Origin of the sequence: Exiguobacterium sp. KRL4 (assembly GCF_001870785.1) — a bacterium.
Taxonomy (GTDB): domain Bacteria; phylum Bacillota; class Bacilli; order Exiguobacteriales; family Exiguobacteriaceae; genus Exiguobacterium_A.
On the sequence record NZ_MOLV01000009.1, the window covers coordinates 56,828 to 114,498 of the forward strand.

Consider the following 57,671-nt stretch of genomic DNA (forward strand, 5'->3'; position numbering starts at 1 on the left):
CACTGCGTGGCATCTATGACTCGAATACGGATGTCGCGACACTGTCAAAAGGCGGCGGTGGAATCGGGGTCTACATGGGGAAAATCCGTTCCCGTGGATCAGACATCAAAGGATTCAAAGGTGTATCAAGTGGTGTCATCCCTTGGATGAAGCAGCTGAACAACACAGCCGTCAGCGTCGATCAGCTTGGTATGCGTCAAGGCTCGATTGCCGTCTATCTCGATATCTGGCACAAGGATATCCTTGAATTTCTCGACGCGAAGTTAAACAACGGGGACGAACGGTTGCGGACACATGACTTGTTCACCGGCGTCAGCCTACCGGACCATTTCATGCGGACCGTCGAGGCGCGAGGCGACTGGTACCTGTTCGATCCACACGAAATCCGGACAGTGATGGGCTTCAGTCTGGAAGATTCGTTTGATGAGACGGAGCAAGGCGGCAGCTTCACGGAGAAGTATGAAGCCTGTGTCAATGAACCACGTCTGAGCCGGACGAAAGTACCAGCGATTGATCTCGTCAAACGATACATGCGGTCACAGCTCGAAACAGGAACACCGTATATGTTTTTCCGCGACGCGGTGAACCGCGCCAATCCGAACAAACACGCGGGTATGATTTATTCGTCGAACCTCTGCTCAGAAATCATGCAAAACATGAGCCCGACGACGGTCACGGAAGAATATACACAAGACGGGAAAATCATCATCACGAAAACACCGGGTGATTTCGTCGTCTGTAATTTGTCCTCGATCGCACTCGCACGTGCCGTTCGTTCGGATGTCTTGGAACGCTTGATTCCGATTCAGATGCGGATGCTCGATAACGTCATTGATCTGAACACGATTGATGTTCCGCAAGCACAGATCACAAACCAAAAATACCGCGCCGTTGGTCTCGGAACATTCGGCTGGCATCACCTGCTTGCACTTGAAGGTATCCGTTGGGAATCGGTCGAGGCCGTGCAGTACGCCGATCGCCTCTACGAAAAAATCGCGTATTTGACGATTGATGCCTCGATGCAACTCGCAAAAGAAAAAGGGGCATATCGTCTCTTTGAAGGATCCGAGTGGCAGACAGGGGAATACATCGCCCGTCGTCACTATAAAACGACCGCTGAGCTCGATTGGGATCGTCTGCAAGCGGACATCACAGCGCACGGCATGCGAAATGCCTACCTGATGGCAGTCGCACCGAACTCGTCGACGGCGATCATTGCCGGCAGTACGGCTTCGATCGATCCGATCTACAAGAAAGTGTACGCGGAAGAAAAGAAAAACTATAAGATTCCAGTGACGGTTCCTGATTTAACTCCGGAGACGAACTGGTTCTATAAGTCAGCGTTTGAGATTGATCAACTCTGGAGCATCCGTCAAAATGCGTCACGTCAGCGCCACATTGATCAGGCAATCAGTTTTAATCTCTACGTCAAAAACAGTATCAAAGCAAAAGAATTACTCGAGATGCATATGGAAGCATGGCAGCTCGGGATGAAGACGATTTACTATACACGTTCAACGACTGTTGAAATCGATGAATGTGAGTCGTGTTCATCATAAAAGAAGGAGGACGGTATCATGAAGGCAGCGATCGTATATGCGTCAATGAGCGGAAATACAGAGGAGGTTGCGGAACTCATCGCGAAAGCGTGTTCCGAGATGCAGGTTGAACCGACGATGATCTTTGCGGATGACGTGACGACGTATCAGCTGGTCCCTTATGATATCGTCTATTTTGGTTCGTATACGTGGGGAGACGGCCAGTTGCCGGATGAGATGCGGGACTGTCTGAAGATGGTCTTAAAAGAAAGTCCGCACAAGATTCCGCAGGCTGCTGTCTTTGGGACCGGTGATAAGATATTCGTCAAATATTGCCGCGCCGTCGATGAGATGGCCTATCATCTTTCGAAGTTTGGTGTCCCACTCGCAGGTGAACTGCTCAAAATCGAACAATCACCACGAAACCGGCCGCATCTGGTCAAGGAATGGACACGTCGCACGTTATTGCAATTACAGAAAGAGGGAGCCGAACAACATGGAACAACTACAAAAAATCAAACTGCTTGATGCCCGTCATCCAAATCGGGCGACCGCGATCATTGGTGGCGAAACGAGCTCGATCGTCAACTGGAACGATCTTGCCTATCCCCAGTTTTATTCGATCTATAAACAGTTATTATCGAACTTCTGGATTCCGGACGAGATCTCGATGTCGAAGGACATGCAACAATGGAATCAATTGAGTGAACGGGAACAGGATGCGTTCAAACGGATCATTGGTCTGTTATCGATTCTCGATTCGGTCCAAACTCGTTATATCCTAGAGTCGGCGATGTTTACGTCAGACGCTTCGATTCATGCGATTCTCGCCATCATTGCCCAGCAGGAAGTCGTGCATAACCAATCCTACAGTTACGTACTCTCAAGTCTCGTCCCGTTGTCTGAACAGAACCGGATCTTTGATATTGCTAAAGACGATGAGATGGTCATGAAACGGAATGCCTTCATTCTTGATTTATACGAAGATTTCCAAAATGATCGGACGCCGGAAAACTTTGCGAAGTCACTCGTCGCCTCGATCGTTCTTGAAGGAATCAATTTCTATTCCGGGTTTGCGTTCTTCTATAACTTAGCCCGTCACCAAAAGATGGTGGGGACATCGACGATGATCAGCTACATCCAGCGTGATGAATTACAACATTCGTACTTCATCAGCCAACTCTTACGTGCCGTCTTGACGGAACATCCAGAGATTGACGCGGACGGTTCATTCACGAAATTCGTCTATGCGACATTCGAGCGGGCGGTTGATCTTGAGATTGAGTGGAGTGAATACGTCCTGCGTGATCTGGACGGACTTGACGTCAGTGAGATGCGTGACTACGTGAAATATCTGGCCAACAAACGTCTCCGTGTCATCGGACTCGACGATTTGTATGAGGGACATGATGAAGACGTCATGCCATGGATCCGCGCGTATTCCGATGATTCGATGAATGTGACGAAATCCGATTTCTTTGAGCAAAAATCACGGTCATATGCGAAAGTGACGGATGCAAACGGGTTTGACGATTTGTAAGCCGAATAAAATGTAAGTGGAAAGAACTAACTGATGAAAATTTATCTACAAAATCAGTTAGTTCTTTTTCTAACGCCGAAAAAAACCGAAAATTTTGATTTTTAAGGGGGTGGTTCGAAAAGAACGTAAAAAAAAGCAGTTGCGAAAACGCAACTGCTTAGTACGGCAGGGAGGATTAATTCTCGGCTGCACGTTGCGTTCAAATAGACATTGCAGTGTCTATTTGAACAAGAATAGTGTTGTTAAGAACTTACTCAAACAATACTACATATGTGTCTCAAGTAAAACAATTTTATTTGATTGAAGCTGAAAGTGATCCTTCCCTGCTTAGAGGGAAGGAGGACTTCTAATGTGCCTTATTGCGCCTCACTATCGTAATGCACACTGGGTATGCGGTCATTATCGCGGATCACGCTGGATTGATGAACACTTTCGTTCAGGTTCATTCGTAAATGGCCACTGCCAGTTACGTTTCGATTTTTAATTGACTAATCTAACTGATCAAATTTTGGTTGCTTCATGATACAATTTCCTTTACGCTAGGACAGGTGAGGTCATGCTCGACTCCTGCGGAAAAACAAGTTAATCATGACCCTGGAAGATGCATCGCATCTGAAGCGGCATGATGACTTGTCCACGGAAAGCGAGCAGACCGGACCTGTCCTGTCCTTTTTATGTATCCTTTACTCTTTTTTATTTAGGTCAATCGAAAAGTGGACAAAAAAAGGGCCGGACTCGAAAAGTCCGGCAGAATCAGGGGGAATACTTGAAGTCTTGCTACTAATTTGTTCCCTTGTAAAATAAAAAATAAACAATTTGAAAAATATTTTTTACCATCCGTAAAAAGTATGTTATTATAAGTTGATGAATTTAGTTAGGGAGTGTATAAACTATGGCAAACTTTGAAAAAGACCAAGTTGTTACTGGTAAAGTAACTGGTATTCAAAACTTTGGTGCTTTCGTAGCACTTGACGAGCAAACACAAGGCCTCGTCCACATCTCAGAAATCTCACACGATTACGTAAAAGACATCAACGATTACGTAAAAGTTGGCGATGAAGTAACTGTTAAAGTTCTCGACATCGACGAAGCTAACAAAAAAATGAAGCTTTCGATCAAAGCTACACAGGAAGCTCCAAAACGCGAAGCACGCGCTAAAGGCCCACGCAAAAACACTGGCCGTCGCGATGCAGGTCCTGCTTTCAAACAAGAAGAAGCTCCTGGCTTCAACGTGTTAAAAGGCAAATTGGAAGAATGGATTGAAAAATCAAACTTCCAAAAATAAGAATGTGAAAGAGAATCGACATCGGTCGGTTCTCTTTTTTTGTGTTATAAGCATTAAAATAGATGCAAAAGGGGAATGTGTGGATAATGTAAGGTGTTCATTACTTATCAAGGGGGCAACACACAATGGAAAACTTTGAATATCGCAATCCAACGAAACTTATTTTTGGTGACGGTCAAGTCAGCAAGATTAAAGATGAGCTCAAAACATTAAACGCTAAAAAAGTCATGCTCGTATTTGGCGGAGGCAGTATTAAACGTAATGGTGTCTATGATGACGTAACGCGTGAATTAAACGAAGCCGGCATCGAATACGTCGAGTGTGACGGCGTTGAACCAAACCCACGGATCGAAACAGCAGAGCGTGGCATTAAAATCGCGCGTGAAGCAGGCGTAGATGCATTGCTCGCTCTTGGTGGCGGTTCCGTCATCGACTGTACGAAATTGATTGCTGCCGGTATCCCGTACGAAGGTGAAGCATGGGATCTCGTCATCGGGAAAGCCACTCCCAAAACCGTCATCCCGTTCGGAACAGTCTTGACGCTTGCAGCAACGGGTTCAGAGATGAACTCAGGTTCTGTCATCACGAACTGGAAAACACAAGAAAAATACGGTTGGGGCAGCCCGTTGACGTTCCCGACATTCTCAGTCCTTGATCCAAAGTACACAGTCAGCGTTCCGAAAGATCAAACGATCTACGGTATCGTCGACATGATGAGCCATTGCCTCGAGCAGTATTTCCATACGGCGCATGCACCTGTTCAAGAACGAATGACAGAAGGCGTCATGAAAGCTGTCATCGAAGCTGCACCGAAACTCGTCAACGATCTCGAAAACGTTGAACTGCGTGGTACGATTCTGTTCGCCGGTACGATGGCACTCAACGGTGTGCTTCAAATGGGCGCACGCGGTGACTGGGCGTCACATAACATTGAGCACGCTGTTTCAGCGGTTCATGATATCCCGCACGCAGGTGGACTGGCAATCCTCTTCCCGAACTGGATGCGCCACGTTCTCGATGAGTCAAACGCACACCGTTTCGTCACGCTCGGTGAAAACGTCTTTGACGTCGATACGACAGATAAATCAGAAATGGAAGCAGCACACGCGACCATCGATGCAATCAGTGCGTTCTGGACGTCACTGGGTGCACCGAACCGTCTTGCGGATTATGACATCAAAGAAGAGACTGTCGATTCAATCGTGAAGTCAGCCATGACACGTGGTGACTTCGGAAACTTCAAATCACTTGGTAATGACGATGTCCGTCAAATCGTAACAGCTGCTTTATAAGCACTACAACATTTGCTAATCTTTTCACAAAAGACTTGAACGACCTTCCTTCTTGCGTTTTAATGAAAAGGAAGGTCGCATTTGTTTGCGAATGAATAAGGAGGACGAGTGAATGACAACGGTACGTTTTGATTATTCGAAGGCCCTACAATTCGTAGGACAACATGAAGTAGACTATATGGCAGATACGGTGAAGACATTACACGGAGCCATCCATAACGGGACAGGTGCCGGTAGTGATTTCCTCGGTTGGGTGGACTTACCGACGAACTATGATAAAACGGAGTTTGCTAACATTCAAGCAGCAGCAGAAAAAATCAAGTCGGATTCGGATGTCTTGTTAGTCGTCGGAATCGGCGGATCGTATCTTGGTGCACGTGCGGCAATCGAGATGCTCGGTCATTCGTTCCACAACCTGTTATCAAAAGAAGAACGGAAAGCACCACAAATCATTTATGCCGGACATAATATCTCTTCAACGTACTTACATGATTTGTTCCAAGTACTGGAAGGGAAAGATGTGTCGGTCAACATCATCTCGAAATCGGGGACGACGACAGAACCAGCGATTTCGTTCCGCCTTTTGAAAACATTCATGGAAGATAAGTATGGTAAAGCCGGTGCCAAAGACCGGATTTATGCGACGACAGATAAAGCACGTGGTGCCTTGAAGACGCTTGCGGATTCAGAAGGCTATCAGACATTTGTCATTCCAGATGATGTTGGTGGACGTTTCTCGGTCTTGACACCGGTTGGTCTGTTACCGATTGCAGCGGCTGGAATCTCGATCGAAGAATTAATGGCTGGAGCACGTGACGCACAAGTTCAATTCTCAAATGAGAACTTGGCTGAAAACGAAGCCTATCAATATGCAGTCGTTCGGAACGCCTTGTATGCAAAAGGAAAAACAATTGAACTCCTCGTCAACTACGAACCGGCCCTGCACTATGTTTCGGAGTGGTGGAAACAGTTGTACGGCGAGTCAGAAGGAAAAGACTTCAAAGGCATTTTCCCGGCAGCGGTTGATTTTTCAACGGATCTTCACTCGATGGGCCAATACGTCCAAGAAGGACGCCGTGACTTGTTTGAGACGGTCATCAAAGTCGGACAAGCGCGTCATGCCTTGACGATCGAAAAAGATGCGCAGGACTTGGACGGTTTGAACTTCCTCGAAGGAAAATCGATTCAATTCGTTAATGATAAGGCAGCTGAAGGAACGTTACTTGCCCATACGGATGGACAAGTACCAAACTTGACGGTTGAATTACCGGAGATGACACCGTATCATCTTGGGTTCTTGTTCTACTTCTTCGAAAAAGCATGTGCGATGAGCGGCTATTTGCTCGGCGTGAACCCGTTTGATCAGCCGGGTGTTGAAGCGTACAAGAAAAACATGTTCGCGCTACTCGGTAAACCAGGATTTGAAGCAGAAAAAGCAGAACTTGAAGCCCGCTTGAACTAAGCAAACCGGCATCTCCGCATTGGGAGATGCCTTTTTTTGTCATTCTGACGAATTCCTACGCACTTTCACTTTTAGAATGCTTTCGAAACAGGTAAAGTGAAGAGAGAAGAAGAAATGAGGTGCACGCACGTGATTACGTTTTTAGATTATTACCAAAATCGGGTTGAACTGAGTTTTGAAGACCATCCATTCTCGATTCAACCCCTTCATGTCTGGGTCATTGCCGTGTACGAGGGAAAATGGTTACTGACACATCACAAACAACGAGGGTACGAGTTTCCGGGTGGAAAAGTCGAACCAGGAGAGACGGCCGAGCAAGCGGCGTATCGAGAAGTGATGGAAGAAACCGGTGGACGGATTGAACGTCTGCAATACATTGGACAATACCGGGTCGAAGGGCGAGGGGACACGATCATCAAAAACATTTATTTTGCTGAAATCGAGTCGCTTGTCCCACATCTGGCTATCGATGAGACAGACGGAGCCTACCTGTTGGACGAGATCCCACCTCGCCTGGATACGAACCGTCAATACAGCTTCATGATGAAGGACCGTGTCCTTCCGGAGACTCTTCGTGTACTCGCCGAACGCCGATTGGTTTGAACTGCCGCGACAAGGGCCGTTCCGGACGTTTCGGATGTTTTATGAAACGTCTGACGGCGAACGGGTCGGTGCTTACGTCGTCCTTCCCGTTCATGCGAACGGTCAAGGGTTGTTGTACTTACGTGGTGGGACACGAAATATCGGGATGGTCCGACCGACACGTCTGATGCAGTTCGCCCAAGCGGGATACCTGGTCATGGCTCCTTTTTACCGGGGGAATTTAGGCGGGACGGGGAAAGAAGATTTTGGTCATCACGACATCCTGGATGCGGTTGCCGCATTTGATTGGCTGAATGAACGGGTAGAGCGGACGTCCGTCTTCGGTTTTTCAAGGGGAGGGCAAATGGCACTGTTACTGGCCCACTATCGACCTGTCGCTCGGACTGTCTCCTGGGCGGGTGTGACGAATCTGGTCTGGACGTATGAGGAACAGCGGACGATGCAAAAGATGCTAAGGCGGTTTACAGGTGGGGTGCCGGATCAACAGAAGCAAGCCTACCAAGTCCGTTCGCCGCTTTATTTTCCACCGCAAGGAGACGTCTTGTTGATTCACGGACTGTACGATGAAAATGTTCGTCTGCGGCATGCAACGAATTATGCAGCCCGTTATCCAGAACAAACCCACTTAAAAGTCTATCAATATGCCCATCAATTCCCGATTCATCAAAAAATTGCTGTGACCGGTCAAGTCATCGATTGGATGCTGTCAGAATGAACGGAATGTAGAAATCACCTCAACGACTTGTCTTGAGGTGATTTTTACTAAAAATGTAAGGAACATTGATATCTTTTGAAAAACTGATTTTTTAAGAGAAATCAATATTTGATATACTAGAACATATAAAATAAGCTTGATTAACGGATTTAGAAGGGGAACATGAGATGGAAATCTTACTCGCGCGACAACCGATCGTTGACCGGTATGGTTCGATTGATGCTTTTGAATTACTTTATCGTTCCGTTGAAGCACCTGCTGTGTTTGATGGGGATCTTGCGACGATGGATGTGTTGACCAATACACTGATTCATCTCGGAGTAGATCATGTGGCGGAAGGGAAACGACTATTCATCAACTTCACGGGGGACTTATTGCAGTCCGAGTTGATTGATCATCTGGATCCAACACGATTTGTGATTGAAGTATTGGAGACCGTTCAGATTGATGATGCCATGTTGCTGACGCTCAAGAAGTGGAAAGAAGCAGGTTTCATGCTGGCACTCGATGATTTCGTGACGGACTTGTTGCGTCATCATGGTGCTGAACTGTTTGATTTAATTGATCTCATCAAAATTGACATCGAAGCGATTAATCCACGGGAACAAAGTGCGATTTTACATATCTTAAAACGTAATTATCCACATATGCGCTTTTTGGCGGAGCGCGTCGAAACGCATGAAGATCATACACGGAGCCTTGAAATGGGTTATGACTGGTTTCAAGGATATTTTTATGCGAAACCGATGCTGATGAAAGGGAGAGCGGTTCCGCCTCAAGTCCCTGTTTTGCTGAAGATGCTGAAATGGTTGGATACAGATGACCATTACGACGAGGTCGTCGATGAAATCGAAAGAAATCCGTACATTAGTGTTCAAGTCTTGCAACTCATCAATTCACCGGGAATCGGGTTACGGAATACGGTTAGTTCTGTCCGACAAGCCATTTCATTACTTGGTTTTTCGCAGTTGAAAAGTTGGATTTCACTGATCGTCTTACGTGAGATGAAACTCGCGAGTCCTTATAAATGGTCGGATGAATTATTACGTTCTTCGTTACATTGTGCGAAGTTATGCGAATTGTTTGCGAGCGAAACGAAGACATTGAAAGCAGAAAGTGCTTATATGATCGGACTACTTTCGCACATCGATGCCTTGCTGTCAGTCGATATCGATGAAATCATCGATCAATTACCGATTGAACTGACCTTAAAAACGGTCTTGCAAGGAGACGATCATCCGTTTCGGGACTGTCTCTTACTGGCAATCAGCGCGGATCGTGGTGAATTCGAACATTTTGAGCTGCTCAGCAACCGGTTTGGGATCTCGAAGCAACGTGCCTATGAGCTACTGAAGGAAAGCCAAGTTTGGTTGGCTCAAAAGGAACAACATTTGCAAGATAAAACAGATTTGATTGTCTAAACGGCAAAAAAAGGTTGAGCACTCCAAACAGAGGCTCAACCTTTCTGGTATAGACGAAACATTAAATACGAGGTCCAGCCGATTTGATGGCATCGGTCGCACTTTCGAATCGGTTGAAGTTTTCGACGAACTTATGAGCAAGTGCCGTCGCTTGTTGCTCGTAAGCGGCTGCATCTGCCCACACTTTGACGGGATTCAGCAGATCAGTCGGCACATCAGGTACTTCGACGGGCATGTGCAGTCCGAAGATTGGATGTTCTTCTGTCGGGATATCGACGAGTAGACCGTTGACCGCGGCGTTGACCATCGTCCGTGTATACGCAAGCTTCATCCGACTACCGGTACCATAAGCACCACCGGTCCAACCTGTGTTGACAAGATAAACCGTGACACCATGACGATCAATCAGTTCACCCAGCATCGTCGCATATTTTTCCGGAATCAATGGTAAGAACGGAGAACCGAAGCACGTCGAGAATGTCGCTTCTGGTTCAGTGACACCACGTTCTGTCCCGGCGAGTTTAGACGTGTAACCCGATAAGAAATGATACATCGCCTGTTCCTTCGTCAACTTGCTGATTGGTGGTAAGACACCATACGCATCAGCCGTCAAGAACACAATCGTTTTCGGATGGCCAGCGCGTGACGGGATGGCGATATTATCGATTGATGTAATCGGATAGGCAGCACGTGTGTTTTCCGTCAATGACGTATCATCATAGTCTGGCGTCCGTTGTGCATCAAGAACGACGTTTTCAAGCACCGTACCAAATCGGATTGCATCAAAGATTTGTGGTTCCTTTTCGCGTGAGAGATTAACGGTTTTGGCGTAACAGCCGCCTTCGATATTGAACACACCATCATGCGACCAACCGTGTTCATCGTCACCGATCAATTGACGATTGTCGTCTGCCGACAGGGTGGTCTTACCAGTCCCCGATAGTCCGAAGAACAGAGCGACGTCACCTTCGTGTCCGACGTTTGCTGAACAGTGCATCGATAAGACATCTTGTTGCGGTAACAGATAATTCATGACTGAGAAAATCGATTTTTTGATTTCTCCTGCGTACTCGGTACCACCGATCAAGACGATCCGGTGTTCAAACGACATCGCGATGAACGTCTCTGAGTTCGTACCATCGACTGCTGGATCAGCTTTGAAGTGTGGTGCATAGACGACCGTAAAGGGTTCAAAGGCCGCAACCGTAGGATATTCCCGTAAGAACAGTTGTTTTGCGAACAGATTATGCCAAGCATATTCTGTCACGACGCGTACTGGAAGGGTGAAATGCGTATCGGCACCAGCAGCAGCCTCTGTGTAGTAGAGCTGATCTGTTTCGTTCATATGACGAAGAACTTTTTGTAACAGTTGCTCGAATTTGTCCGACTCCATCGGTTGGTTGACATGACCCCAATCGATGTGTGTCTCGCATGACTGATCGCGGACGATGAACTTGTCTTTTGGCGAACGACCTGTAAATTTCCCCGTTTCTACAGATAAAGCACCATTCTCTGCAAGAACTCCTTCTTTGTTTCGAATCGCATGTTCGACTAGTTCGGCAACGGATAGTTGTTTGAACACATGCTCCTTCATGAGTAGTTCTTCGATATTCAGGACCGTCATCGGCATCCTGACCCCACCTTTCCCCTACGTTGGTTTTGGCTCCATCATTAGTATGACACATTTATTATATATGACATACTAATGATAGGGCAATCATTTTCCTGCGCTGATTTCTATTTATCTGGAAACGCTTTCAGCATTAACAGTTTAACACCTCTTCCGAAAATTTTCGACAAAAAATTAAAACGTTGCTTGACAGAGTGGACACAAGTTTATATCATGTAATTCGTAACGGATACTCTTATTCTGAGCAGGTGGAGGGAACAAGGCCCGAAGAAACCCGGCAACCGTCTTATGTTAATTTCATCATTAATGTAGGAAAAGGTGCTCTCCTGAAGCGAAGTAAACACTTCGAACGATAAGAGGGTAAAGGAAGAACGCACAACCTTTCCCTGACCATTTTTGGACATGGAAAGGTTTTTTTCATTTTACCGTCCCACTCAACTAGGGGAAATGAGTACACCGTCAAATTCTTTTTTGGGAGGGTCAAACATGACAAACCTTAATCGCCGACTATTTACGTCGGAGTCAGTAACTGAAGGTCACCCGGATAAAATCTGTGACCAGATTTCGGATTCAATCTTAGATGCGATTCTTGCGGCAGATCCTAATGCACGTGTTGCTGCAGAAACGTCTGTCACGACAGGACTTGTCCTTGTGGCAGGAGAAATTACGACAACGACTTACGTGGATATCCCGAAAGTCGTACGCGAAACGATTCGTGAAATCGGCTATACACGCGCGAAGTACGGATTCGATGCAGACACATGTGCTGTATTGACTTCGATTGATGAGCAATCGGCAGACATCGCTCTTGGTGTAGACCAAGCGCTTGAAGCACGCGAAGGAAACATGTCAGATGAAGAAATTGATGCTATCGGAGCAGGAGACCAAGGTCTGATGTTCGGTTACGCAACGAAAGAAACACCTGAACTAATGCCACTTCCGATCTCACTTGCACACCGTCTCGCTCGTCGTCTTGCAGAAGTTCGCAAGACGGGACAACTCGATTACCTCCGCCCGGATGGTAAAACGCAAGTCACGGTTGAATACAACGAGAACAATGAACCTGTTCGCGTCGATACAATCGTCATCTCAACACAACATGCGGAAGAAGTGACGCTTGAGCAAATCCAAGCAGATCTGAAAGAACATGTCATCGCTCCAGTTATTCCGACGGAGTACATCGATGCAGACACGAAATTCTTCATCAACCCAACTGGTCGTTTCGTCATCGGCGGACCACAAGGAGATGCAGGTTTGACAGGTCGTAAAATCATCGTTGATACGTATGGCGGTTACGCACGCCACGGTGGTGGTGCTTTCTCTGGTAAAGATCCAACGAAAGTCGACCGTTCAGCTGCTTATGCAGCACGTTATGTTGCGAAAAACTTGGTTGCATCTGGTCTTGCAGACAAAGCAGAAGTTCAGCTTGCTTACGCAATCGGTGTGGCGCATCCGGTGTCAATCGCGGTTGACACATTCGGAACAGGAAAACTTCCTGAAGCGCAACTCGTCGAATTAATCGCAGAAAACTTTGATCTTCGTCCTGCAGGGATCATCAAGATGCTTGATCTCCGCCGTCCGATTTACCGTCAGACAGCAGCTTATGGTCACTTCGGTCGTACAGACATCGAATTGCCATGGGAGCAGACAGATAAAGCTGCTACTCTTGAAGAGCAGGCAAAACGTTTCGTCTAATCCTTTGTTCAGAAATAACCTTTCACAGGTTGTTTCTGAACTTTTTTTGTTTCTCCGGAACTTTGCAGGGAAACGACTGAAATTTCTAGAAAAGGGTAAAAGAACATGAGTCTGTAAAAGGAAAAGGGGGATTTCGGTATGGAGATACGCGAAGCAGTTCCTGCTGATGCAGCACGCATTCATGATATTGCGCTCACGTCTTGGATGGATACGTACGAGGAAATCTATTCTGAGCGCTCGAAAGCCCATTTCGTTCAGGAAGCCTACCCGCAAGAAGAAGTAGTTCGGGCAATCCGGACAGCAGAAGAAGCGCGCGGAGAATATTTTAATGTAGGTCTGATCGATGGGGAGATTGTGGGATTCATTCATGCGATTGATGTCGACGGGACGTGGGAAATCGTCCGCCTGTATGTCCTGCCGAAATATCAACAGAATGGAATCGGGCGGAGACTGATTCGAGAGCTTGAGCTCCAAGGTGCTTCTCCAATTGAAGTGTACATCGAATCACGCAATTATAAAGCCCGTCACTTTTTGACTGCATACGGATTTAAGGAAATCAGCGAGACGACAGAGGAAGTCTTTGGACAAGTGGAACCTGTGACGCGACTGCAACGTATATATGAATAAAAACGAAATCCGACTTAAGGCGGTTTGGCTGGAGTCGGATTTGTTGCATACTAAACAGATATCAAATGAAGAGGTGAGTTTGTGGTAGAACAACCAACCGGAGTGATCGTTCTTGTGTATCCACTCCAATTACGTGCCCGACCAAGTGAAGCGTTGATTCGTGTCTTGGAACAAGAATATGAAGTACTCTTAGTCGACGCACCACGTCGTGTATCGTTTGAAGAACACCAACAGTTATTAAAAGAAGCGTTACGAGAAGCGGGTAAACGGAAGCTTCCGATTCATATCATTGCCTGCAGCATGGGGGCACTCGTCGTCAACCGACTGTTGCAGGAATACGAATTACCGATTGCCAGTCTGTCCTTTATCTCACCCTTGTTTGATTGGCACAATTCAAAGCAACTCGGTGGCGTCAAGCAAGTGTTTGCGAGTGCATTTGATCGTTTTCGCCCGGATGCCCCACTCGGGACGTTACCGTTCGGACAAAACAATGAAGACGCTGTCCGTTTGGGTGAGTTGACCTATGCCCAATATCGTGAAATCGAAGAAGAAATCGTATTACATGATGAGGAACGAAAAAAATTACCTCGTGTCCATTTGGCTTGTTTTTATGCGCCGGACGATCAGTTTGCGGATGTCAAGTTGACGCTCGAAGTGTGCCGAAAAATGGGGGGCGACCAGATTTATCTGCAACGCCTGCATGGTTTCCCGCACTTTAGTTTTGAACGATTAAACACACGTTTTGCTGAAAAACTTTTATTGTTCCTCAAACTGGTTGAGGATTAAGGAAAAGTCATCTAAAAAGGAGGATGCCGTCATTTGCGACAGCATCCTCTTTTTTCAGTCGATCGTTTGTTTTTTAAGTTTTTTTTCGATGGCGACGATAAAGGGTGGATTATTTTGTTGGTTCAAGAACCGATACTGCAAGACCGCATAATCTTGCTGCGGCAGCAGGGCAACATGTTCCAAAACGGCGTCGCGTTCTTTACGTCCTTCAAGGTGTCCATGATAAATCACGAGGACAATCAACCCACCGGGCACGAGGACCGGAAGTAACGCCCGAAGCGCTTCTAACGTTTCTTCTCCCGTCGTCGTGACCGACTTATCGCTCCCTGGTAAATAACCGAGATTAAAGACCCCAGCACGAATCGGACGCTGTTCGTCAAATAAACGAGCACCGACATGAATATGACTTTCGTGATACAAGTCGACCCATTCGGAGACATGTGCCGCCTGCAGACGGCGTTTCGTTTCTTCAATGGCTTGTTCCTGAACATCAAAAGCGATGACACGTCCGCTTGGTCCGACTCGTTCAGCAAGGAAATGGGTATCGTGACCGTTCCCGGCAGTCATATCCACGACGCAGTCTCCTTCGTGGATGACGGATTCCAGTAATTCTTTTGCGTAAGGTAACACACGTGCAAGTGACATGGCATAAACTCCTCTTCCTGATGGATATCCTTTTTTCTAAGTACCCGTAAAATCGATGCTGTAGTCAATTGTATCATTTTTCCGATTGTTCGTTTAAAACGAAGTTTCTTGACAGAGTGCGATACAATTTCGTAAAGTGGCAAGGTTGGAAACTATATTGGAGGATACTTACCATGCCGAAATTACCTCGTGCGGTCTGGATTCTGGTATTGGCGATGGCGATCAATACGACAGGATCTTCTTTTTTATGGCCGTTCAATACATTATACATTCATGAATATCTGGGAGAATCGATGACGAAAGCCGGAATGGCTTTATTCGTCAACTCTGCTCTTGCCATCGTCGGGAACTATATCGGTGGAAAAGCCTTTGACCGGTTAGGCGGCAAACGGACACTTGTCATCAGTGTCGTCGGTCTGGTCCTCGCGTCCATCGGCTTATGGATGTTCCACCAGACCTTTACCGGGTACGTGGTGATGCTTGGATTGATCGGATTCGTCGGAGGAATGGTTTTCCCGACCATCTATGCCTTGACGGGTGTCATCTGGCCGGAAGGTGGCAGACGGGCCTTTAATGCGATTTATGTGGCGCAAAATGTCGGTGTCGCGTTAGGAACAGCGATTAGCGGTCAGATTGCGGCGATTGATATTCAATTCATCTTTATCGCGAATCTTGTGCTGTATCTGTTGTTTGCCGTCGTCTTGTTAGTTGGTTTGAACTGGATCCATGTGAATCCAGTGAAACGCCATACGAGATCAGCGGGGGAAGAGACACGTGAACCCCTGTCGCGGACATCGGTCCGGACGATGCTCTACGTATCAATCGGATATGCCCTGTTGTGGTTCGTTTACGTCCAGTGGCAAGGGACATTTGCTGTCCATACGAAGTCACTCGGTGTGACGATTTCCGAGTACTCTATCTTATGGACGATCAACGGGGCTTTGATCGTGTTTGCACAACCGTTGTTGACACCTGTCTTGCGCTGGTTTGGAGATGATTTGAAGCGTCAGTTGTTAACCGGGACCGGTATCTTCCTTCTGTCCTATTTGATTGTTCCGTTTGCTGGCGGCTTCAAGATGTTTTTAGTCGCCATGATCATCTTGACGATTGGTGAAATGTTCATCTGGCCTGCTGTTCCGGCAATGGCAGCACGCTTAGCACCGATTGGAAAAGAAGGGGAGTTCCAAGGGTACGTTAATATCGCAGCCTCTGCAGGACGGATGATCAGTCCGACGGTTGGAGGATTGATTTATGATGTATCCGGAATGGATGCCGTTTTCCTCACATTGATTGGTTTGATCATTCTGGCAGGATTCACCTTCGTTCGAGCGGTACCAAAACCTAAAAAAATAGAGCAGTGAAAAAAGACGTGAGAAGCGGGGGTGAATCCGTTCTTGCGTCTTTTTAAAGAGGGAGCATAAAAAAAGGGAGATTGGGTATTTTATTAACAGGGGAATATTGTTTAATTAACCAAATTAAAGAAAATTTGGTTTGTCAGACGTGTCGCATGCCGGAGGTGGACAAGATGAGGCAATGTGTTTTTATTGAAGACCAGTCGATTTGGACGACGCTTATGCAAGACAAACCACTCGATATTTTTTACAGTTACGAATATGTTCATTTGAATGCACGTCCTGAAGAATCTCCCGGTCTGATTTATTTTCAGGGGCAGTCGGGTGAACTGTTTTATCCGTTTTTGAAACGGCGGATTTTTGAGACCCGTTATTTTGACATCATCACGCCCTACGGTTACGGCGGACCAGAAATCGTCGGTGAATTGACGAGACAGGAATTGGCGGATGCGAAACGGTCTTTTCGCCAATGGGCGATGCGTAATCAAGTCGTTTCAGAATTGATTCGTTTTAATCCGTTGACGGAAAATGAAAAACATGTACCGGATTGGACGGAAAGGGAGTTCATTCGACATACGACTAGCATTGATCTTCGACCATCTGTAGAAGAAATCATGCAGACATTTCACAAGAAAAATCGAAGCATGATTCGGAAGTCATTAGCGTCTGATCTGAGTGTCCGTATAGGTACAAACGATGATTTACAGACGTTCATTCGCCTTTATTATCAGACGATGGACCGAAAAGATGCTTCGTTGCACTATTACTTTACATCCGACTACTTCGAACGATTATTTAAACCGACATCGCTTTGTCGACCGTTGTTGTTAATTGCTGAATGGCAGGGAGAGGCGGTTGGCGCTTACTTTGTCTTGCTTGGTCAACGGTACGCGCACGGCCATCTCATCGGATGTGAACGGGATGAACATAAACTCTATCCGAATCAACGTCTCGAATATGAAGCGATTTTATATTCGAAAGCTGCCGGGATGGTGGAACAGCATCTAGGTGGTGGCTACAAAGAACGGGATAGTCTGTTTGAAAGTAAGTGTCGATACACAGGATACAGGATGTTTGAGTACCACCAAGGAAAAACAATTCTTTTACCGCATATCTACGAACAATTGTGTGAGCATTATGGCAACAATAAAGAAGCCGGTTATTTCCCGGAGTATCGGTATCAAGAAACTGTTTTATCAATCTGACACTCCCACCACTGAAGTAGGGGCTTCCTGGACTTAAATTCTGTGAATCCGCCTGACCGTCTACGAACGGTCAGGTTTTTTTGGTACGCTACGTACAGGAGGGAAAACAATGAAAAAAACCGGTCTGATTTTTGATATGGATGGTGTCATCTTAGATAGTGAGATCCAATATTTTAAAGTACATCAGCAGATGTTTGAGACGTTATCGATTCCGCTTGATCGTGTCCAGTACGCGACGTTCATGGGGAAGACAGGTGATGAGATGTGGACAGAACTGATTACGCAACATAAGCTCCCCCACGACACCGAATCGTTGCTTGCGCTCGAACATGAATTATTTCAACAACATGCGAAGCCGGAAGACTGTGGTTTAAAAGACGGTGTCAAAGAGTTGATGGAGCTTGCCCGGACGGAAGGATACAAAATCGCGATTGCTTCGTCGAGTTCGCTTGAAAAAATCAAACGGGTCATCACGCATTATGAGTTAAAAGTCGATGCGTACACGAGTGGATTTGAAGTCCCACGGTCGAAGCCGGATCCGGCGATTTTCCGATTGGCGGCAAAGCGGATCGGTCAAGCACCGGACGCCTGTATCGTGATTGAAGACGCGGCGAACGGAATGATTGGTGCAAAGCAAGCCGGTATGGAAGTCATTGCTTTACTTGATGAACGGATGCCGACACAAGTCTTGCATCACGCGGACCACGTCGTCTCATCGCACGCGGCAATCGGAGAAATTTTACGGAACCGTTGACGATAAGGGAAGGTTCAGCTTACACTAACACATAGATAGTCCATTGCGACGAACTGAAGTAGTAAGGGAGTCATTCCGTTTTAGAGAGCTGGTGGTCGGTGCAAACCAGTCGGAATCGTCCGTGAACTCGTCAGGGAGCATGATGCGTGAAAACAAGTAGTGCATCCGGTCCTTCACACCGTTATCTGTGAATCAAGTGGTCTGCTGTAGTAGACAACGTGGGTGGTACCGCGGAAGACAAACCGGTCTTTCGTCCCTATTCCTAGGGGCGGAGACCGGTTTTTTTTGTATATTCAGAGGGGGAATGAAAAAAATGCCGTACAATCATCGTGACATCGAACCAAAATGGCAAGCGCGCTGGGAACAGGATAATGCGTTCGTGACAACAGAAGATCCAGAAAAAGAAGGATTTTATGCGTTAGACATGTTTCCGTATCCATCGGGAGCTGGACTGCATGTCGGACACCCAGAAGGTTACACAGCAACGGACATCCTTGCTCGGATGAAACGAATGCAAGGATACAACGTCCTTCATCCGATGGGATGGGATGCGTTTGGACTTCCGGCGGAACAATATGCACTCGATACAGGGAATGATCCACGTGAATTCACAGCCCAAAATATCGAGACGTTTAAACGTCAGTTAAAAGATCTTGGTTTCTCATACGATTGGGACCGTGAAATCAATACGACGGATCCGAAATACTACAAGTGGACGCAGTGGATTTTCACACAACTGTATGAAAAAGGATTGGCGTTTGTGGATGAAGTGGCCGTCAACTGGTGTCCGGCGCTTGGGACCGTTCTTGCGAATGAAGAAGTCATCGACGGTTTATCCGAACGCGGGAATCATCCGGTCGTGCGTGTCCCGATGCGTCAATGGGTCTTAAAAATCACAGATTACGCCGATCGGTTGTTAGAAGATTTAGATGAACTCGACTGGCCGGAGTCCGTCAAGGAAATGCAACGGAACTGGATCGGGAAATCGGAGGGCGCTGAAATCGACTTTACGATTGATGGTCACAAAAAACAAGTGACGGTCTTTACGACACGTCCGGATACCGTGTTCGGTGCGACATACCTCGTTCTTGCACCGGAGCATCCGTTTGTCTCGGACATCACGACGGCAGACCACGCGGAAGCCGTTCAAACCTATATTGCTTCCGTCCAAACAAAGTCGGATTTAGAACGGACGGATCTTGCGAAAGAAAAAACGGGCGTTTTCACAGGTGCTTTTGCCGTCAATCCGATTTCCGGAGAACGCCTTCCGATCTGGATTGCGGATTATGTTTTGTCGACGTATGGCACAGGTGCCATCATGGCCGTACCGGCCCATGATGAACGTGACCATGAGTTTGCGAAACAATTTGACCTTCCGATCATTGAAGTCGTAAAAGGTGGTAACGTCGAAGAAGCTGCCTATACAGGTGAAGGAGAACACGTCAACTCACAAATGTTAGACGGTTTGTCGAAAGACGAAGCAATCGAGACGATCATCGCAGAACTTGAAACGAATCAAGTCGGGCGGAAGAAAATCACATTCCGTCTACGGGACTGGTTATTTAGCCGTCAACGTTACTGGGGGGAACCGATTCCGGTCGTCCATATGGAAGACGGAACGATGAAGACACTGGATAAATCCGAATTACCGCTTGAGTTACCGATCATTCCTGAGATCAAACCGTCTGGAACAGGCGAATCACCGCTCGCGCTTGCAGAAGGCTGGCTGGACTACACGGATCCCGTCACTGGACAGAAAGGGCGTCGCGAGACGAACACGATGCCACAATGGGGAGGAAGCTGCTGGTATTACCTCCGCTTCATCGATCCACATAATGAAGAAATGTTTGCGGATCCCGAAAAATTAAAATACTGGCTCCCGGTTGATATTTATATCGGCGGTGCCGAACACGCTGTCCTTCACTTGTTGTATGCCCGCTTCTGGCATAAAGTCTTGTATGATATCGGCGTCGTGCCAACAAAGGAACCGTTCCAAAAACTATACAACCAAGGGATGATTCTTGGGGAAAACAACGAAAAGATGTCGAAGTCACGTGGTAATGTCATCAATCCGGATGAAATCGTCAAATCACACGGTGCGGATACACTTCGTTTGTATGAGATGTTCATGGGACCACTCGATGCGTCCGTCTCCTGGTCGGAAAATGGACTTGATGGAGCACGTCGTTTCCTTGACCGTGTCTGGCGTCTGTTTGAACGGACGGCTGATATTCAGGACGTCACATCCGTCGATGCGGATTTCGAACGGGTTTACCATCAGACCGTTAAAAAAGTCACAGAGGACTTTACGAATATTCAATTTAATACAGGGATTTCACAATTGATGGTCTTCGTCAACGAAGCCAATAAACAGCCTGTCCTTCCCCGGCATTTCCTTCGTGGATTCATCCAATTGTTGACACCTGTCGCACCGCACCTTGGTGAAGAACTTTGGGAACAACTTGGTTTTGAAGAGACGTTGACGTATGCATCGTGGCCGACATTTGATGAAACAAAACTTGTCAGTGACACGATGGAATTTGTCATTCAGGTGAACGGAAAAGTCCGTTCGAAACTTGTCATCAGTACAGAAGCTACAAAAGAAGAAATTGAAGCTCTTGCATTTGCAGATGAAAAAACACAAGAGTGGATTGGCGATAAAACAGTTCGGAAAGTCATTGTCGTTCCGAAAAAATTGATTAACATCGTCGCGAATTAATGAAAACCTCCTCGTCTGGTGTCATCAGAACGAGGAGGTTTTTGTGTTCTCCGTCGCAAGTCCGCTTTTTTTTTAGGTCACCTTCTGCTAAACTGAATCAGAAACCGAGACAGAAAGGCGATTTGTGTAAATGAAACGAACTTATATAGTCTATACAACGATTTTTGCCGTTGTCTCCGGGCTGATTCTTTGTGTATCACTCGTCTTTTCTAAACCAGAGACGTTGGCGCAAATTCAAGAGACCTTTGCAAAAATTGAGACTCAATCCAAACATCAGGCAGCAGTGAAACAAGCCCCATCTAAAACGCCATCCTCGATTCCGAATCCGGAAGAGCCGTTGATCAAGAATGTCCAGCAGATGTTATACGATGATTCGATCGGCTCGTATCTCGTTGTGACAGAAGATTACCGTTTCTTTGAGATCAGCGGAACTGGGGAACGGATCAACGCTTCGTTCCAGATTGAGGATGAAGGGAAATTGATGTTATCAGGTCTTGACGGCATGACACTCGTCGATGGTGAAACCGTTGCCCTGTTGACATCAAACCAGATACTCGTCACGATCAAACGGGAAGACGGCGTCTGGAAGGAAGACAAACGTGAAAAAATAACAGGTACGACGATTCGAGACAGTTTTCATGGTCTTGGTTATGATATGAAAGAAAAACAATTCTATACCATCAATCACATTCGTTCTCTAGAACGAAGTGAGCTGACGTATTTTATGACGAAACAGGACGAACTCAAAATCGATCCAGATGCGACGGCGAAAGAAAAACGTGCATTGAAGAAAAAACAAAAACCACCTTACTTGACGATCGTCGCACGGAAGCGAATCGATACGGTCAATGGGATGCGAAGTGATGTGAAAAAAGCTTTTACGGATAACTTCCGACCGATTGGTCTGGCAGAACGACAAGGTCGGATCTATACGCTGGATTCGGAAGCCCTGTATCTCTATTCCATTGATACGAAGGATGTGACGATTACGGGAGAATCGGCCAGTCCGAAAGTATATGGTGCGGAAGGGATATTCGTCCAAGATAACGAACTGTTTGCGCTTGTCGAAACCGATAAATTTTCGAGCCGTTCCTTCACACCAATCGACTAAAAAGGCTAGCTCCGATGATGGAACTAGCCTTTTTGTCATTGCGCTGTCATGGCCGCGTTTGTTCCGGCACAATGTCCGGTCACGAATGCGGCAGTGATGTTGTAACCACCTGTATAGCCGTGAATATCTAGGATTTCGCCTGCAAAAAACAGACCATCTGCCTTTTTCGACATCATCGTTTTGGGATGAATCTCCTTGATTGAGACACCACCTCCGGTAACAAACGCTTTATCAAAGTCGAGTGTACCCGTCGCTTGTAAGGGGAACCGCTTGAGTGTCGTCAGAAATTCGGTGAAGTCCTGTTTTTTGATTTGCGTGCAGACTTCGTCACCAAAGCCGATTCGGGCAAACAACAGTTCAAGGAGTCGTTCCGGAACAAAACCTTTAAAGGCGTTTCGGACCGTCTTCTTCGGATTAGCGGAAAGGGCTGCCTGAAAACGTTCCGTCAGGGCGCCGGTTGATTCTTCCGGGAACAAGTCGATTGAGAGATGGACGATGCGTTCACCAGACCGTTTTCTTTCCTTGATCGTATATTGGCTACACCGTAAGGCGATTGGACCACTCAGTCCGAAATGCGTAAACAAGAGATCACCCGTATGTGTTTTGATAGGTTTATCTTTTTTACCATGAACCGTCAACGCGACATCACGTAACGACAGTCCTTGAAGCGTTTTTTCTTGGATGAACAAATCGTTTAATAAGATGGGAACTTCTGTCGGAAACAGATCCGTGATCGTATGTCCGGCTTTACGTGCCCACGGATAACCGTCACCGGTCGATCCCGTATGGGGAACCGATTGTCCACCGACAGCGACGACGCAGCTGTGTGCTTCTAGACGTGTCCCGTCCGCCAAGAGAACGGCAGCAAATGAACCGTCCGGATGGAAATCCAGTGTCGCGACTTCGGCATTGATTTGAATCTCTGCCCCGTGTTGACGGATCTGATCGATTAAGACACGGACGACATCGGCTGCTTTATCCGAAACCGGGAACATCCGTCCATTGTCTTCTTCTTTTAATGCCACACCAAACCCTTCGAATAGTTCGATGATCGATTCATTATTGAACTGCGAAAAGGCACTATAAAGAAAACGGCCGTTTCCCGGAATCGATTGCACGAGTTCTTCGAGTGGTTTTCGATTCGTGACGTTACAACGACCGCCACCCGAGATGGCGAGTTTACGTCCGAGCTTACTTCCTTTATCAAGCAAAAGCGTCTTTGCGCCTGCTTGTAACGAGGCGAGCGTTGCCATTAAGCCGCTTGGTCCGCCTCCGATTACGATTACATCATACATGTGGTCACCTCATTCAGTTAGATTCTGCTTGTTCCACTTTAGCAGAAGTTGGTAATGTAAACAAACCGTCTCTTTCTTTTATGCAAACTGAGGGGTATAATGATTTGCAATTGTGCAAGAGAGAACTTGTATATTGAGACGTCGGTTGATTCAAGAAAAAATAGAAAGCGCGAGGAAGGTTATCATGTCCACTGTCAACAAAAAGCAAGAGACTTCATCCACCAATACCGGATTCGTTCGTGGAACGATGTTATTGTCCGGCGCATCACTCATTTCCCGTGCCCTTGGTTTGATTTATCTGTTTCCGTTCCAGTTCATGGTCGGAGCGACGGGTATCATGTTTTATACGTATGCCTACAATTATTATGCCATCATGATTGGTCTCGCGACGGCTGGAATTCCGGTCGCGGTTTCGAAGTTTGTCGCGAAATATAATGCGATGGGCGAATATGATACGAGTGAACGGTTGTATCGTTCGGGACTGAAAATCATGTCGATTACCGGTGTGATTTCGTTCTTAGCCTTATTTTTACTGGCGCCTTATTTGGCACATCGTGCGATTCCCGGAGGAGATGTCAATTCCGCATCGTACATCGATGCCGTCACGATGACGATTCGTGGTGTCAGCTTTGCCTTGATCCTGATTCCGGCAATGAGTATGACACGTGGTTATTTTCAAGGCTACCAATCGATGGGTCCAACGGCGATTTCGCAAATCTTGGAACAAATCGTCCGGATCATCTTTTTACTAGCGGGAGTCAGCATCGCGATTTATCTATTTGATTCAGATGCGGCTTGGGCAGCAACGATTGCGACATTCAGTGCCTTTATCGGCGCAATCGGGAGTGTCGTCGTGCTCGTCTATTACTTCCGGAAACGGGCGCCTGGTCTGAAAGCATTACGGGAGGGACAGACGGTCGTGTCACCCGACCGACCGCTATCCGGTCTCTATAAAGAGTTATTGACCTATGCGATTCCGATTGTTATGGTCGGTTTATCGACGCCCCTCTATCAAGTCATCGATCAAAATACGATGAATGCGGCTTTGCAGAGTATCGGCTATACGTTAGAAGCAGCGGGGAATGCGACAGCCTATCTGATTGCAGATAGCCATAAAATCGTCTTGATTCCCGTGTCGGTCGCGACGGGTCTATCATTGTCGGCGACGCCTTTGTTGACGGCATCCTTTACGCAAGGCGATATGCAAAAAGTCCGGAAACAGATTTCCCAAATTTATCAACTGGCCTTTTTCGTGACGATTCCGGCTGTCGTCGGAATGATTTTACTCAGCGAAGAAACGTTCCGTGTGTTATTCCCGAAAGATCAAGCGGCTTGGGTCTACTTGTTGAGTTACGCACCAAGCGCCTTATTCCTCGCGCTTTATTCGGTTACGGCGGCTGTCCTTCAAGGAATCAATCGGCAATATTTCACGATCGTTGCGACGATTGCCGGTTTATTGACGAAGTATCTGCTCAATGCACCCTTGATTCATTGGGTCGGAGACGGAACAGGGGCAGGTTATGCGACGATTCTCGGATATCTTGTTGCAACCGGATTGATGTTCTTCCGGATTACGCAAACGGTTCAGTTCCCGTTTAATACGGTTTTACGGCGGACCTCTTTAATCATGATCATCAGTGCGATCATGGGAGCAAGTGTTGCCCTGGTCAAATGGGGATTGGATACGTGGCTTCCGGACACGACAGTCGGATCGCTCGTCATCTTACTTGTCGGAGCAGCCGTCGGGATTGTTGTGTTTGCCGGTCTTTCGATCTGGAGTGGACTAGCTGAAGCAGTGCTTGGACGAAAATTTTCAATGAAACGAGGACGAGGAAATGCGTCTAGATAAATTACTCTCAAACATGGGAGCAGGATCACGCAAAGAAGTGAAACAATTACTCAAATCTGGTGCGATTCAAGTCGATGGAGAAATCGTATTCGATCCGAAACAACATGTTGATACGGAAAAACAACAGGTACTTTTGTATGGCGAACCGGTTACCTATCAAAAATTCGTCTACTTGATGATGAACAAACCACCCGGTGTGATCAGTGCGACGGAAGACAAACGGGATCAAACCGTCATCGATTTGCTGCTTGAAGATGTCACGTACTTTAAGCCATTCCCGGTCGGTCGTTTAGACAAGGATACGGAAGGATTATTGTTGTTAACGAATGATGGTTCCTTTAATCATGCGTTGATGTCACCGAAAAAACATGTCGAAAAAGTCTATTATGCAGAAGTCATCGGGATGTTGACGGAAGAGGATGTTGAGGAAGTGGCAGAAGGTGTGACGCTGGATGATGGATATAAAACAAAACCGGGTAAACTCGTCATCTTAGAAGCGACGGATGAGACGTCGACGCTTGAGCTGACGATTACGGAAGGCAAGTTCCATCAGGTCAAACGAATGATGCTTGCGCTTGGAAAGGAAGTCAGCTATCTCAAACGATTATCGATTGGTCAATTGCCACTCGATCCGACGCTCGAAGCAGGCGAATACCGTGAATTGACACGAGGCGAATTAGCCTTGTTTGACTGGAAACCGGAATGAAAAAAGGACGCTCTTCGTGAGAAGGGCGTCCTTTTGGTTATCATTGATTTCGAAGAGCTTCCGCAATCGGATAAGGACCGCTTAATACTTCGAATTGGTGTGTCTGAGTCGGCTGATCAATCAACGTGACGAACAGAGCGGCGACATCATCACGTGGAACTTCTCGTCCTTCATACGAATCAAAATGTTCTTTTGTTTCAATCGTCCCCGTCGGCGCATCGTAGCTGAGTGGACCAGGACGTACGATCGTATAGTCGAGACCGCTGTCTTTTAGATGACGGTCTGCAGCCCCTTTGGACTCGAGATACACTTTTAAATCACCTTGCGGGTGATCGGCACCGACTGAACTGAGCATCAAGAAGCGTTTAATTCCATTTGCTTTTGCCGCATCGATGACCTTAATGGCACCCTCCTTATCGACGGCGCGCGTCAATTCTTCAGAAGCTCCACCGGCACCAGCAGCGAAAATGACGACGTCGGCATCTTTGACGACATCCGTGACCTCTTTTGTTAAGTCACCAAGGCGTACTTCAGAAGCGCCAAGTGCAATCAGATCATTGATCTGATTTTCTTCCCGGACGACGGCGATGGCTTGGTGTTGACCATGTTTGCCGATCAATTCGACCATTTTTCGACCTGTTGTTCCGTTTGCTCCAATGATTAAGATATTCATGACATCATCTCCTTCTCAAACTAGATATACCCTGCTTGAAAAAAAAATAACAAAAAAAGACGCGAAGAATTCGCGTCGTAACAGAAAATAGTCTGATGAAACATCTTAATCAACCGGCTTGTCGTTGTTTTTTACTTGATGTCCAAGTACCACGTCTTGGGCTTACAATGAGGTTGTTGTATTCGAGTACATTCAAGTCACGTTGAACGGTTCTTGAGGTAATCCCGAACTCTTCAACCAAGTCTGCTGTCGTAGTAGCTCCGTTCTCATTGATATAGAGATAAATCGATTTAATACGGGTCAACATACGGTCTGTAGAGTCTTTCATTGGTATAACCACTCCCCCAATGGATAGAATAGTGTTCTAAAGCTTCGGGTGACAAAAGACGATGACTAATTAAGTTGTTTCGCCTTTAGTATAACTCTTTTAGTATAGAATGCAAGTAATTTAACCGAACGTTTTCAAAAAAAACACAATCAATACATACTCATTAACGAATGAATAGTCTTTTGGAGTCTATTAATGTTCGTTTAAAGGCTAATAACAAAAGATTTCGTATTTTGGATGTTCGTAATTGTCAAATTTTCGCTATACTTAGAGGTGAACGAATTAGCGGATAAGGGAGAGAAGTGTAATGGTCAACTGGAAAGAAGAAGTTTTGGCTCGACGCGAGGATCTTTTAGCTGATTTACAAGAGTTGTTACGGATTCCAAGCATCCTCGATGAAACGACGATCGAAGAAGGTGCTCCGTTTGGTAGAGAAGTCAAACGCGCACTCGATTGGATGCTCGCATTAGGCGAACGAGATGGATTCATCACGAAAAATGTCGACGGTTATGCCGGGCATCTTGAATATGGTCAAGGACAGGAATTACTCGGCATCCTGTGCCACCTGGACGTGGTGCCTGCTGGAGGCGACAACTGGACATATGGACCCTTTAACCCAACTTTAGCGGATGGGAAGTTGTACGCCCGGGGAGCAATCGATGACAAAGGACCGACGATGGCGGCGTATTACGCGTTAAAAATCGTCAAGGAGTTAGGGTTGCCACTTTCGAAACGGATTCGTTTGATTGCAGGTGGGGATGAAGAAAGTGAATGGCGTTGTGTGAACCATTACTTCAAACATGAAGAAATGCCGACGCTTGGATTTGCTCCTGACGCGGACTTTCCAATCATCAATGCGGAAAAAGGATTATACGATGGTTTACTGACACAAGGGAAACCGGTCAAAACGGACGATGCGGGGTATCATCTCGTCCGTTTTGAAGGGGGAGAACGTCCGAACATGGTTCCGGGGCATGCGACAGCGACAGTTCATGTGGCAGAACGCGGGACGATCGAAGAAAAGTTCCATCAGCATCTGGAAGAACAAGGGCTGACGGGCACGGTCAAAGAAACGGCAGAAGGACTTGTCTTTGAAGTGATTGGTGTCGCAGCACACGCCATGGAACCGGACAATGGTAAAAATGCCGCCCTCCACTTGGCTCGTTTCTTAAATACCCTCCATTTGGATTACAATGGTCGCCGTTACATCGAGATGACGGTGCATATGTTCCGTGATTCAAGAGGGGTGGCGCTTGGCGTCGCAGCATCGGATGAAACAGGCGACTTGACGATCAACGGGGGTGTTTTCCGCTACGAAGGGGAACAAGGGACTGCTTCGATCAACATTCGTTATCCATACAGTGCAGACTTCACGGAACGGTTGCAACTGATCAAAGAAGCGGCGAGTGCTTACGGTTTTGAGTTGCAGACACGCACCCATATGCCACCGCACCATGTCGATCCGGAACATGAGTTGATTCGGACACTCAGCGCGGTCTATGAACGACAGACGAATCAAAAAGCAGATTTGATTGCGATCGGTGGTGGAACATACGCCCGTTCTCTGACGGCAGGTGTCGCATTTGGACCGGTTTTCCCAGGTGGGCCGGAAGTGGCGCACCAAGTGGATGAGTATGTTGATTTTGAAGAGTTGTTGTTGGCAGTAGCGATTTACGCAGAAGCAATTTACGAATTAGCGAAATAATCATTGTTTCGAGACCGTATACATGCTTGTTCAATCGTCAATTTCATAATGAAATGATCCCCCGAATCCATCGTGATAGGGGGATTGATTCTTAAAAGGAGCGTCAGTTGTGATCCATCGTCAAAAATATCATTTTCAAGCACTCTATTTTTTCATTTTTTTTGGGCAAGGTGCACTTATTCCGTATTTGACGCTTTATTTTTCAAATGATGCCTTCCGGTTATCGGCATCCGAAATTGGGACGATTGTTGCAGTGGGACCTGTATTGTCGATTGTCTTGCAACCGGTTTGGGGGATGGCGGCAGACCGTTTTGGACGACCGAAACGGTTGTTGCTCGTCGCGTTACTTGCAGCAGGTCTCCTGACGGTCAGCTATTTGCTGACCTCCGTTTATCTTTTGTTATTATTGATTGCTTCTCTCTGGGCATTGTTCCAGTGTGCACATATTCCACTTGTCGACACGTTAGCAATTGAATTTTCAAAACGAAAGTCGGTTGACTATGGGGCATTACGATTATTTGGGTCTGCCGGTTTTGCGCTTGCTGTGTTTATTTTAGGTCAAGTGACGGAACAAGGGTCACTCGGTGCGATTTTTTATGCAAGTGGAGCAGCACTTGTGCTTGGGTTCCTTGTCCTGATCGGCATCGAAGAAACTCCTGCCATATCGGTGGAGCGTGAACATGTTCCGTTGGCGACGTTATTTTCCAACAAACGCTTTTTGTTGTTTTTGGCAGGCGGAAGTTTAGTGTTCGGACCGATTTTTGCTAATAACTATTATTTCGGAAGTTACGTGACGATTCGTGGAGAATCGACGGCACTCGTCGGAACTTTATTTTTTGTCGCTGTTCTATGTGAAATTCCATTTATGCGTGTGGCAACCCGTGTAATGTTACGGTTTGGTCCGATTCCGATCCTTGTTTTCGTCTCGTTATTATCAGCAGTGCGAACAGGGCTGTTGGCTCTTGAACCACCGGTTTGGACGTTATGGATACTTGCGGCATTACAAGGACTGATCATCGGTCTGTTGATTCCGGTCGCACTTGACTATGTCCGTTCGCTGGTACCTGCATCGACAGTAGCGACGGCGGTTAGCACGTACATGGCGACGACAACCGGTTTAGCGACGGCGTTATTTAATTTAATGAGTGGTTTCGTTTTTGATCAAGGAACCATCTATACGGTATTTTGGGTATATACAGGTAGTAGCCTCTTGGGGGCATGTCTCTATCTCATCAGTGGGAAAATCAAGGAGTGACTCGCATGGACGCACATTATTTCATCGCCCTTCCGATAGCAGACGAGCAACTGATACAATTTGCGACAACCTTACAATTGGAGCAGTATTATAAGACGGTTTATGAGCCGGGCGAGTATCACCTGACCCTTCGTTTCTTAGGCGCTTTGACAGAAACGGAGTTAGCGGATTGGCGAACTCGTTTGTTGGACATCGTTGAGACGATGCAGGGATTGACACTCCATTTGGATCATCTCGAACGGTTTGGTTTGGCTGAACGTCCGCGTGTGTTTGCGGTCGGACCATCATTAAACAATCAATTGCTTCAACTGGCGCAAAAAATAGATCCGACCCCACATCAACCGTTCCTTCCACACGTTACTCTAGCGAAAAAGTGGAGGCAGGAAGTAACCCTTCTTCCTCCTGAAGGAATACCGGCTAGTTATGTGGACGTAAACGAAATCATTTTATATAAAATTTGTCCTACCAGTCGACCACGCTATCAGGTCGATACACGGTTTCAATTCGGGAAGAAATAAATGAGGTGATATGATGGCATTGCTGATGAAACTGTATGATTTAGAAAGTCGATATGAACGAAATCCGTTAGAAGTCTCGAAACGATTTAAAGACCAACAACTTGTGGATCATGCAAATGTTTTAAAAAAATGGGAGGCGGGAGAGTTGTTTCCGGGTGAAACGATTGTACGTCCTAAAAAATGGTGGCAACCCTTTAAGAAAGCGGAGGTCGTTCAAGTACCCGGTAAGCAGATTTCGAAGGTGGCTTTTGATAAATGGTATAAAAAACGAGTCGAAGTGCAGAAATTAGTTTATGTAGCCGGTGGAGCGACAGAAGAAGACATCTGGCGCCTACCGTTAAGACGGCATCTCGACTTTTATCAGATGCTTCATTTATTGAATGATCAATTCGGCATGTTTTATCGGGCCGTCATTCAGTATCAACAAGGCGAAGTCGAACTCAGTCCGTTTATCATCGGACCGTCTAGGATTTATCTGCTCGATTGGCTTGACGGAGAAGAGAGTATCTATCATATTAAACGCGATAAACTTTGGCGGGAGCAACCGTTTAAGGCGTCGCCTAAAAATATCGTCAACCCGTTGATTAGTCTGAAACGGACGGAAGATGTCTTACGGATGATATTAGGTTCGGAATTCATGTTGCCAATTGAACGCGTCGTCATCGCGTCACAAGGATATTTTGATCATATTCCAAAAGAGACGACGACGACCTATGTCAGTAAAATTGATTTTAGTGAATGGTTACGGAAAATGAATGCGTCTGCTCCACATACAAAAGCGTCCCAGATGCGGGTGTGTGAGCAAATCCTCAAGGAAACGGTTTCGGTTACATTTCAGATGGCACTGAACAGTCAGGAAAATGAACGGATTCGTAAATAGGGAGGGAAGCGACAAGACATTCGATTGTCGCGTGAAGAGATGAGGAACAGTGAATCGGGAACACAACAAGCCAGGCTGATTTCAGTCGAATTCATGACGTTTCAAACCATTTTGATGGAAACGATGACGCCGTTCGGACAGGATGACTTTTTGCTTGTATCCGATGGACGGGTGATCGACCACCGGATCAGTAGTCAAGAAGAGAGTGACGGTACATTCAAATTGACACTTCTGCTCGATCGAGCAATTGAGTTGGAACGGTGTTATGAAATCGTATTACCCGACCAGGAGCGACTTCGTGTTTTACCGAGTCAAATCGTACGGACGATGTTGTTTGACCGTAAATACAGTTACGAAGGACCGTTAGGCCTTGTGTTTCAGGAGGAGAAGATTGCTTTTTATGTGTGGTCACCAATCGCGGAGCGGATCGAGTGTGTGCGTTATGATCAAGAAGAACAGGAAATTGAAACAAAAGAACTTGTTCGGCAGGAACGGGGTGCTCATCACCTGATTGTTCCGCGGCAATGGGAGCATAGCTTATACCGGTACCGGGTGACGACGTATCTCGGAACACATGAAATCGTTGATCCGTATGCAAAAGCAGTTAGCACCAACGGCCGTTTTGGTGTGTTGCTTGATATTGAACATGAAATCGATCAACATTTTCCACACCGCGAGAAACGTCCCATCTTAATCAAACCAACGGATGCCATTCTTTATGAGGCGCATGTACGTGATTTCACGGTCGATCCGTCTTCCGGTTCTGCATACCCTGGGCAATACTTGGGCGTCGTGGAGTCAGGAACAGTTTCGCCGGAGGGGCGGACGACGGGCATCGACTATTTACTTGAGCTTGGTGTCACGCATCTTCAGTTGCTTCCCGTTCATTTTTTTACGACGACAGAAGAAGTGAGTCGCAGTCCGTATAATTGGGGATATGATCCTGTTCAGTGGTTTTCACTTGCTGGGAGTTATGCCAGTGACCCGACCGATCCGAAAGTCCGGATTTTGGAGTACGCCGAGATGGTGGAACGACTACATGCAGCGGGAATTCGTGTGACGTTTGATGTCGTCATGAACCATGTCTACATCCGAGAGCACTCGGCACTCGAACATCTGGTGCCGGGTTACTATTTCCGGTATGAATTAGACGGTACACTTGCCAATGGGACCGGTGTCGGCAATGATACGGCATCCGAACGTTTCATGATGAGGCGGATGATCGTCGACTGTCTGACGTATTTTGCTGATGTCTTTCGGATTGATGCTTTTCGATTTGATTTGATGGGGATTCATGATATCGAAACGATGAATGCTGTTCGGGCTGCGTTAGATGCAATTGATCCGACGATTTTAGTGTATGGGGAAGGTTGGGATTTAGCGACGCCACTTCCGCACCGTCAAAAAGCAACCAGTTCCTTCGCGTCACAAATGCCTAAGGTCGGTCATTTTAATGATGTCTTCCGAGATGCATTAAAAGGATCGACGTTCAGTGAGACCGACCGTGGTTTTGTTTCAGGAAACGGTTGGCCTGAAGGCGAGGTTCGAAACGGAATGGCAGGCAGTATCACGCTAGCGGGTCAAACAGCGGGGCGTTTTCCGGAGCCGACGTATTCCATCAATTATGTCGAGGCGCATGATAACCATACGTTATACGATAAGTTGGTGCTGGCTCGACCGGATTTGGATGAAAGGATACGACTGCAGATGAGTCGACTTGCCCAAACGATTGTCTTTTTATCAGCGGGCATACCGTTTCTTCATGCCGGACAAGAATTCGGACGGACTAAAGGCGGAGTCGAAAATAGTTACAACGCACCCGATGCCATCAACCGAATCGATTGGACGTTACGGGATCGGCATGCTCGGATGGTTGACTATCTCAAGAACATCTTACAAATTCGTCGGATGCACGGTGGTTTTCGGCTGCATCGAGCCAATCAGATTCAAGAACTCTTTCATTTCTTACCGATGCGCGCGGGAGTCATCGCCTATGAAGTCGAAGCCGTCCATTCGTATGATGCCTGGCAACGGACATTGGTCGTCCACAATGTGACGATGGAATCTGTTGAGATCGCGCTTGATCATAACCGGTGGAACGTCCATGTACAGGGAGAGCGCGCATCCGTTACGCCGATTGAGAAGGGTGTTGCCCGGATCATGGTCCTTCCGTTGTCAACAACGATTGCAACATGTTAAGATAAGCATTGTGCCTGAAGGCAAATCTACTAAAAAGTTGAGCGGATTATAATGGAATTAGATATTTTAGATGCGCTTGGCGAAGGCTGGACCCTTACGCCAGCAGGTGGAATTACGGGAGAAGCGTACATTGCTTCGACCGGTCAGTCGAAACTCTTTTTAAAACGAAATTCATCGCCATTCCTGGCGATTTTATCTGCGGATGGGATCGTACCAAAACTGCTTTGGACAAAACGGATTTATAGCGGGGATGTCATTAGTGCGCAACAGTTCATCGAAGGTCAAGAATTAGAACCGGAAATGATGGAACGACCGGAAGTGGCGCGCCTGCTTGGGAAAATCCACGATTCGAAAGAATTGTTATTCATGTTGCAACAGCTGGACCAACGTCCGATTGAGCCAGATGAGCTGTTACGACAATGCCGTTTGTATTTTCAACCAACCGAACTTAAGCAACCTGAACTGATTGAACAGGCGATTGACTATTTATCCGAGCGTTTACCGTATGTCAGAACGGATGAGCAAGTTGTCTGTCACTCCGATCTGAATCACAATAATTGGTTAGTCGGGACAGACGGTCATCTGTATCTCAATGACTGGGATGATGCCATCATTGCGGATCGTGCCTATGATCTAGGGATGATGCTGTACAGTTATGTGGATGAAGAATTCTGGCCGGAGTGGTTTGCGAGCTACGGTCATCCATTGACGGCTGAACTCAAACAACGGATGTATTGGTATGTCGTCGCACAAGCTGTTTTGTCGATTTATTGGTATGAAGATACGGCTCATCCCGATGCGACAGATAGTTACCTTTTTCTAGAACAACTGCTTGAGACTGAGCAGGGGGAATAAGGCGGGATCTATGCCGAATGACGACAAAAAACGTGTGGACACAGAAATAAGTGTCCACACGTTTTTTTTAGCCTTCTGCGATTTTGATTTCTTGTTCGATATCGTGGCTTTCGAGATCAGCTGTCCGGTAATCGACTGTCGTCGGAAGACGTAAATCCAGACGGGGTTTTTCTTCAAATGTCACGGTCACATGTTGGACCGTATAGTCGAAGACGTGACCACCACCGCTGCGCTCCTTGTCGATGAAATGAAGGTGATACCCAGCGACGGCGATACCGTGACCGAACCGTGGTGTGAAGTAACCCGCTAACGTTCCTTCGATCTGTTCGAACGTCCGGGCACTTTGTGTCGCGACGGCTTCTGTGATCGGCCGAAACGGTTTTTCTTGTCGGGCGACCGTCCGTGTTTTGACTTCAGAAAATGTTCCGTCGATCCGCACCGCATAAAAACTGTTGACGGTATGGAGTTGCTCACTCAACCACTGTTCAAACGCTTGTTTCGTCATCACCTGATCCATTTGGAACGAGTGTTCTGGAGTGAATCGGGTGAGGGAACAGAACGGCGTTGTCGTTTCTGGGTCGAGTGGTCGGGCGCTGCCATCAGAACGGAGCTGGTAAAACGCTCCGTCAAACCCAATCATTTCACCATCTAGATGATCGAACGTTCCGATACCGAAATCGTGTCCTGCGAGAATGGAGGCATAACTCGTTTCGCTTTCAAACACACCATCGAGTAACGCCATCATCGTTGAAATTTGAAGTAACGTATCATCGTGTTGCATCGTTTCCAGCTCCTATCAGTTAAGTTGATCCAAGTGTACTTCTTTACCAAGCGTGATGTTATCACTGTAGTCAATCGGAACGTCGACGATGACGGGACCTTCCGTCTTCCATGCTTCTTCCATGACGGAGACGAGTTCCGATGGATGGTTGACGCGGAGTCCTTTGGCACCAAAACTTTCGGCGTATTTCACAAGATCGACTTCACCGAACGACGTGCCCGATTTCCGGTTGTATTTCATTTCTTGTTGGAAAGCAACCATATCAAAACCACTATCACGCCAAACGAAATGAACGAGTGGTGCATTCAGTCGGACGGCAGTTTCGAGCTCCATCGCGGAGAAAAGGAACCCGCCATCACCAGAAATCGAGACGGCTTTTTTACCAGGGCGAACGAGCGTCGCAGCAATTGCCCAAGGTAAGGCGACGCCAAGTGTCTGCATGCCGTTGCTGAATAAAAGGTGACGTGGCTCGTACGAACGGAAATGGCGAGCCATCCAGATATAGTGAGACCCGACATCGACGGTAACGGTCACATCGTCAGCGATTTGTTCCCGTAATGTTTTCATGAAATAGAGTGGGTGTGTCAAAAGAGAGTCTTTGACGATTGGTGGAATATCTCGTTCCTCTAGCCGTTGTTGAAGACCACGCAAGAACTCCGTCGAACTCGTCGGGAGGGTCAGTGGATTCAAACGGTCAGATAAGGCGTTGATCGTTGCGGCGACATCACCGACAAGTTCCCGGTCCGGGCGATAGAAGTGATCAATTTCAGCGCGCATCTGATCGAGGTGAATCAAAGTCCGGTCGTGGGAAGGTTGATTCCAGAACTTCGGATCATAGCCGATCGGGTCATATCCGATCGCTAAGACGAGATCGGCTTCTGCCAACAAGGAATCCCCTGGTTGGTTGCGGAATAGACCGACGCGGCCATAGAAGTTCGATTCGAGTTCTCGCGAAAGTGTACCGGCTGCCTGAAACGTCTGGACGACAGGAATCGATACCCGTTGTAAGAGTGCGCGAATCGCTTGGACGACATGTGGTTGACTCGAGCGCATACCAAGTAATAACACCGGTAACTGAGCTTGCTCGATTAACGTTGCTGTCTCGTTGACCCACTCTTCTGGAGCGATCCCGAGTTTGGGTGTCGGGACTGCTTTAAAGGAGGTGACGTTCGATTCACTTAGACCAACATCTTGCGGGATGCTGACAAAAGCGGCACCGGACGTCGTTTCAGCAGTCCGAAACGCATTCGACAAGACTTCTGGAATATTATCGGCATCTTGAACTTCGGCGCTGAAGTTCGTGATTGGTGTGAAGAGGGCCTGATTGTCCATCGATTGGTGAGTCCGTTTCAGACGATCGGCACGCGGCACGGCACCGGCGATCGCGACAACCGGGTCACCTTCCGAGTTGGCCGTGACGAGACCAGTCGCGAGATTCGAAGCGCCGGGGCCTGATGTGACAAGGACGACACCCGGTTTATCCGTTAAACGACCAATGGCTTGAGCCATGAAAGCGGCATTTTGTTCGTGGCGTGCGACAATCAGTTCCGGACCACGATCCTGAAGAACGTTGAACACGGAGTCGATCTTCGCGCCCGGGATTCCGAAAATATAGTCGACCCCTTGTTCAATCAAGGTGTCGACGACTAAATCGGCGCCTGTTTTCTTCTGTATCATATTTTCTTTTTCTCTGTTTTGTTTTTCTGTCATTACAATTCTCCTTCTTTACCAATAGTTTTGGTTGTTCGATAGCTGTAATTAAAAAACTGTTTCAAAGAAATTATACAACTGTTTTAGTGATAATCCAAGGTCAATCGTTCAGAAACTAAAAAAGACACCTTGTGATGAACACAAGATGCCTTGACTTGACGATTATTCAGCGTTGACTTTACCAAACGTCGCCCAAACGAAAAGGGCAGTTACACCCATGACGAGGACGATCGGGGAAGCCCATGAGATTAAGAAGTCATCCATCAATAAAACCTCCTTTTAATGAAAAACCTTTGTACTGTCAGTGTAGTAGATTGCTCACTAATTCTCAAGTGACGATCTGCTGAACATTCTTTTTTGAGAGTAGGAAGAACATCTTATATATTTACCCGAATCATGATAAACTTATCTGCGGATAATTTAAGAATCGAAAGGATGAGCAGTATGCGTTTACGCCACAAGCCATGGGCACTGGATTATATGAAAGAGCAATCCTCCATCTATATAGCAGACCCGTCAACTTTAAAAGGAAACTGGTCAAGCGAATTTAAGAATACAAATCCGATTTTCATCGAAGTCGGTTCGGGCAAAGGGGCCTTCATCACAGGGATGGCAAAACAGTATCCGGAGGTCAACTTCATCGCAATCGAGTTATTTGAGAGCGTTGCTGTTGCAATCGTTCAGAAGATGGTTGAAGAACCACTTGAAAATGTCCGTGTCTTGACTGTCGATGCAAAAGACTTACGTGACTTCTTTGAAAAAGGAGAAGTTGCCCGTGTTTATTTGAACTTCTCTGATCCTTGGCCAAAGTCACGTCATGCGAAGCGACGCTTGACATACAAAACATTCCTTTCGACATACGAAGAGATTTTACCAAAGAACGGGCAGATTCACTTTAAGACGGATAACCGGAAATTATTTGAATCGAGTCTGATGACGATGTCGGCTTACGGGATGACATTTGATTGGATGTCGCTTGATTTACACGCCAATGAGCCGGAAAATAACGTCAGAACAGAATACGAAGAACGATTCTCAGCACTAGGTCAACCGATTTATCGGATGGAAGCGACGTACGATAATTAATTTGGACAAAAAGTTTTCTTATTTTCCTAGCATTTCTTTCACACTTTTTTCTTATTAATTGGTACAATGTTGTTGACTGAAGAACTGTATTTACAGGTAAAGGGGGAATTTGGGGATGTGGCAAAAAAGCTTAGCCTTCGTAACAGCACTCTTTCTCGCATTAAGTATCGGTCAATCGGTATTCGCTGCGATTGATACGTCATCTATGCAAAAAGCACTTGACGAGGATTTGAAGAGTACGCATTACGATTATAAAAAAGGATCTGTTGAGATTGAAGATCCAAAAATGTTCACTGGTGAAAAAGGTGAACAGATTATTGGTGGAATTGCTGTCATTGAGACGGTTCGTGATGGAATCTTCATTACAATGAAACGTGAAATTCATTTCTATAACGCAGATAGCGGCAAATTACTTACAAGTGCAGATGCGGCTAAAGTAGATGGCGTCAAAGAATACATCGATAGCAACTCGGATAACTTGCAACAAAAAGTTGTCTACTGGTTACCGATGTTACTGATGTTGTTATTGATTGCTGTACCAGCCATCATGTTATATGTCGTCGTACCGCGCCTGTATTCTACTACAGAATATATGAACCCGATCTACGAACGTAATGACAATCCGCGTTGATCAAGACGGAATACCAAAACACCCGATGTGAACCATATGGCTCACATCGGGTGTTTTTTCATTCAAACGAACAAAACGAGTAAAAAAGCGATAATTGCAGGTAAACCTTGTTTCCAGAGAATCGAAAGACTGGCCGTCGCGGCTCCGTAAAGAGCGGCAATGATGACGCAAGCGAGGAAAAAAAGTTGAACAACGGACGAACCGAGAATCAATCCGAAAATCAAACCGGCGGCAAGGAAACCGTTGTACAACCCTTGATTGGCGAACAGCGTCTTGATGCGGGGATCTGCGGCGGTTTCTTTCGTCAAATTAAATGTACGCAGCGCAGGACGAGACGATAAGAAAAACATCTCGAGCGCCAGAATATAAAAGTGTTCTAACGCGACGATGAGCACAAAAATCGTGGCGAGCATACCCATAAGGAACTCTCCTCCTCAAAAAAAGACCATACTTCGTCGATCGAAGCATGGTCTACATATTATGCATATTCGAGTAAAGCACCTGTTTCCGCATCAACTGTGAATTGATACGTTTTTTCATCGTCACCTTCAAGGACCGAGATGCCACCTTTGTAGCTTTGGTAGTCACGTGACTCATATGCATAAGCCTCTGGTGTTGCAGAGATCCATGCACCTTGGACACGTCCTTTTGCTGAAAATGTGCGTTTCGTGATTTCGAGCGCTTCCTCGGCAGATAATTGTTTGTTGTCGACAGCCTTCTTGACTGCGAAAGCGGCAACGACAGCTGCTGCAAGACCGATAATCCAATAGCGTTTTTTCATTAAAATTCCCCTCCTTACAGGTTCTATTCCTACTGTACCAAATAATTCGCCCAGTGAGAAACAAAAGGTTAAGTGATTGAAGCAAAATTTTGTATAATGAATGAACAGGAGGCGATACATATGAATGAAAAAACAAGAGAGTTATTTCGAACGTTAACGGAATTGAATGGTGCACCCGGATTTGAACATGATGTCAGACAGTTCGTCAAAGAACGGATTGCACCGGTGACCGATGAAATCATTACGGATGGTCTCGGATCGATTTTTGGAAAACGGACAGGGCAAGCAGATGGCCCAAGAGTCATGGTCGCAGGACACATGGATGAAGTAGCCTTCATGGTGACACAAATCACCAAAAACGGGATGCTCCGCATTCAACCGCTTGGTGGATGGTGGAGTCAAGTCTTGCTTGCACAACGGTTCTCGATTTGCGGGGATAAGGGAATCATTCCCGGAGTCATCGCATCAACTCCGCCCCATCTGTTGACGGATGAAGTCCGGAATAAACCGATGGCAATCAAAGATATGTTCATCGATGTCGGAGCAGATTCAAAAGAAGAAGCTGAGTCGTTTGGAATTCGTCCGGGTATTCCGGTGGTTCCGTTTTTCCCGTTCACTCCGATGGCGAACCCGAAAAAAATCATGGCCAAAGCATGGGACAACCGTTATGGCGTGGGAATGGCAATCGAGTTATTAGAGGAAACGACAGCATCGGACCATCCGAATGTCTTATTCTCAGGCGCGACGGTCCAAGAAGAAGTTGGATTACGCGGCGCCCAAACGGCAACGAACCTGATTGATCCTGACGTCGCATTCGTCGTCGACGCGTCGCCGGCAAATGATGCTTCAGGTGATAAAACGGAATTCGGACAGCTGGGACAAGGTCCGTTGTTGCGGATTAAGGACAGTGTCATGATCTTATCAAAAGAGATGACGGAGTACGTCTTAGATACAGCGGAATCAAACAACATTCCGTATCAATACTATGTTGGGGCAGGCGGAACAGACGGCGGAGTCATCCACCGCTCGAACAACGGGATTCCAACGACCGTCGTAGGTCTGCCGGCACGCTACATCCACACGCATGCGTCGATCATGCATACGGATGATTACGATGCGGCAAAAGAGTTACTCAAAAAACTCGTGACACAACTTGATGCAACGACACTAGCTACTTTACAAGTGAAGTGAGATTAGACTGAAGAGGGATTTTCAAGTTCCTCTTCGGTTTTTTTTTTATTGATTTCAAATTGTCTTGTCAGGTGATGAACAATTGTATGCTCTTTTTCTGGAGTGTTTGTTATAATGAATTTGATTTTAAGCAGAAGGAAGTGGCATTTTGTTAAAACAGAAAAATATCTTACTCAGCCCGAAAATATACTTCATCACGGTTTTGAGCTATATGGCGTTAGGACTCTTCAGTTCATTAATCATGGGATTAATTTTAAAGACGATCGGTGAAGGGCTGATGACAAATGGAGTCGATGCATCGTTTTTAGTCACTGTCGGAGAACAAGCCATTGCGTTGACAGGACCGGCGATCGGCGTAGCGGTGGCGTTTGCGTTAGAAGCGCCACCACTCGTCCTGTTTTCGGCGGTTGCCGTTGGTGCATTTGGTTATGAAGCTGGAGGTCCGGCCGGCAGTTATGTAGCGGCAGTCATCGCCACTGAAATCGGTAAATTGATTTCAAAAACGACGCGGCTCGATATCATTTTGACACCGTTCGTGACATTGTTGATTGGTTTTGTGAGTGGAAAGTACGTTGGGGCTTGGATCGGAACGTTGATGACGGATTTAGGAGAGGTCATTCGTTGGGGGACGGAACGGGAACCGATGATCATGGGGATTTTTGTGGCGACCGTCATGGGTCTGGCGTTGACGGCCCCGATCTCAAGTGCTGCACTTGGTATCATGTTAGGACTTGACGGGCTGGCGGCAGGAGCGGCGACGATTGGATGTGCCGCTCAGATGATTGGTTTTGGTGTCATCAGTTACCGTGATAATGGGATTGGCGGATTCATCGCACAAGGGGTTGGAACATCGATGTTACAGGTCGGGAATATCATCCGGAATCCCTGGACGATTGTTCCGCCGACACTTGCGGGAGCGCTGCTCGCTCCTTTTGCAACGGTTTTGTTGACGCTTGAAAGTAACCCGGAAGGATCTGGCATGGGAACGAGTGGGCTCGTCGGTCCGTTGATGATGCTGAAAACGATGGGGTTCGAGGCGGAATATTATTTAGCCGTTTTCGTCTTATGTTTCTTGGCACCGGCTCTGATCAGTTATTTGATTTACCGAGCACTTCACCGCATGGGGCGGATTAAAGATGGAGACTTAAAGATCGAATACTAAAAAGAAATGCGAATAAACGAAAAAGAAGCAGTGGACAAGTCCGCTGCTTCTTTTTGCTGGATAGAACGATTTCGTTAAGACCGTCTCCATTTTGTACAAAATATGATTGGAGTGTTCTAAAGTGAAAAACCAAACGAACTGGAGTAAAAGCTCGTGAAGAAGACATACAAGTAGAGTACATAAAGAGGAAGCAAGTAACGCATCCGAACGATTGGCAATTTTCGGGCAAGACGTTTACCGACGGCTTCAAGCAACATGATGAGCGCAAAACCGACGACCAGTAACACCAGAATCTGCGGTAAGCTCCGTTCGGAATCAATAAACGAATACCCGTATCGGAGGCAACTCGTCATACCAACAAAACCGACGAATCGTTCAAAGGGGTGTTTGATGGGTTGATCAGTCATAATGATTTCCTTTCGAGACATTTTCTAGTTGCAGTATAGCAAACAGAGCGCGAAAACGCACAGAAACATTCGAATATGCTATGATGAAGCCAATGAAAACAGCTTGTACTAAAGGAGTCGGTAGGGATGAAGAAGTTAGAATCCAAACAACAATTTGATGAAGCGAAACAAGGAAATGCAGTCTTTTTATTCTCCGCCAATTGGTGTCCCGATTGCCGGTTTTTAGATCCGTTCATGCCGGAGATGGAAAGCACGTTCAATGAATTTGATTTTTATTACGTCGATCGTGACGAGCACATTGAAATTGCCCAGGAAATGGACATCTTCGGTATTCCGAGTTTCGTGGCTTACCGCGATAATGCAGAAACAGGTCGTTATGTCGGGAAAGAACGAAAAACACCGGAGCAAGTCACGTCATTTTTAGAAACAGTCTGACATCAAAGCGAGCGCTGTCTCGCTTTTTTTAATAGGAAAGGATGAAAAAGAGCCATGGAACTACAACAAATTCGTCGGATGGTGACGGAAGCATTTGAAACATCACGCTATACCACGTATTTTGATCGTGAAAAATCGGTGTTGCGCATCGAACGGAAGCAGGACCGGACAGGTGTTGATTTAGGTCTGAACCCATTGGTCGCAAAAGCGAAACGACGTGGTGTGATTGCGGTCGAAGAAACGATTGAATACATCAAAGCGGTCTTGGAGCAAACGGAACCGATCTCATTAATTGGACACGAACAGCAGGTTTTCCCGGTCATCCGTGCGAAATCATTTGCCGATGAGACAAAAGACGGAAAGAAAATCATCAGTACACCGCACACAGGGGAAACAAAAATCATGTATGCCCTTGATCTGGGTGCCACGTATCGTCTGATTGATGAAGAATTGTTAGCGCAGGCCGGATGGACGGCAGAACATTTGTCTGAAGCAGCCCGTTTTAACTTGAAGACACTCGAAGCGCCTTTTAAGACGGACGAAGTGGCGGGAAACGTATTTTATTTCTTGAGCACGGGTGATGGTTACGAGGCGAGCCGGGTCTTGAACAAGCAGTTGTTAAGCGATTATGCCGAGCGTGTGACAGGTGAATTTGCAGTCGGAATTCCCCACCAAGATGTCTTGATTTTCGCTGATATTCGAAATGATGCCGGCTATGATGTGTTGCAACAGTTGATGTTTGATTTCTTTACCAATGGACGTGTGCCGGTCACAGCACTCCCGTTCGTCTACGACGACGGAAATCTCGAACCGGTCTTTGTCCTTGCAAAAAACAAGCATCCGAAAAGTTAAATAATCTGCTACAATAGGCATTGTGAGAAAGTTTGAAGGGAGTAATGGATTGAATGAATGTTTTTTATAATAAAGAAGGTGTCGGTGACGTTTTAATGGTCATCTTAGCAGACGCTCCGCGTGCTGAAATCACAGCTGAACGAAAAGGACGTGTCGCGACGATTTTCCATGGCACAGACGTCATTGGTTACAATATTTTTGAGGCATCGGAAAAGTTTGACCTGAGCAGTGTTGGGCCGGTTGATCTGACACCGGAACTCGTTCAAACGATCCAAGGGATCTTAGCAGAAGAAGGCATTACATTCGTTGCGGATGACATCGACTATTCACCGAAGTTCGTCGTTGGATTCGTTGCTTCTGCTGAAAAACATCCGGACGCTGATAAATTATCGGTCTGTCAAGTTGATGTGGACGGAAATACGTTGCAAATCGTTTGTGGGGCACCGAATGTCGAAGCCGGACAAAAAGTGGTCGTGGCGAAGCCGGGCGCAGTCATGCCTTCTGGTTTGATCATTCGTCCGTCCGCACTGCGCGGAGTAGCCTCAAGCGGCATGCTCTGTTCGGCACGTGAACTCGGTCTGGCAGATGCACCACAAGTTAAAGGGATTCTTGTGTTGGATGAATCAGCACAAACAGGAGAGGCATTTTTAATCGGTCGATAATTCGGCCGATTTTTTAACAAGATGGAGGGGTGAAGGAATGAGCAATCGTTATGAGCAGTCGTTAAAGGAACAGGCAGCACGAATCCGACGAGAATTAGCAGGCGAAAAAGAAACGAAGCCTGTTGAGCGTCCGAAAAAAGAAGAACGGGAAGATCGCTTCGTGTTGACGGATGTTCCATCGCCTATTTACGGATTCCAGCGACCTAAAAAGCAACGGTCGATCCAAGAAGAGGGAATTTCAGACGAATCAGAAGTTGAGGTTTCAAGTGAGCTTAAAGAGGAAAAAACGGAAGAGTCGCTTGTAGATGCTACGGATGAGACGAATGAAACATCAGAGATCGAGACGATGGAACAGACTGATTCGACTGAAGCAGATGCCGGTCTAGTCCCGACGACTGATTCTGATCTACTTGTTCCTGAACCAATCCTCGAACAAGTGCCGGAAGAACGCGTAGAAGAAATGCAGCCGGAAATCTTACATGTCGCAGCGACAGAAGAAAACGAAGTCCGGTTGGAAGAAGCAACGGATGAGACGGATGAAACATCAGAGATCGAGACGATGGAACAAACTGATTCGACTGAAGCAGATGCGGGTCTAGTCCCGACGACTGATTCTGATCTACTTGTTCCTGAACCAATCCTCGAACAAGTGCCGGAAGATCGTGCGGAAGAAACGCAACCGGAAATCTTACATGTCGCAGCGACAGAAGAAAACGAAGTCCGTGAATCAGAAACGGCATTCCAAGTGACGGATGAAAATGCGGCAAATATCTCCGTGACCACAATCGAAGAAACGTCAGAAAAATTGGCTGAAGAAACGGTAACTCCGCAAGCGGATCAGGTGTCGATCAAAAAGCCAATCGGACCACCTGTAAACGTTGTGATGACAACAAAAGATTTAATGGCAATGTATCGTGCACGACGGGAACAAAATAATTTACATGGTAAAAAATAAATCGGTTTGCTATAATGGTACAGGTTTTGTACCCAAGCCCGATGGTACGGACCGGAACGTGAATTGGAGGGCTCATATATGACAAACTATCATTTTGTAGGGATTAAAGGGACTGGGATGAGTGCGCTTGCCCAAGTACTACATGAAATGAATCATCAAGTGCAAGGTTCTGATATTGAAAAGCATATTTTTACGGAAGATGCCTTACGGGCAAAAGGAATTCCGTTTTTCCCGTTTAGTGCGGACAATATTAAAGAAAATCAAGTCATCATCCAAGGGAATGCCTTTGGTGATGATCATCCAGAAATTGCTCGGGCAAAGGAACTGGATTTAACGATCTATCACTATTATGACTTTTTAGGGTATTTGGCAAATGAATACCGGTCGGTTGCGATTACAGGTTCGCACGGTAAGACATCGACGACTGGTTTATTGTCACACGTCTTGAGTGGCATCACGCCGACGGCATTCTTGATTGGTGACGGAACTGGTGCCGGTGTTGAAGACGCAAAGGCGTTTGTCTTTGAAGCGTGTGAATACAAACGACATTTCTTATACTACAAACCGGATTATGCGATCATGACGAACATCGATTTTGATCACTCGGACTACTTTACAGGCATCGACGACGTCGTATCAGCCTTCCAAGAGATGGCGATGCAAGTCAAACAAGCGATCGTAGCATGTGGAGACGACGAACATCTTCAGAACATCCAGGCGAATGTTCCTGTCTTGTATTATGGTTTTGGCGAAAACAATGATTTCCGAGCGGAAAACGCAACATCAACACCGGACGGGACATCGTTTGACGTGTATCTCCGCGATGATTTCTACGGCACGTTCTTGATTCCTGGTTTTGGACAGCATCATGTCTTAAATGCATTGTCTGTCATTGCAATCTGCCAGTACGAAGGATTAAGCAAAGAAGATGTTGCAGCACGTCTGTCTTCGTTTGGTGGCGTTAAACGTCGTTTCAGTGAATCAAGTTTTGGTTCACAGATTCTAGTTGATGATTATGCGCACCATCCAAAAGAGATCAGTGCAACGATTGAATCGGCACGGAAAAAATATCCGGATCGTGAAGTCGTGGCAATTTTCCAACCGCACACATACACTCGGTTGAAATCATTCATGGATGATTTTGCGACATCGTTACGTGAAGCAGATGCGACGTATCTGTGTGAAATCTTTGGATCAGCACGTGAACAAGAAGGACAAGTTCGTGTAGAGGATCTGCAAGAAAAAGTACCGGGATCGGATATTCTGACACGGGACAACGTATCACTGTTAAGTAAACATGAAAATGCCGTATTGCTCTTCATGGGAGCAGGGGACATTCAAACGTATCAAAAGCAGTATGAAGGTACGAAGTGAATATAAATATGCAAATCGGACACTGACGGAAATTTGTCGGTGTCTTTTTTTGTCGGTTTCGTGAACCAGTAAAAAAGGAGGAGTTATTGACTCGGAAAATCGTTAACTTTTCATTGCATCTTGAATTGATTTTTGGAATAGTGGGTGTATGTTATTTAGAAAGGAAAGAGGTCATGGGACAGATTTTGCTCATTTTATTATTACAACTGATTTACGTGCCCGTCTTGACATTGCGGACCATCATGCTCGTCAAAGGAAGAACTGTCATCGCAGGTGCGTTAGGAACAGTTGAGACGTTGATTTACATCTTTGCACTGGGGGTCGTCTTCCGGGACTTGACGACGCTTGGGATGATCGTTTATGCACTCGGCTTTGGCTTCGGTATCTTGATCGGAGGATTTATCGAACGAAAACTTGCCATCGGATACAATATGATTCAAGTTCATACACAGGATTTCCCGGCGGAGTTGATTCAAGTCATCCGGGACAATGGATTTGGTGTTACCCATTATCAAGGACAAGGGCGGGACGGGATTCGTTATCGCTTGGATGTGCTAGCTGCTCGGACACGAATGAAGATCTTACGCAACCTGGTTGAAGAATATGAACCAAAGGCTTTTCTGGTAGCATTTGACTCGGTTGATTTTAAAGGTGGATACATGCTCAAAGGATTGAAGCGTCCACAGTGAGTCTGAAAGGTCGGTTCCACTAAATCGGACATCAGGAGATTCTCTCAAGAAATCATGTTTAAGTTTTGTTATTTAAGGATAAAGATGGTATAGAACAAAACACAGTTTTTATTGAGAGGAGAAATCTACGATGATTAGTAATCATGCTAAAACTGCTTTAAACCAACAGGTGGCGAACTATGGTGTCCTGTTCGTAAAACTCCATAACTATCACTGGTACATCAAAGGTCCTGACTTTTTGACGTTACATGTAAAACTCGAAGAATTGTATACATGGGTCTCTGAACAGTATGACGTCGTAGCAGAACGTCTGTTAATGAACAACGGAATGCCTTCTGCGACACTAAAAGAATATCTGGAACAAACGACGCTTGAAGAGGCAAAATCAGGTTTATCAGCGGATGAAATGGTCGAATCGGTCATCAGTGATTTCCAACAAGTCCGGAAAGAGATGCTAGATGCCATCGAACATCTTGAATCGCAGGATGTAACGGTCGAAGATGATTTGTTAGCGCAAGCTAAAGAAATCGAAAAACAGATTTGGATGTTGCGGGCGACGTTAAAAAAATAATGAAAAAACGGATGGCTGCATCCTATAAGGAATGTGCCATCCGTTTTTGACTTATTTCAAGTTTTCAGGATTCAAGACATCGAGTTCCGGAAGCACGAACCGACCATCTTTACGAATCAATACATCGTCAAACCAGATTTCACCGCCACCGTAATCAGGGCGTTGGATATTAACCAAGTCCCAATGGACAGAAGAATCATTCCCGTTATAGGCTTCTGCATAGGCTTGACCCGGTGTGAAGTGGAAACTGCCGTCAATCTTCTCATCGAACAAGATATCCTTCATCGGATGTTGGATGAACGGGTTGACACCAATCGCAAACTCACCGACGAAACGGGCTCCTGCATCTGTGTCGAACACTTGATTAATGCGTGCCGTATCATTTGCAGTCGCTTCAATGATTTTTCCGTCTTTGAATGTCAATGTGACATTTTCGAACGTGAATCCTTGATACGGTGATGGTGTGTTGTATGAAATCGTCCCATTGATGGAATCCTTGACCGGGGCAGTGAAGACTTCACCGTCCGGGATATTGGCATTGCCGGCACATTTAATGGCGGGAATGTCCTTGATTGAAAATGCTAAATCTGTTCCAGGACCAACAAGACGGACGCGGTCTGTCCGATTCATCAAATCAACAAGCGGTGTCATCGCCTCGCCCATTTTGGCATAATCCAATGTACAAACGTCGAAATAAAAATCTTCGAAGGCTTCCGTCGATTGATTCGCAAGTTGTGCCATGGAAGTCGTCGGGAAGCGTAAGACAACCCATTTGGTGCCTTTCACACGGTCTTCTGTATGCATCTTACCTAACGTCTGTCCGTACAGTTTCATTTTGTCAGACGGGACATCAGACAGTTCATTGATGTTGTCTCCTGCACGTAAACCGATATAGGCGTCCATCGCCTGCATTTGTTTTCGTTCGACATCCGCCATCAATTGAAGTTGATCTTCCGAAGCATTGCGATAGAGTTTTCGTAAAATGCGGTTGTCTTTCAATAAAACGAACGGAAGACCACCTGCTTCATAGGCCGCATCGACCAAGGCTTCGACGAGTTCACGTTCGATTCCAAAATTTTCGATTAATACTTTTTCACCAGGAGCAAGCGCAACCGAATAATTTATTAAATTCGTTGCAAGTTGGGTAAGACGTGGATCACGCATAAAAAAGTTCCTCCTCAAATGATGTATGTAGGTTTCATTTATCATTGTAACGGAAATAAACCATTTGGAGTAGCAGGAACGATTGCGTCAACGTCGAACTATCAACAAGACACTAGCAAAAGAAAATGGAGGCACGAATCATGGAAATCACATTAGGCGGAATCGCCGGATTAGTAGCTGCGATTGCTTTCGTAGTACTTGTCATCTTCCTTGCCCGCGTCTTAAGCGCAGCAAGCAAGACACTCAATAACGTAGCCGATACGACGGCAGGATTAGAACGTCAATTAGACGGCATCATGATGGAGACGACAGCGTTGTTACATAAAACGAATCGTCTCGTCGATACGATTGAAGAAAAAACGGAATTGCTTGCACCAGTCGCCAACTCGATTGAAGAGTTAGGCACATCACTCAATAAAGTGACGGATTCGGTTCGAACTGTTTCGGATACAGTCGCAGGTGCTGCCGATACGAATAAAGAGCAGATTGCGCAAGCAGTCCGCTGGGGTTCAGTTGCTGTTGAACTCTTCAAGAAAAACAAACCAGAACCGGGTCAAGATGTCTCTTCTTCGACGACTGCAACAACGACAGTCGAAAAGAAACCACGTCGCCGTTTCCGTAAAAAATCAGAAACACCGGTGACACCAGAAGTCGTTTCTGTGCCGGATGTTGAAAGTATTCCAGATGAGTTGAAGGGAGATTGTACGCAATGACAAAACAACACCCATACCAAGCACAAGATACTTCAAAAGGTGGCGGGTTCCTCGCCGGGATTATCGTAGGGGGATTACTTGGGGCAGCGGCAGCGTTGCTGTCGAGTCCGAAATCAGGTCGTGAAATGCGCGGCATGCTCGACGAGCGCACAGCGCCAGCACGTCAACGTCTGAACGAACAAACACAAGTCGTTCGTGAAAAAGCAGAACCGCTCGTAGGCGAATGGATTCAATTAGCAAAAGATAAAGCAGCTCCTGTCATCGAAAAAGCAAAGAAAAATCCAACCGTTCAAGAAGCGGCACAGTATGCTGGTTTTGAAAAAGATCAATCGAGCATTGACGCAGCACTCGCTGAAGCAGAACAACTTGTCCGGGACATTGAACGTGAAATCGGAGATGAAGTCGACGGAGCATCGGTTGCCGAACAACTTGATACCGAAACAGTGGCTGGACTCTCTGAATTACGTGAGGATCTTGCATCGAAAGAAAACGAAGAAGATACAGAAGACGAGGACAATGATCCCCAGTCAAAGTTAAGTCATGAAAAACAACCTAAAAAATAAGTAACCCTTGAGCGTACTCACTGAATTTAAATAGTGAGTACGCTTTATTTATATACAATTTCACAAGAGTTCGCTATAATTAGTTGCTATTACGAGCTATACGCTGATTAGGGAGTGGTAGAAGAATGGATCAACATGCAGAATTAAAACGCTTACGTGATGAACTCGACCTGGTAAATGCAGAATTACTTGGATTAATTAACAAACGGGGAGAGATAGCGGTTGAAATCGGTAAAGTAAAACGAGCGCAAGGAATCGATCGATATGATCCGGTTCGTGAACGCCAGATGCTTGAATCGATTGCAGCGAGCAACAATGGTCCATTTGAAACAGGACGCCTACAGCACGTATTTAAAGAAATTTTCAAGGCCTCTTTGGAACTGCAAGGAGAAGACCGGACACGCAAGTTGCTTGTGTCGCGTAAACAAAAGCCGACGAATACCATCATCCGGATCGGAGATGACGTCATCGGTGACGGCTCGCAACAGTTAATTGCTGGTCCTTGTGCCGTCGAAAGTGAGGAACAGGTCTTTGAAGTGGCCGAGCAACTCGCGAAGCATGGTGTACGCTTCATGCGTGGTGGAGCTTACAAACCACGGACATCACCATATGATTTCCAGGGTCTTGGTTTAGAAGGATTGAAGATGTTGAAAAAGGCAGCTGATGCCCATGGTCTTCATGTCATCACAGAAATCATGACGCCGAGTGCAGTTGAGTCGGCTTTACCATACGTGGACATCATTCAAGTCGGTGCCCGCAATATGCAAAACTTCGATCTTTTGAAAGAAGTCGGCCGAACGGACAAACCGGTTCTATTGAAACGTGGTTTGTCAGCGACGCTCGAAGAATTCATGTACGCAGCAGAGTACATCATGGCAAGCGGGAATGAGCAGGTCATCTTATGTGAACGCGGTATTCGGACGTATGAGCGTGCGACACGAAACACATTGGATATCTCAGCTGTCCCGATCTTGAAGCAAGAAACACATTTGCCTGTCATGGTCGATGTGACGCATTCGACGGGTCGCAAAGACCTGCTCCTGCCGACAGCGAAAGCGGCTTACGCAATCGGTGCAGATGCCGTCATGGTAGAAGTCCATCCGTTCCCTGCGCTCGCTCTCTCGGATGCGAACCAACAATTAGATTTTAATGAGTTTGATTCGTTCATCGAGAATCTGACTTCCACTTTTCCGGCACTAAACGTTCAATGATTTTCTAAAAAGGGTAACCTATAGCGAATGAAAAAGTTTTACAATGAGGGAAGAATGGGAAAAGAAATATATCTTTTCCTGTCTTCCTTTCGTGTTGCCTAAAAATGAAAATAAAAATGAAAACGAAATCGAAATGATCGCCTAAAATAAGGAGGAATTTGTTTTGAACAGTAATATAACGATTTATGATGTCGCACGGGAAGCAGCCGTGTCGATGGCAACCGTCTCACGTGTGGTGAATGGTAATCCGAACGTCAAACCGTCGACGCGGAAGAAAGTCCAGGATGCGATTGATCAGCTCGGATACCGTCCGAATGCCGTTGCACGAGGACTCGCAAGTAAAAAAACAACGACGGTTGGTGTGATTGTACCGGATATCTCGAATATCTTTTTTGCAGATTTGGCGCGGGGGATTGAAGATGTCGCGACGATGTACAAATACAATATCATCTTATGTAATTCGGATCAAAATCCGGAAAAAGAAATCCATTTGTTAAATACGTTACTCGGGAAGCAGGTCGACGGGATCATCTTCATGGGTGGTCGTTTACACGAAGACCTTGTCCGGGAATTCAAGACATCTCCTGTTCCGATTGTGTTAGCTGCGACGTTAAATCAAGATTATGACCTTCCTGCCGTTAACATCGATTATGAAAGTGCTGCACATGATGCCGTGAAGTCGTTGATTGATCATGGACATAAACAGATCGGTTTCATCACAGGACCGCTCGAACAGCAAATTAACGGAGAAAAGAAATTTGCAGGTTACCGTAATGCCTTGGAAGAAGCGAACTTACCGTTTGACGAACAGAACGTAGTCCTCGGAAACTACACATATGATTCGGGAATGAAAGCCATGAACCAGTTGCTAGAACTCGGAGAAGATTGCCCACGTGCGATCTTTGCTGGAACAGATGAGATGGCATTGGGTGTCATTCATGCGCTCCAAGATGCCGGTTATCAAGTGCCTGAAGATTTCGAAGTCATCGGTCACGATAATACCCGTCTTGCGACGATGATTCGTCCGAAGCTGACGACGGTCGTCCAGCCGATGTATGATATCGGTGCAGTTTCGATGCGTTTGTTGACTAAAATCCTCAACAAAGAAGAAATCGAAACAAACGATGTGACGTTACCGCATCGGATTGAACAACGAGATTCGACCCGTTCTTCGTGAAAACAACAAATCCCCTTTGCTTTTCCAAGATGTTAACGGAAAAGCAAAGGGGATTTTGTATGATTATTTCTTAACGGTAACGAGTTGATCCTGATGATGATGCAATTGGTCATTTTCGACATGAAGACGAACTGTTGCAGTACCAGGATGAGTAAGGGATACCTCACCCACGTATTGATCCGCTTGTTTCGTCAAAGGAATGTACGTGTGCTTCTCGACACTCGGTTCAATGACTTCGATTTGAACATCGGCCTGGAGGGGTTTGCCATCGAGAAAGACATGAAAGGCAATCGGAAGTTTTGCTCCGACCATCGTCTTTTTTGCACCCATGTAGTGAACGGTTAAGTCCTCTACAGCCGCGTGTTCATGCTCATGTGCCGGCTTTGCTGTTTTTTTTTCATGCGAGTGATTCATGACAACAAAAGAAATCTTGTCCATGTGATGGAGTCCTTTTTTATCATTGATATGATAAAGTCCTTCATATTCACCTTCCGCAAGCTTCGCTTCAGCTTGATAGGTACCGGTTTTCTTTAAAGTTGCCTTGATTTTTTTATGTGCAGCTTCTTTTTCATCTGCTTTCCAGACTTCAAACGTCACGTCTTCGACGTTTACTGCTTTTTTGTTCTCAAGCGCGGTCGCTTGGAAGACGACTTTTTGACTCTCCATTGTTTTTGCCGGAACATCGACCTTGACGTCAACAGCTGGTTTTCCAGACCCTTGCATCGTTTCGTGATCCATCGCTTGTTTATCATTGCCGCATCCGACGAGTAACAAACCACTTGCTAAAAATACCCCCGTTAAACCAATCGTTGTTTTCTTCATCTTTTGTTCCCCCAATTGTTCGTTTACTAAGTAAAGTAATGAGACCTTATTCAGTATACCAAGAACTTGTGAAGTCCTAACGAACTAATTGTGAAAAGAACAAGACGTTTTTCCTTATTTGGAGTAGGGAGAGTGAGCCGACAAGTGTTCTTTTTTGGTGTCGTTTACAAACGGCCAAAGCAGCCGTTTGACCGTTTCCCAGTTCTTCTCCTCGATTTCAGGACGCCTTGGAATCGTCGGATAGAGCGGAAAGCGATCCCGCCAGGTTTTCGGTACGTCCGGACTTTCGTTCTGCCAGCGTGTGACCCACGAAGCGGGAAGATCGCCTTTAAAAGGCGGACGATTGGTCAAAGCAGCAAAGACTTGGCTCCAGGCACGGGGGACAACCCGGTACCAATCATACCCACCGCCACCTAGGGCGACAATCCGTCCATCTGTATAGCGATTGGCGGCTTCGACGGCAATTTGTGGAATCTGTTCATAACTCTCCATCGTTAAGGACAGATGTGTCAGTGGGTCGAGAGCATGTGCATCTGCACCGTTTTGCGTGATGATGAGATCGGGTTTAAAAAGTTCGCATGCTTCGAACAAAACGGTCCGGTAAGCGTGCAAAAAAGAAGCATCTTCCGTGAAGGCATCAAACGGCACGTTCCAACTCCAACCATAGCCTTCCTCAGCTCCACGCTCTGTCACCATACCGGTTCCAGGGAACAAATACCGTCCCGTTTCATGAAGTGAAACGGTCATGACATCAGATCGATTATAAAAAGCCCACTGCACGCCATCGCCATGATGCGCATCGGTATCGACATATAAAATCCGGCAATCGTATTTCTGGATCATCGCCGCCATTGCGACGGCCGTGTCATTATAAATACAAAATCCAGAAGCACGTCCACGGAAACCGTGATGCAAACCACCGCCGATATGAAAAGTCCGGCGATACTGACCGGATAAAACAAGATCACACGCTTCAATCGTTCCGCCAACAAGCAACGCCGCACTTTCATGCATCTTGTCAAATAGCGGGGTATCTTCCGTCCCAAGACCATACATCTGTGCTTTCATCGGAGAAAGTTCGCCGTGTCCTGCGAGTTTCACCGCTTGTATGTAGTCCGGATCATGAATCAGCAATAATTCCTCGTCTGTTGCCGGTCGAGGAGCACGACAGTCTACCGTATCAAGCACGCCCATTGCTTCAAGCAGAGAGACCGTCAACTCCAACCGGATGGGGTTGAAAGGGTGGGTGTCTGAAAAACGATAGTGTGCTTCTTCTTGACTGTACACATAGGCAAAGTCCTTCATCGACTGACATCAGGACCGAGCACATCAAATCCTTCCTTTCGTAATTTTTCGATGACGCGGATAGGATTCATCGTCTGGACACGAAAGGCAACGATACGAACGTACGGATCATCGGTCGGATATACTAAGACATTTAAGATATTGACATTCGTTTTGGCAAGTAAGCCGGCAATTTTTGCTAAAGTCCCGGCCGTGTTTTCGACCCGGATTTCGATTTGGGAACTCGGTTCGAGTGCACCGGTCAGCTGGACGAATGTCCGTAACAAGTCCGTTTCCGTAATCAATCCGACTAGCCGACGACCGCGGACGATTGGAAGACAAGATAGGCGGTGTTCATAAAACAAGACAGCGGCATCCTCGATGAAATCTAATGGATGGGCAGTCATCGGTGTCCGTTGCATGATGCTGGAAACGGAATTTTGCTGATCCGCTAAAAAGGTATCGGGATGAAAGACACTACTTGCGCTTTGTATCTCCGTGAGTCCGATGAGCCCGAGCAGTTCATGTCGGGCATTCGTCACCGGGAGATGACGGATCTGATGACGGCGCATCAGATCAGCAGCATGAGCAATCGAATTTGTTGGTTGAATCGTGATGCAGTGTGTCTTCATGATTTGTTCGATTAACATGCGACCCCTCCTTAATCGTACATGAAGCGACGGCGGAGTCGTAACGCATCAAAATGCGCGACGACTTCGGATGCGACATGTTTTCCGATGCGTGCCATTAAACAATTGGCAGGATGCGAGGCGATTTCTGGATCATCCGTCGGGAAAAAGACAAGACCACCATGATTCATCATTTTTTCCATGATTTTGCGATAGTCCCAAACGGATAAGCCGCTTCCTTTTAAATCCCAATGCCAATAATATTCAGTCGTCAAAATTAAGTAATGTTCCATTGCGGGATCAAGCATCGACACTTCGAGTAGTTTTTTCCCAATCTGTTGTCCGCGAAAACGGGCAGCTACTTCAATGGCACCTAATTCTAAAATGTACGGGTTATTTCCTTCACTCCATGTCTCATACGGATCGGGGTACAGAAACGTCACGTAACCGATGATGTCGGTCCCTTGTCTTGCGACGATGATCCGCCCTTCTTCAAGATCCGCGATTTCAACAAGTGCCTGATGTTGTTCGAGTGGTTGTCGGAAGGCTGTCAATCCTGGATCAAGCGTGTACGTAGCGAGGACCTGGCTTGAGACGGGTCCCTCGATTTCAACTGGACCAAGCGATGTTTCATGAGTACGATGATTGAATTGTTTTTCAAACATGTAAGCGTCACCACCTTCTTGTATATTATAGTCGAAAGCAGGTCGAGAAAGAGAGGGATTTTTTAACAAATTGACGGCAAATGGATTGAACTACACGATAACTAGCTTATAATGTAGAAGAGAACAGCGAAGGGGAGGAACGAGACATGAAAGTTTTGAAAGCGCTTCCGGGAAAGCACTGGTTATCCGAATATGATGGATCAGATTCATATGATTGGAAAGAAGCAGAACACTATTTTTCATGGGCGACGACGGGGAAAGTCAATATGGCCTATGAAGCAATCGATCGTCATGCTGAAGGTGAACGCGCCAATAAAAAAGCATTGGTCTACTTTGACGGTACGACCGAACAAAGCTTTACGTATGCGGACATGAAACGATTGACGAATAAGGCGGCAAACGTCCTGACAGATGCGGGAATCCAAGCAGGAGATCGAATTTTCATCTTCATGCCACGTTCACCAGAACTGTACTTTGCTCTGCTCGGTGCCCTGAAAGTTGGAGCCATCGTGGGTCCGTTGTTTGAAGCTTTCATGGAGCAAGCCGTTCGGGATCGGCTGCTTGATTCAGAAGCGAAGATGTTGATTACGACCAAAGCCTTGTTGCCACGTGTTCCGGTGGATGAGTTGACATCCCTCGAACAGATATTCTTAGTCGATGAAGAAATTGAAACAAATGAGAAAATTTCTGACTTCCGGAGTGCGTTTGAACAAGCTTCGGAGTCGTTTGAGCCAGTCTGGCTGGACCGCGAGGATGGTTTGATCTTGCACTACACATCAGGTTCTACCGGAAAACCAAAAGGGGTCTTACATGTTCAAAATGCGATGATTCAGCATATGATGACAGGGCGTTGGGTCCTTGATTTACAGGAAGAGGATGTCTACTGGTGTACCGCAGATCCAGGATGGGTGACTGGCACGAGTTACGGTATCTTTGCCCCATTTTTAAATGGCGCGACGAATGTGGTCGTCGGGGGACGCTTTAATCCCGACTTTTGGTATAGTATCATCGAAAAATATAAGGTGACGGTCTGGTACAGTGCACCAACGGCATTCCGAATGCTGATGGGAGCTGGAGCTGAAATTGCGAATACACATGATTTATCCAGTCTGCGCCATGTCCTCTCGGTCGGGGAACCACTTAATCCAGAAGTCATCCGTTGGGGAAAAGAAGCGTTTGACCAACGGATTCATGACACATGGTGGATGACTGAGACCGGTGCGATGATGATCTGCAATTATAAGTCGATGGATATTAAACCGGGATCGATGGGGAAACCGATTCCGGGTACGCAAGCCGCGATAGTCGATGATCAAGGAAACGAACTCCCTCCGTTCCGTATGGGGAATTTAGCACTGAAAACACCATGGCCATCGATGATGCGTCAAATCTGGAACAATCCGCAAAAATATGATTCGTATTTCTTCAAAGGCTGGTATGTCTCTGGGGATTCTGCTTATATGGACGACGAAGGGTACTTCTGGTTCCAAGGACGTGTGGATGATGTCATCAT

At 46.4% G+C, this 57,671-nt stretch carries 57 protein-coding genes, 1 riboswitch and 1 other annotated feature (2 of these 59 running past the window's edge); of the genes, 41 read left to right on the plus strand and 16 right to left on the minus strand.

Translation table 11 applies throughout. The features are described from left to right. The 9 genes from BLD48_RS07570 to BLD48_RS07610 all read left to right on the plus strand — a co-directional run. Positions 1 to 1,559, plus strand: partial view of a ribonucleoside-diphosphate reductase subunit alpha gene (locus BLD48_RS07570; protein WP_071499663.1) — the 3' portion only. Its footprint begins 709 nt before the window's first position; the window shows 1,559 of its 2,268 coding nt (coding positions 710-2,268); its start codon lies beyond the left edge, outside the window; the stop codon is at positions 1,557 to 1,559. 18 nt (positions 1,560 to 1,577) lie between these two features. Continuing rightward, positions 1,578 to 2,066: a flavodoxin domain-containing protein gene (locus tag BLD48_RS07575; protein WP_071499664.1), complete on the plus strand. Its 489-nt coding sequence runs from the start codon at positions 1,578 to 1,580 to the stop codon at positions 2,064 to 2,066. Then, entirely contained in the window at positions 2,035 to 3,078 is a 1,044-nt protein-coding gene (locus tag BLD48_RS07580) for a ribonucleotide-diphosphate reductase subunit beta (protein WP_071499665.1), read from the plus strand. Before BLD48_RS07575 ends, BLD48_RS07580 begins: the two co-directional genes overlap by 32 nt. Before the next feature lie 892 nt (positions 3,079 to 3,970). Beyond that, positions 3,971 to 4,363 (plus strand): S1 domain-containing post-transcriptional regulator GSP13, encoded by a 393-nt coding sequence (yugI, locus tag BLD48_RS07585; RefSeq protein ID WP_014971071.1) that lies wholly within the window; start codon positions 3,971 to 3,973, stop codon positions 4,361 to 4,363. A 125-nt stretch (positions 4,364 to 4,488) separates the two neighbouring features. Beyond that, positions 4,489 to 5,655, plus strand: coding sequence for an iron-containing alcohol dehydrogenase (locus BLD48_RS07590; RefSeq protein WP_071499666.1), 1,167 nt, complete (start codon positions 4,489 to 4,491; stop codon positions 5,653 to 5,655). A 112-nt stretch (positions 5,656 to 5,767) separates the two neighbouring features. Then, positions 5,768 to 7,117, plus strand: coding sequence for a glucose-6-phosphate isomerase (locus tag BLD48_RS07595; protein WP_071499667.1), 1,350 nt, complete (start codon positions 5,768 to 5,770; stop codon positions 7,115 to 7,117). 129 nt (positions 7,118 to 7,246) lie between these two features. Then, positions 7,247 to 7,720 (plus strand): RNA deprotection pyrophosphohydrolase, encoded by a 474-nt coding sequence (ytkD, locus tag BLD48_RS07600; protein ID WP_071499668.1) that lies wholly within the window; start codon positions 7,247 to 7,249, stop codon positions 7,718 to 7,720. After that, a complete protein-coding gene (locus tag BLD48_RS07605) occupies positions 7,692 to 8,435 on the plus strand; it encodes an alpha/beta hydrolase family protein (protein ID WP_143082926.1) in 744 nt (247 codons plus the stop codon). Before ytkD ends, BLD48_RS07605 begins: the two co-directional genes overlap by 29 nt. Before the next feature lie 167 nt (positions 8,436 to 8,602). Further along, on the plus strand, positions 8,603 to 9,856 hold the full coding sequence (locus BLD48_RS07610) for an EAL and HDOD domain-containing protein (RefSeq protein WP_071499669.1): 1,254 nt from the start codon (positions 8,603 to 8,605) through the stop codon (positions 9,854 to 9,856). Positions 9,857 to 9,917: 61 nt separating this feature from the next. Here the strand turns inward: BLD48_RS07610 and pckA are convergent, their stop codons facing one another. Further along, the gene (pckA, locus tag BLD48_RS07615; protein WP_201723142.1) at positions 9,918 to 11,486 is read right to left on the minus strand and encodes a phosphoenolpyruvate carboxykinase (ATP); all 1,569 of its coding nucleotides are present in this window, start codon (positions 11,484 to 11,486) and stop codon (positions 9,918 to 9,920) included. 232 nt (positions 11,487 to 11,718) lie between these two features. Next, positions 11,719 to 11,845, plus strand: a riboswitch (SAM riboswitch). Between the two features lie 127 nt (positions 11,846 to 11,972). On the opposite strand from pckA, the gene metK reads away from it, so the two are divergent. From metK to BLD48_RS07630, 3 genes are all read left to right on the plus strand, one after another. Next, positions 11,973 to 13,181 (plus strand): methionine adenosyltransferase, encoded by a 1,209-nt coding sequence (gene metK, locus BLD48_RS07620; protein ID WP_071499670.1) that lies wholly within the window; start codon positions 11,973 to 11,975, stop codon positions 13,179 to 13,181. A 138-nt stretch (positions 13,182 to 13,319) separates the two neighbouring features. Then, the gene (locus BLD48_RS07625; protein ID WP_071499671.1) at positions 13,320 to 13,808 is read left to right on the plus strand and encodes a GNAT family N-acetyltransferase; all 489 of its coding nucleotides are present in this window, start codon (positions 13,320 to 13,322) and stop codon (positions 13,806 to 13,808) included. Positions 13,809 to 13,889: 81 nt separating this feature from the next. Continuing rightward, positions 13,890 to 14,594, plus strand: a complete 705-nt coding sequence (locus tag BLD48_RS07630) for an alpha/beta fold hydrolase (RefSeq protein ID WP_071499672.1) — start codon at positions 13,890 to 13,892, stop codon at positions 14,592 to 14,594. Positions 14,595 to 14,648: 54 nt separating this feature from the next. Here BLD48_RS07630 and mnmM read toward each other — a convergent pair whose 3' ends face one another. Then, positions 14,649 to 15,239, minus strand: coding sequence for a tRNA 5-(aminomethyl)-2-thiouridylate-methyltransferase MnmM (gene mnmM, locus BLD48_RS07635; protein WP_071499673.1), 591 nt, complete (start codon positions 15,237 to 15,239; stop codon positions 14,649 to 14,651). A 173-nt stretch (positions 15,240 to 15,412) separates the two neighbouring features. Between mnmM and BLD48_RS07640 the strand changes: the two genes are divergently transcribed. From BLD48_RS07640 to BLD48_RS07660, 5 genes are all read left to right on the plus strand, one after another. Then, a complete protein-coding gene (locus BLD48_RS07640) occupies positions 15,413 to 16,600 on the plus strand; it encodes an MDR family MFS transporter (RefSeq protein WP_071499674.1) in 1,188 nt (395 codons plus the stop codon). Between the two features lie 164 nt (positions 16,601 to 16,764). After that, positions 16,765 to 17,796, plus strand: a complete 1,032-nt coding sequence (locus BLD48_RS07645) for a peptidoglycan bridge formation glycyltransferase FemA/FemB family protein (protein WP_071499675.1) — start codon at positions 16,765 to 16,767, stop codon at positions 17,794 to 17,796. 109 nt (positions 17,797 to 17,905) lie between these two features. Further along, positions 17,906 to 18,550 carry an HAD family hydrolase gene (locus tag BLD48_RS07650; RefSeq protein WP_071499676.1) on the plus strand — a complete coding sequence of 215 codons (645 nt, stop codon included), beginning with the start codon at positions 17,906 to 17,908 and terminating at the stop codon, positions 18,548 to 18,550. Positions 18,551 to 18,589: 39 nt separating this feature from the next. Then, positions 18,590 to 18,811: a binding site (T-box leader), on the plus strand. Positions 18,812 to 18,863: 52 nt separating this feature from the next. Continuing rightward, positions 18,864 to 21,269 (plus strand): leucine--tRNA ligase, encoded by a 2,406-nt coding sequence (gene leuS, locus BLD48_RS07655; protein ID WP_071499677.1) that lies wholly within the window; start codon positions 18,864 to 18,866, stop codon positions 21,267 to 21,269. Positions 21,270 to 21,399: 130 nt separating this feature from the next. Beyond that, positions 21,400 to 22,380, plus strand: a complete 981-nt coding sequence (locus BLD48_RS07660; RefSeq protein ID WP_071499678.1) for a hypothetical protein — start codon at positions 21,400 to 21,402, stop codon at positions 22,378 to 22,380. A gap of 35 nt (positions 22,381 to 22,415) precedes the next feature. On the opposite strand, the gene BLD48_RS07665 is transcribed toward BLD48_RS07660, so the two are convergent. Then, a complete protein-coding gene (locus tag BLD48_RS07665) occupies positions 22,416 to 23,675 on the minus strand; it encodes a BaiN/RdsA family NAD(P)/FAD-dependent oxidoreductase (protein WP_071499679.1) in 1,260 nt (419 codons plus the stop codon). A gap of 184 nt (positions 23,676 to 23,859) precedes the next feature. Between BLD48_RS07665 and BLD48_RS07670 the strand changes: the two genes are divergently transcribed. Then, on the plus strand, positions 23,860 to 25,524 hold the full coding sequence (locus BLD48_RS07670) for a putative polysaccharide biosynthesis protein (protein ID WP_071499680.1): 1,665 nt from the start codon (positions 23,860 to 23,862) through the stop codon (positions 25,522 to 25,524). Then, a complete protein-coding gene (locus tag BLD48_RS07675) occupies positions 25,511 to 26,230 on the plus strand; it encodes a pseudouridine synthase (protein WP_071499681.1) in 720 nt (239 codons plus the stop codon). The genes BLD48_RS07670 and BLD48_RS07675 overlap by 14 nt, the downstream gene beginning before the upstream one ends. Positions 26,231 to 26,270: 40 nt before the next feature. Here BLD48_RS07675 and BLD48_RS07680 read toward each other — a convergent pair whose 3' ends face one another. Both BLD48_RS07680 and BLD48_RS07685 read right to left on the minus strand, forming a co-directional pair. Next, positions 26,271 to 26,903 (minus strand): SDR family oxidoreductase, encoded by a 633-nt coding sequence (locus BLD48_RS07680; RefSeq protein ID WP_071499682.1) that lies wholly within the window; start codon positions 26,901 to 26,903, stop codon positions 26,271 to 26,273. Between the two features lie 109 nt (positions 26,904 to 27,012). Then, complete coding sequence (locus BLD48_RS07685; protein WP_012371138.1) at positions 27,013 to 27,231, minus strand: DeoR family transcriptional regulator; 219 nt, start codon at positions 27,229 to 27,231, stop codon at positions 27,013 to 27,015. A gap of 307 nt (positions 27,232 to 27,538) precedes the next feature. Here BLD48_RS07685 and pepV point away from each other — a divergent pair, with 307 nt between their 5' ends. The 6 genes from pepV (at position 27,539) to BLD48_RS07715 (ending at position 34,643) form a co-directional block, all read left to right on the plus strand. Then, on the plus strand, positions 27,539 to 28,936 hold the full coding sequence (pepV, locus tag BLD48_RS07690) for a dipeptidase PepV (RefSeq protein ID WP_071499683.1): 1,398 nt from the start codon (positions 27,539 to 27,541) through the stop codon (positions 28,934 to 28,936). A 109-nt stretch (positions 28,937 to 29,045) separates the two neighbouring features. Beyond that, a complete protein-coding gene (locus BLD48_RS07695) occupies positions 29,046 to 30,191 on the plus strand; it encodes an MFS transporter (RefSeq protein WP_071499684.1) in 1,146 nt (381 codons plus the stop codon). 5 nt (positions 30,192 to 30,196) lie between these two features. Next, positions 30,197 to 30,709, plus strand: a complete 513-nt coding sequence (gene thpR, locus BLD48_RS07700; RefSeq protein WP_071499685.1) for an RNA 2',3'-cyclic phosphodiesterase — start codon at positions 30,197 to 30,199, stop codon at positions 30,707 to 30,709. Positions 30,710 to 30,722: 13 nt separating this feature from the next. Next, the gene (locus BLD48_RS07705; protein WP_071499686.1) at positions 30,723 to 31,589 is read left to right on the plus strand and encodes a hypothetical protein; all 867 of its coding nucleotides are present in this window, start codon (positions 30,723 to 30,725) and stop codon (positions 31,587 to 31,589) included. 39 nt (positions 31,590 to 31,628) lie between these two features. Beyond that, entirely contained in the window at positions 31,629 to 33,788 is a 2,160-nt protein-coding gene (pulA, locus tag BLD48_RS07710) for a type I pullulanase (protein WP_071499687.1), read from the plus strand. Positions 33,789 to 33,839: 51 nt separating this feature from the next. Then, positions 33,840 to 34,643 carry a phosphotransferase family protein gene (locus BLD48_RS07715; protein WP_014971047.1) on the plus strand — a complete coding sequence of 268 codons (804 nt, stop codon included), beginning with the start codon at positions 33,840 to 33,842 and terminating at the stop codon, positions 34,641 to 34,643. 67 nt (positions 34,644 to 34,710) lie between these two features. On the opposite strand, the gene budA is transcribed toward BLD48_RS07715, so the two are convergent. From budA to cydS, 3 genes are all read right to left on the minus strand, one after another. Continuing rightward, the gene (gene budA, locus BLD48_RS07720) at positions 34,711 to 35,424 is read right to left on the minus strand and encodes an acetolactate decarboxylase (RefSeq protein ID WP_071499688.1); all 714 of its coding nucleotides are present in this window, start codon (positions 35,422 to 35,424) and stop codon (positions 34,711 to 34,713) included. 15 nt (positions 35,425 to 35,439) lie between these two features. Continuing rightward, positions 35,440 to 37,134, minus strand: a complete 1,695-nt coding sequence (alsS, locus tag BLD48_RS07725; RefSeq protein ID WP_071499689.1) for an acetolactate synthase AlsS — start codon at positions 37,132 to 37,134, stop codon at positions 35,440 to 35,442. A gap of 162 nt (positions 37,135 to 37,296) precedes the next feature. Then, on the minus strand, positions 37,297 to 37,398 hold the full coding sequence (gene cydS / locus BLD48_RS16680) for a cytochrome bd oxidase small subunit CydS family protein (protein WP_371818609.1): 102 nt from the start codon (positions 37,396 to 37,398) through the stop codon (positions 37,297 to 37,299). Between the two features lie 180 nt (positions 37,399 to 37,578). On the opposite strand from cydS, the gene trmB reads away from it, so the two are divergent. Both trmB and BLD48_RS07735 read left to right on the plus strand, forming a co-directional pair. Continuing rightward, on the plus strand, positions 37,579 to 38,220 hold the full coding sequence (trmB, locus tag BLD48_RS07730) for a tRNA (guanosine(46)-N7)-methyltransferase TrmB (protein ID WP_071499690.1): 642 nt from the start codon (positions 37,579 to 37,581) through the stop codon (positions 38,218 to 38,220). A gap of 115 nt (positions 38,221 to 38,335) precedes the next feature. Then, entirely contained in the window at positions 38,336 to 38,851 is a 516-nt protein-coding gene (locus BLD48_RS07735) for a hypothetical protein (protein WP_071499691.1), read from the plus strand. Between the two features lie 62 nt (positions 38,852 to 38,913). Here the strand turns inward: BLD48_RS07735 and BLD48_RS07740 are convergent, their stop codons facing one another. Both BLD48_RS07740 and BLD48_RS07745 read right to left on the minus strand, forming a co-directional pair. Beyond that, the gene (locus BLD48_RS07740; RefSeq protein WP_071499692.1) at positions 38,914 to 39,270 is read right to left on the minus strand and encodes a DUF1304 domain-containing protein; all 357 of its coding nucleotides are present in this window, start codon (positions 39,268 to 39,270) and stop codon (positions 38,914 to 38,916) included. 59 nt (positions 39,271 to 39,329) lie between these two features. Continuing rightward, entirely contained in the window at positions 39,330 to 39,632 is a 303-nt protein-coding gene (locus BLD48_RS07745; RefSeq protein ID WP_012371126.1) for a PepSY domain-containing protein, read from the minus strand. Between the two features lie 120 nt (positions 39,633 to 39,752). Between BLD48_RS07745 and BLD48_RS07750 the strand changes: the two genes are divergently transcribed. Both BLD48_RS07750 and BLD48_RS07755 read left to right on the plus strand, forming a co-directional pair. Continuing rightward, entirely contained in the window at positions 39,753 to 40,823 is a 1,071-nt protein-coding gene (locus tag BLD48_RS07750; RefSeq protein ID WP_071499693.1) for a M42 family metallopeptidase, read from the plus strand. A gap of 148 nt (positions 40,824 to 40,971) precedes the next feature. After that, a complete protein-coding gene (locus BLD48_RS07755) occupies positions 40,972 to 41,985 on the plus strand; it encodes a PTS sugar transporter subunit IIC (RefSeq protein ID WP_071499694.1) in 1,014 nt (337 codons plus the stop codon). Between the two features lie 116 nt (positions 41,986 to 42,101). Here BLD48_RS07755 and BLD48_RS07760 read toward each other — a convergent pair whose 3' ends face one another. After that, positions 42,102 to 42,413, minus strand: a complete 312-nt coding sequence (locus tag BLD48_RS07760; RefSeq protein ID WP_236629965.1) for a hypothetical protein — start codon at positions 42,411 to 42,413, stop codon at positions 42,102 to 42,104. Between the two features lie 105 nt (positions 42,414 to 42,518). On the opposite strand from BLD48_RS07760, the gene BLD48_RS07765 reads away from it, so the two are divergent. From BLD48_RS07765 to BLD48_RS07795, 7 genes are all read left to right on the plus strand, one after another. Then, positions 42,519 to 42,827 (plus strand): thioredoxin family protein, encoded by a 309-nt coding sequence (locus tag BLD48_RS07765; RefSeq protein ID WP_071499696.1) that lies wholly within the window; start codon positions 42,519 to 42,521, stop codon positions 42,825 to 42,827. Positions 42,828 to 42,881: 54 nt separating this feature from the next. Continuing rightward, complete coding sequence (locus BLD48_RS07770; protein ID WP_071499697.1) at positions 42,882 to 43,679, plus strand: DUF1444 domain-containing protein; 798 nt, start codon at positions 42,882 to 42,884, stop codon at positions 43,677 to 43,679. Positions 43,680 to 43,732: 53 nt separating this feature from the next. Continuing rightward, a complete protein-coding gene (ytpR, locus tag BLD48_RS07775; protein ID WP_071499698.1) occupies positions 43,733 to 44,341 on the plus strand; it encodes a YtpR family tRNA-binding protein in 609 nt (202 codons plus the stop codon). A gap of 37 nt (positions 44,342 to 44,378) precedes the next feature. Next, positions 44,379 to 45,296: a hypothetical protein gene (locus BLD48_RS07780; protein ID WP_071499699.1), complete on the plus strand. Its 918-nt coding sequence runs from the start codon at positions 44,379 to 44,381 to the stop codon at positions 45,294 to 45,296. A gap of 78 nt (positions 45,297 to 45,374) precedes the next feature. Continuing rightward, positions 45,375 to 46,670 (plus strand): UDP-N-acetylmuramate--L-alanine ligase, encoded by a 1,296-nt coding sequence (gene murC / locus BLD48_RS07785; protein WP_071499700.1) that lies wholly within the window; start codon positions 45,375 to 45,377, stop codon positions 46,668 to 46,670. Positions 46,671 to 46,843: 173 nt separating this feature from the next. Further along, positions 46,844 to 47,359 (plus strand): DUF5698 domain-containing protein, encoded by a 516-nt coding sequence (locus BLD48_RS07790; RefSeq protein ID WP_071499701.1) that lies wholly within the window; start codon positions 46,844 to 46,846, stop codon positions 47,357 to 47,359. A gap of 130 nt (positions 47,360 to 47,489) precedes the next feature. After that, positions 47,490 to 47,930, plus strand: coding sequence for a Dps family protein (locus BLD48_RS07795; protein WP_014971032.1), 441 nt, complete (start codon positions 47,490 to 47,492; stop codon positions 47,928 to 47,930). 51 nt (positions 47,931 to 47,981) lie between these two features. On the opposite strand, the gene BLD48_RS07800 is transcribed toward BLD48_RS07795, so the two are convergent. Next, complete coding sequence (locus tag BLD48_RS07800) at positions 47,982 to 49,094, minus strand: aminopeptidase (protein ID WP_071499702.1); 1,113 nt, start codon at positions 49,092 to 49,094, stop codon at positions 47,982 to 47,984. A 140-nt stretch (positions 49,095 to 49,234) separates the two neighbouring features. On the opposite strand from BLD48_RS07800, the gene BLD48_RS07805 reads away from it, so the two are divergent. The 4 genes from BLD48_RS07805 (at position 49,235) to ccpA (ending at position 52,758) form a co-directional block, all read left to right on the plus strand. Continuing rightward, complete coding sequence (locus tag BLD48_RS07805) at positions 49,235 to 49,807, plus strand: DUF948 domain-containing protein (protein ID WP_071499703.1); 573 nt, start codon at positions 49,235 to 49,237, stop codon at positions 49,805 to 49,807. After that, a complete protein-coding gene (locus BLD48_RS07810; RefSeq protein ID WP_071499704.1) occupies positions 49,804 to 50,370 on the plus strand; it encodes a YtxH domain-containing protein in 567 nt (188 codons plus the stop codon). Before BLD48_RS07805 ends, BLD48_RS07810 begins: the two co-directional genes overlap by 4 nt. A 125-nt stretch (positions 50,371 to 50,495) precedes the next feature. Then, entirely contained in the window at positions 50,496 to 51,581 is a 1,086-nt protein-coding gene (locus BLD48_RS07815; RefSeq protein ID WP_071499705.1) for a bifunctional 3-deoxy-7-phosphoheptulonate synthase/chorismate mutase, read from the plus strand. Between the two features lie 163 nt (positions 51,582 to 51,744). Then, positions 51,745 to 52,758 carry a catabolite control protein A gene (ccpA, locus tag BLD48_RS07820; RefSeq protein WP_083412270.1) on the plus strand — a complete coding sequence of 338 codons (1,014 nt, stop codon included), beginning with the start codon at positions 51,745 to 51,747 and terminating at the stop codon, positions 52,756 to 52,758. A 63-nt stretch (positions 52,759 to 52,821) separates the two neighbouring features. Here ccpA and BLD48_RS07825 read toward each other — a convergent pair whose 3' ends face one another. The 4 genes from BLD48_RS07825 to BLD48_RS07840 form a co-directional block, all read right to left on the minus strand. Further along, positions 52,822 to 53,580, minus strand: a complete 759-nt coding sequence (locus tag BLD48_RS07825; protein WP_071499706.1) for a FixH family protein — start codon at positions 53,578 to 53,580, stop codon at positions 52,822 to 52,824. Between the two features lie 114 nt (positions 53,581 to 53,694). Next, positions 53,695 to 54,885, minus strand: a complete 1,191-nt coding sequence (locus BLD48_RS07830; RefSeq protein ID WP_071499707.1) for an acetoin utilization protein AcuC — start codon at positions 54,883 to 54,885, stop codon at positions 53,695 to 53,697. Further along, on the minus strand, positions 54,882 to 55,514 hold the full coding sequence (locus BLD48_RS07835; protein WP_071499708.1) for an acetoin utilization AcuB family protein: 633 nt from the start codon (positions 55,512 to 55,514) through the stop codon (positions 54,882 to 54,884). Before BLD48_RS07835 ends, BLD48_RS07830 begins: the two co-directional genes overlap by 4 nt. Before the next feature lie 11 nt (positions 55,515 to 55,525). Beyond that, positions 55,526 to 56,158, minus strand: a complete 633-nt coding sequence (locus tag BLD48_RS07840; protein WP_071499709.1) for a GNAT family N-acetyltransferase — start codon at positions 56,156 to 56,158, stop codon at positions 55,526 to 55,528. 146 nt (positions 56,159 to 56,304) lie between these two features. Here BLD48_RS07840 and acsA point away from each other — a divergent pair, with 146 nt between their 5' ends. Next, a protein-coding gene (gene acsA, locus BLD48_RS07845) for an acetate--CoA ligase (RefSeq protein WP_071499710.1) crosses the window boundary here: on the plus strand, positions 56,305 to 57,671 show its 5' portion. 337 nt of this gene lie beyond the right edge of the window; the window shows 1,367 of its 1,704 coding nt (coding positions 1-1,367); the start codon lies at positions 56,305 to 56,307; its stop codon lies beyond the right edge, outside the window.

Excerpts from the sequence above, each read along its gene's own strand:
- BLD48_RS07675 (WP_071499681.1), top strand. The coding sequence starts at position 25,511 with ATGCGTCTAGATAAATTACTCTCAAACATGGGAGCAGGATCACGCAAA.
- BLD48_RS07735 (WP_071499691.1), top strand. The coding sequence starts at position 38,336 with ATGTGGCAAAAAAGCTTAGCCTTCGTAACAGCACTCTTTCTCGCATTA.
- BLD48_RS07825 (WP_071499706.1), bottom strand. The coding sequence starts at position 53,580 with ATGAAGAAAACAACGATTGGTTTAACGGGGGTATTTTTAGCAAGTGGT.
- BLD48_RS07575 (WP_071499664.1), top strand. The coding sequence starts at position 1,578 with ATGAAGGCAGCGATCGTATATGCGTCAATGAGCGGAAATACAGAGGAG.
- BLD48_RS07760 (WP_236629965.1), bottom strand. The coding sequence starts at position 42,413 with ATGTCTCGAAAGGAAATCATTATGACTGATCAACCCATCAAACACCCC.
- metK (WP_071499670.1), top strand. The coding sequence starts at position 11,973 with ATGACAAACCTTAATCGCCGACTATTTACGTCGGAGTCAGTAACTGAA.
- BLD48_RS07745 (WP_012371126.1), bottom strand. The coding sequence starts at position 39,632 with ATGAAAAAACGCTATTGGATTATCGGTCTTGCAGCAGCTGTCGTTGCC.
- BLD48_RS07765 (WP_071499696.1), top strand. The coding sequence starts at position 42,519 with ATGAAGAAGTTAGAATCCAAACAACAATTTGATGAAGCGAAACAAGGA.
- BLD48_RS07665 (WP_071499679.1), bottom strand. The coding sequence starts at position 23,675 with ATGTATGATGTAATCGTAATCGGAGGCGGACCAAGCGGCTTAATGGCA.
- BLD48_RS07595 (WP_071499667.1), top strand. The coding sequence starts at position 5,768 with ATGACAACGGTACGTTTTGATTATTCGAAGGCCCTACAATTCGTAGGA.
- mnmM (WP_071499673.1), bottom strand. The coding sequence starts at position 15,239 with ATGTCACTTGCACGTGTGTTACCTTACGCAAAAGAATTACTGGAATCC.
- BLD48_RS07770 (WP_071499697.1), top strand. The coding sequence starts at position 42,882 with ATGGAACTACAACAAATTCGTCGGATGGTGACGGAAGCATTTGAAACA.
- BLD48_RS07705 (WP_071499686.1), top strand. The coding sequence starts at position 30,723 with ATGGCATTGCTGATGAAACTGTATGATTTAGAAAGTCGATATGAACGA.
- BLD48_RS07580 (WP_071499665.1), top strand. The coding sequence starts at position 2,035 with ATGGAACAACTACAAAAAATCAAACTGCTTGATGCCCGTCATCCAAAT.
- BLD48_RS07750 (WP_071499693.1), top strand. The coding sequence starts at position 39,753 with ATGAATGAAAAAACAAGAGAGTTATTTCGAACGTTAACGGAATTGAAT.
- BLD48_RS07805 (WP_071499703.1), top strand. The coding sequence starts at position 49,235 with ATGGAAATCACATTAGGCGGAATCGCCGGATTAGTAGCTGCGATTGCT.
- ytpR (WP_071499698.1), top strand. The coding sequence starts at position 43,733 with ATGAATGTTTTTTATAATAAAGAAGGTGTCGGTGACGTTTTAATGGTC.
- BLD48_RS07795 (WP_014971032.1), top strand. The coding sequence starts at position 47,490 with ATGATTAGTAATCATGCTAAAACTGCTTTAAACCAACAGGTGGCGAAC.
- cydS (WP_371818609.1), bottom strand. The coding sequence starts at position 37,398 with ATGGATGACTTCTTAATCTCATGGGCTTCCCCGATCGTCCTCGTCATG.
- BLD48_RS07625 (WP_071499671.1), top strand. The coding sequence starts at position 13,320 with ATGGAGATACGCGAAGCAGTTCCTGCTGATGCAGCACGCATTCATGAT.
- BLD48_RS07740 (WP_071499692.1), bottom strand. The coding sequence starts at position 39,270 with ATGGGTATGCTCGCCACGATTTTTGTGCTCATCGTCGCGTTAGAACAC.
- budA (WP_071499688.1), bottom strand. The coding sequence starts at position 35,424 with ATGCAACACGATGATACGTTACTTCAAATTTCAACGATGATGGCGTTA.
- BLD48_RS07650 (WP_071499676.1), top strand. The coding sequence starts at position 17,906 with ATGAAAAAAACCGGTCTGATTTTTGATATGGATGGTGTCATCTTAGAT.
- murC (WP_071499700.1), top strand. The coding sequence starts at position 45,375 with ATGACAAACTATCATTTTGTAGGGATTAAAGGGACTGGGATGAGTGCG.
- BLD48_RS07815 (WP_071499705.1), top strand. The coding sequence starts at position 50,496 with ATGGATCAACATGCAGAATTAAAACGCTTACGTGATGAACTCGACCTG.
- alsS (WP_071499689.1), bottom strand. The coding sequence starts at position 37,134 with ATGACAGAAAAACAAAACAGAGAAAAAGAAAATATGATACAGAAGAAA.
- BLD48_RS07790 (WP_071499701.1), top strand. The coding sequence starts at position 46,844 with ATGGGACAGATTTTGCTCATTTTATTATTACAACTGATTTACGTGCCC.
- trmB (WP_071499690.1), top strand. The coding sequence starts at position 37,579 with ATGCGTTTACGCCACAAGCCATGGGCACTGGATTATATGAAAGAGCAA.
- BLD48_RS07800 (WP_071499702.1), bottom strand. The coding sequence starts at position 49,094 with ATGCGTGATCCACGTCTTACCCAACTTGCAACGAATTTAATAAATTAT.
- BLD48_RS07610 (WP_071499669.1), top strand. The coding sequence starts at position 8,603 with ATGGAAATCTTACTCGCGCGACAACCGATCGTTGACCGGTATGGTTCG.
- yugI (WP_014971071.1), top strand. The coding sequence starts at position 3,971 with ATGGCAAACTTTGAAAAAGACCAAGTTGTTACTGGTAAAGTAACTGGT.
- BLD48_RS07830 (WP_071499707.1), bottom strand. The coding sequence starts at position 54,885 with ATGAAGGACTTTGCCTATGTGTACAGTCAAGAAGAAGCACACTATCGT.
- BLD48_RS07590 (WP_071499666.1), top strand. The coding sequence starts at position 4,489 with ATGGAAAACTTTGAATATCGCAATCCAACGAAACTTATTTTTGGTGAC.
- BLD48_RS07810 (WP_071499704.1), top strand. The coding sequence starts at position 49,804 with ATGACAAAACAACACCCATACCAAGCACAAGATACTTCAAAAGGTGGC.
- thpR (WP_071499685.1), top strand. The coding sequence starts at position 30,197 with ATGGACGCACATTATTTCATCGCCCTTCCGATAGCAGACGAGCAACTG.
- pckA (WP_201723142.1), bottom strand. The coding sequence starts at position 11,486 with ATGCCGATGACGGTCCTGAATATCGAAGAACTACTCATGAAGGAGCAT.
- BLD48_RS07685 (WP_012371138.1), bottom strand. The coding sequence starts at position 27,231 with ATGAAAGACTCTACAGACCGTATGTTGACCCGTATTAAATCGATTTAT.
- BLD48_RS07715 (WP_014971047.1), top strand. The coding sequence starts at position 33,840 with ATGGAATTAGATATTTTAGATGCGCTTGGCGAAGGCTGGACCCTTACG.
- BLD48_RS07835 (WP_071499708.1), bottom strand. The coding sequence starts at position 55,514 with ATGTTAATCGAACAAATCATGAAGACACACTGCATCACGATTCAACCA.
- BLD48_RS07670 (WP_071499680.1), top strand. The coding sequence starts at position 23,860 with ATGTCCACTGTCAACAAAAAGCAAGAGACTTCATCCACCAATACCGGA.
- BLD48_RS07680 (WP_071499682.1), bottom strand. The coding sequence starts at position 26,903 with ATGAATATCTTAATCATTGGAGCAAACGGAACAACAGGTCGAAAAATG.
- BLD48_RS07780 (WP_071499699.1), top strand. The coding sequence starts at position 44,379 with ATGAGCAATCGTTATGAGCAGTCGTTAAAGGAACAGGCAGCACGAATC.
- pulA (WP_071499687.1), top strand. The coding sequence starts at position 31,629 with ATGAGGAACAGTGAATCGGGAACACAACAAGCCAGGCTGATTTCAGTC.
- BLD48_RS07660 (WP_071499678.1), top strand. The coding sequence starts at position 21,400 with ATGAAACGAACTTATATAGTCTATACAACGATTTTTGCCGTTGTCTCC.
- pepV (WP_071499683.1), top strand. The coding sequence starts at position 27,539 with ATGGTCAACTGGAAAGAAGAAGTTTTGGCTCGACGCGAGGATCTTTTA.
- BLD48_RS07640 (WP_071499674.1), top strand. The coding sequence starts at position 15,413 with ATGCCGAAATTACCTCGTGCGGTCTGGATTCTGGTATTGGCGATGGCG.
- BLD48_RS07840 (WP_071499709.1), bottom strand. The coding sequence starts at position 56,158 with ATGTTTGAAAAACAATTCAATCATCGTACTCATGAAACATCGCTTGGT.
- BLD48_RS07645 (WP_071499675.1), top strand. The coding sequence starts at position 16,765 with ATGAGGCAATGTGTTTTTATTGAAGACCAGTCGATTTGGACGACGCTT.
- leuS (WP_071499677.1), top strand. The coding sequence starts at position 18,864 with ATGCCGTACAATCATCGTGACATCGAACCAAAATGGCAAGCGCGCTGG.